Source organism: Kribbella sp. NPDC059898, from assembly GCF_042730855.1.
Taxonomy (GTDB): domain Bacteria; phylum Actinomycetota; class Actinomycetes; order Propionibacteriales; family Kribbellaceae; genus Kribbella.
Map to the genome: position 1 here is coordinate 108,003 of NZ_JBHWKR010000017.1, position 54,876 is coordinate 162,878.

General features: G+C 68.7%; 62 protein-coding genes and 1 riboswitch (1 of these 63 cut by a window edge). Of the genes, 29 read left to right on the forward strand and 33 right to left on the reverse strand.

The features are described from left to right. Positions 1-263 precede the first annotated feature (263 nt). Complete coding sequence (locus ACFV9C_RS37650) at positions 264-626, forward strand: DsrE family protein (protein WP_380201469.1); 363 nt, start codon at positions 264-266, stop codon at positions 624-626. Positions 627-1,202: 576 nt separating this feature from the next. Here the strand turns inward: ACFV9C_RS37650 and ACFV9C_RS37655 are convergent. Continuing rightward, the gene (locus ACFV9C_RS37655; RefSeq protein ID WP_380201471.1) at positions 1,203-3,377 is read right to left on the reverse strand and encodes a hypothetical protein; all 2,175 of its coding nucleotides are present in this window, start codon (positions 3,375-3,377) and stop codon (positions 1,203-1,205) included. Positions 3,378-3,379: 2 nt separating this feature from the next. After that, positions 3,380-3,937 carry a hypothetical protein gene (locus ACFV9C_RS37660; RefSeq protein ID WP_380201473.1) on the reverse strand — a complete coding sequence of 186 codons (558 nt, stop codon included), beginning with the start codon at positions 3,935-3,937 and terminating at the stop codon, positions 3,380-3,382. A 163-nt stretch (positions 3,938-4,100) separates the two neighbouring features. On the opposite strand from ACFV9C_RS37660, the gene ACFV9C_RS37665 reads away from it, so the two are divergent. Further along, complete coding sequence (locus tag ACFV9C_RS37665) at positions 4,101-5,228, forward strand: molybdopterin-dependent oxidoreductase (protein WP_380201475.1); 1,128 nt, start codon at positions 4,101-4,103, stop codon at positions 5,226-5,228. After that, on the forward strand, positions 5,225-5,662 hold the full coding sequence (locus ACFV9C_RS37670) for a hypothetical protein (protein ID WP_380201477.1): 438 nt from the start codon (positions 5,225-5,227) through the stop codon (positions 5,660-5,662). Before ACFV9C_RS37665 ends, ACFV9C_RS37670 begins: the two co-directional genes overlap by 4 nt. Here ACFV9C_RS37670 and ACFV9C_RS37675 read toward each other — a convergent pair. After that, positions 5,608-6,429 carry a 3-keto-5-aminohexanoate cleavage protein gene (locus ACFV9C_RS37675; protein ID WP_380201479.1) on the reverse strand — a complete coding sequence of 274 codons (822 nt, stop codon included), beginning with the start codon at positions 6,427-6,429 and terminating at the stop codon, positions 5,608-5,610. The two genes, ACFV9C_RS37670 and ACFV9C_RS37675, sit on opposite strands and share 55 nt — an antisense overlap. A 92-nt stretch (positions 6,430-6,521) precedes the next feature. Between ACFV9C_RS37675 and dtd the strand changes: the two genes are divergently transcribed. Next, the gene (gene dtd / locus ACFV9C_RS37680) at positions 6,522-6,947 is read left to right on the forward strand and encodes a D-aminoacyl-tRNA deacylase (protein WP_380201481.1); all 426 of its coding nucleotides are present in this window, start codon (positions 6,522-6,524) and stop codon (positions 6,945-6,947) included. Between the two features lie 95 nt (positions 6,948-7,042). Here the strand turns inward: dtd and ACFV9C_RS37685 are convergent, their stop codons facing one another. The 6 genes from ACFV9C_RS37685 to ACFV9C_RS37710 all read right to left on the reverse strand — a co-directional run bounded on the left by ACFV9C_RS37685 (position 7,043) and on the right by ACFV9C_RS37710 (position 11,886). Further along, on the reverse strand, positions 7,043-8,209 hold the full coding sequence (locus ACFV9C_RS37685) for a choice-of-anchor P family protein (RefSeq protein WP_380201483.1): 1,167 nt from the start codon (positions 8,207-8,209) through the stop codon (positions 7,043-7,045). Positions 8,210-8,564: 355 nt separating this feature from the next. Continuing rightward, a complete protein-coding gene (locus ACFV9C_RS37690; protein WP_209697529.1) occupies positions 8,565-8,861 on the reverse strand; it encodes a DUF1416 domain-containing protein in 297 nt (98 codons plus the stop codon). Between the two features lie 3 nt (positions 8,862-8,864). Next, positions 8,865-9,713 carry a sulfurtransferase gene (locus ACFV9C_RS37695; protein WP_380201485.1) on the reverse strand — a complete coding sequence of 283 codons (849 nt, stop codon included), beginning with the start codon at positions 9,711-9,713 and terminating at the stop codon, positions 8,865-8,867. A gap of 13 nt (positions 9,714-9,726) precedes the next feature. Next, on the reverse strand, positions 9,727-10,173 hold the full coding sequence (locus ACFV9C_RS37700) for a DUF4395 domain-containing protein (protein ID WP_380201487.1): 447 nt from the start codon (positions 10,171-10,173) through the stop codon (positions 9,727-9,729). A gap of 270 nt (positions 10,174-10,443) precedes the next feature. Then, positions 10,444-11,394, reverse strand: a complete 951-nt coding sequence (locus tag ACFV9C_RS37705) for an RDD family protein (protein ID WP_380201489.1) — start codon at positions 11,392-11,394, stop codon at positions 10,444-10,446. A gap of 60 nt (positions 11,395-11,454) precedes the next feature. After that, positions 11,455-11,886 carry a TlpA family protein disulfide reductase gene (locus tag ACFV9C_RS37710; protein WP_380201491.1) on the reverse strand — a complete coding sequence of 144 codons (432 nt, stop codon included), beginning with the start codon at positions 11,884-11,886 and terminating at the stop codon, positions 11,455-11,457. A 137-nt stretch (positions 11,887-12,023) separates the two neighbouring features. Here ACFV9C_RS37710 and arfB point away from each other — a divergent pair, with 137 nt between their 5' ends. From arfB to ACFV9C_RS37730, 4 genes are read left to right on the forward strand one after another with little or no spacing between them, the layout of a single operon-like run. Further along, complete coding sequence (gene arfB, locus ACFV9C_RS37715; protein WP_380201494.1) at positions 12,024-12,431, forward strand: alternative ribosome rescue aminoacyl-tRNA hydrolase ArfB; 408 nt, start codon at positions 12,024-12,026, stop codon at positions 12,429-12,431. A gap of 31 nt (positions 12,432-12,462) precedes the next feature. After that, on the forward strand, positions 12,463-13,089 hold the full coding sequence (locus tag ACFV9C_RS37720; protein ID WP_380201496.1) for a hypothetical protein: 627 nt from the start codon (positions 12,463-12,465) through the stop codon (positions 13,087-13,089). Beyond that, a complete protein-coding gene (locus ACFV9C_RS37725; RefSeq protein WP_380201498.1) occupies positions 13,086-13,652 on the forward strand; it encodes a hypothetical protein in 567 nt (188 codons plus the stop codon). Before ACFV9C_RS37720 ends, ACFV9C_RS37725 begins: the two co-directional genes overlap by 4 nt. After that, the gene (locus ACFV9C_RS37730) at positions 13,649-14,260 is read left to right on the forward strand and encodes a hypothetical protein (RefSeq protein ID WP_380201500.1); all 612 of its coding nucleotides are present in this window, start codon (positions 13,649-13,651) and stop codon (positions 14,258-14,260) included. The genes ACFV9C_RS37725 and ACFV9C_RS37730 overlap by 4 nt, the downstream gene beginning before the upstream one ends. On the opposite strand, the gene ACFV9C_RS37735 is transcribed toward ACFV9C_RS37730, so the two are convergent. Beyond that, positions 14,223-15,587, reverse strand: coding sequence for a hypothetical protein (locus tag ACFV9C_RS37735; protein ID WP_380201594.1), 1,365 nt, complete (start codon positions 15,585-15,587; stop codon positions 14,223-14,225). The two genes, ACFV9C_RS37730 and ACFV9C_RS37735, sit on opposite strands and share 38 nt — an antisense overlap. Before the next feature lie 36 nt (positions 15,588-15,623). Further along, positions 15,624-15,863, reverse strand: coding sequence for a MoaD/ThiS family protein (locus tag ACFV9C_RS37740; protein WP_380201502.1), 240 nt, complete (start codon positions 15,861-15,863; stop codon positions 15,624-15,626). Between the two features lie 132 nt (positions 15,864-15,995). On the opposite strand from ACFV9C_RS37740, the gene ACFV9C_RS37745 reads away from it, so the two are divergent. Beyond that, complete coding sequence (locus tag ACFV9C_RS37745) at positions 15,996-16,709, forward strand: winged helix-turn-helix domain-containing protein (protein WP_380201504.1); 714 nt, start codon at positions 15,996-15,998, stop codon at positions 16,707-16,709. Here ACFV9C_RS37745 and ACFV9C_RS37750 read toward each other — a convergent pair. Further along, complete coding sequence (locus ACFV9C_RS37750; RefSeq protein WP_380201506.1) at positions 16,706-16,936, reverse strand: hypothetical protein; 231 nt, start codon at positions 16,934-16,936, stop codon at positions 16,706-16,708. The two genes, ACFV9C_RS37745 and ACFV9C_RS37750, sit on opposite strands and share 4 nt — an antisense overlap. A 182-nt stretch (positions 16,937-17,118) precedes the next feature. Continuing rightward, the gene (locus ACFV9C_RS37755; protein WP_380201508.1) at positions 17,119-18,927 is read right to left on the reverse strand and encodes a bifunctional metallophosphatase/5'-nucleotidase; all 1,809 of its coding nucleotides are present in this window, start codon (positions 18,925-18,927) and stop codon (positions 17,119-17,121) included. A 107-nt stretch (positions 18,928-19,034) separates the two neighbouring features. On the opposite strand from ACFV9C_RS37755, the gene mshD reads away from it, so the two are divergent. The 4 genes from mshD (at position 19,035) to ACFV9C_RS37775 (ending at position 22,247) form a co-directional block, all read left to right on the forward strand. Then, positions 19,035-19,946 (forward strand): mycothiol synthase, encoded by a 912-nt coding sequence (gene mshD, locus ACFV9C_RS37760; protein ID WP_380201510.1) that lies wholly within the window; start codon positions 19,035-19,037, stop codon positions 19,944-19,946. A 200-nt stretch (positions 19,947-20,146) separates the two neighbouring features. Beyond that, positions 20,147-20,758, forward strand: a complete 612-nt coding sequence (locus tag ACFV9C_RS37765; RefSeq protein ID WP_380201513.1) for a DUF6318 family protein — start codon at positions 20,147-20,149, stop codon at positions 20,756-20,758. Positions 20,759-21,153: 395 nt separating this feature from the next. Then, positions 21,154-21,648 carry a PKD domain-containing protein gene (locus ACFV9C_RS37770; RefSeq protein ID WP_380201515.1) on the forward strand — a complete coding sequence of 165 codons (495 nt, stop codon included), beginning with the start codon at positions 21,154-21,156 and terminating at the stop codon, positions 21,646-21,648. A 17-nt stretch (positions 21,649-21,665) separates the two neighbouring features. Next, positions 21,666-22,247, forward strand: a complete 582-nt coding sequence (locus ACFV9C_RS37775) for a DUF6318 family protein (RefSeq protein WP_380201517.1) — start codon at positions 21,666-21,668, stop codon at positions 22,245-22,247. Positions 22,248-22,352: 105 nt separating this feature from the next. Here the strand turns inward: ACFV9C_RS37775 and ACFV9C_RS37780 are convergent, their stop codons facing one another. After that, positions 22,353-23,717 carry an alpha/beta hydrolase gene (locus ACFV9C_RS37780; protein WP_380201519.1) on the reverse strand — a complete coding sequence of 455 codons (1,365 nt, stop codon included), beginning with the start codon at positions 23,715-23,717 and terminating at the stop codon, positions 22,353-22,355. A 93-nt stretch (positions 23,718-23,810) separates the two neighbouring features. Between ACFV9C_RS37780 and ACFV9C_RS37785 the strand changes: the two genes are divergently transcribed. The 8 genes from ACFV9C_RS37785 to ACFV9C_RS37820 all read left to right on the forward strand — a co-directional run bounded on the left by ACFV9C_RS37785 (position 23,811) and on the right by ACFV9C_RS37820 (position 32,750). Continuing rightward, the gene (locus ACFV9C_RS37785) at positions 23,811-25,970 is read left to right on the forward strand and encodes an RNA degradosome polyphosphate kinase (RefSeq protein WP_380201596.1); all 2,160 of its coding nucleotides are present in this window, start codon (positions 23,811-23,813) and stop codon (positions 25,968-25,970) included. Between the two features lie 16 nt (positions 25,971-25,986). Further along, positions 25,987-26,865: an NUDIX domain-containing protein gene (locus tag ACFV9C_RS37790; RefSeq protein WP_380201521.1), complete on the forward strand. Its 879-nt coding sequence runs from the start codon at positions 25,987-25,989 to the stop codon at positions 26,863-26,865. Positions 26,866-27,006: 141 nt separating this feature from the next. Then, positions 27,007-27,471 (forward strand): bifunctional nuclease family protein, encoded by a 465-nt coding sequence (locus tag ACFV9C_RS37795; protein ID WP_380201523.1) that lies wholly within the window; start codon positions 27,007-27,009, stop codon positions 27,469-27,471. Between the two features lie 368 nt (positions 27,472-27,839). Beyond that, positions 27,840-28,961, forward strand: coding sequence for a phosphate ABC transporter substrate-binding protein PstS (pstS, locus tag ACFV9C_RS37800; protein ID WP_380201525.1), 1,122 nt, complete (start codon positions 27,840-27,842; stop codon positions 28,959-28,961). 398 nt (positions 28,962-29,359) lie between these two features. Further along, positions 29,360-30,358, forward strand: coding sequence for a phosphate ABC transporter permease subunit PstC (gene pstC / locus ACFV9C_RS37805; protein ID WP_380201598.1), 999 nt, complete (start codon positions 29,360-29,362; stop codon positions 30,356-30,358). Further along, a complete protein-coding gene (gene pstA / locus ACFV9C_RS37810; protein ID WP_380201527.1) occupies positions 30,355-31,275 on the forward strand; it encodes a phosphate ABC transporter permease PstA in 921 nt (306 codons plus the stop codon). The genes pstC and pstA overlap by 4 nt, the downstream gene beginning before the upstream one ends. A 20-nt stretch (positions 31,276-31,295) precedes the next feature. Continuing rightward, a complete protein-coding gene (pstB, locus tag ACFV9C_RS37815; RefSeq protein ID WP_380201529.1) occupies positions 31,296-32,072 on the forward strand; it encodes a phosphate ABC transporter ATP-binding protein PstB in 777 nt (258 codons plus the stop codon). A gap of 147 nt (positions 32,073-32,219) precedes the next feature. Continuing rightward, complete coding sequence (locus tag ACFV9C_RS37820) at positions 32,220-32,750, forward strand: DUF4190 domain-containing protein (RefSeq protein WP_380201531.1); 531 nt, start codon at positions 32,220-32,222, stop codon at positions 32,748-32,750. 33 nt (positions 32,751-32,783) lie between these two features. Here the strand turns inward: ACFV9C_RS37820 and ACFV9C_RS37825 are convergent, their stop codons facing one another. Continuing rightward, on the reverse strand, positions 32,784-33,224 hold the full coding sequence (locus ACFV9C_RS37825) for a DUF2752 domain-containing protein (protein WP_380201533.1): 441 nt from the start codon (positions 33,222-33,224) through the stop codon (positions 32,784-32,786). 106 nt (positions 33,225-33,330) lie between these two features. Here ACFV9C_RS37825 and ACFV9C_RS37830 point away from each other — a divergent pair, with 106 nt between their 5' ends. Continuing rightward, positions 33,331-34,089, forward strand: a complete 759-nt coding sequence (locus ACFV9C_RS37830) for an RDD family protein (RefSeq protein ID WP_380201535.1) — start codon at positions 33,331-33,333, stop codon at positions 34,087-34,089. A gap of 56 nt (positions 34,090-34,145) precedes the next feature. Here ACFV9C_RS37830 and ACFV9C_RS37835 read toward each other — a convergent pair whose 3' ends face one another. The 3 genes from ACFV9C_RS37835 to thiC form a co-directional block, all read right to left on the reverse strand. Then, a complete protein-coding gene (locus ACFV9C_RS37835) occupies positions 34,146-34,700 on the reverse strand; it encodes a hypothetical protein (RefSeq protein WP_380201537.1) in 555 nt (184 codons plus the stop codon). After that, on the reverse strand, positions 34,697-35,296 hold the full coding sequence (locus ACFV9C_RS37840; protein ID WP_380201539.1) for a transposase: 600 nt from the start codon (positions 35,294-35,296) through the stop codon (positions 34,697-34,699). The genes ACFV9C_RS37835 and ACFV9C_RS37840 overlap by 4 nt, the downstream gene beginning before the upstream one ends. 130 nt (positions 35,297-35,426) lie before the next feature. Then, positions 35,427-37,028, reverse strand: coding sequence for a phosphomethylpyrimidine synthase ThiC (gene thiC, locus ACFV9C_RS37845; protein WP_380201541.1), 1,602 nt, complete (start codon positions 37,026-37,028; stop codon positions 35,427-35,429). After that, positions 37,020-37,150: riboswitch (TPP riboswitch) on the reverse strand. (Overlaps the previous gene by 9 nt.) Positions 37,151-37,177: 27 nt before the next feature. On the opposite strand from thiC, the gene ACFV9C_RS37850 reads away from it, so the two are divergent. Beyond that, positions 37,178-37,930 (forward strand): lysophospholipid acyltransferase family protein, encoded by a 753-nt coding sequence (locus tag ACFV9C_RS37850; protein ID WP_380201543.1) that lies wholly within the window; start codon positions 37,178-37,180, stop codon positions 37,928-37,930. 116 nt (positions 37,931-38,046) lie between these two features. Next, on the forward strand, positions 38,047-38,571 hold the full coding sequence (locus ACFV9C_RS37855; protein ID WP_380201545.1) for a hypothetical protein: 525 nt from the start codon (positions 38,047-38,049) through the stop codon (positions 38,569-38,571). Here ACFV9C_RS37855 and ACFV9C_RS37860 read toward each other — a convergent pair whose 3' ends face one another. The 9 genes from ACFV9C_RS37860 to ACFV9C_RS37900 form a co-directional block, all read right to left on the reverse strand. After that, a complete protein-coding gene (locus ACFV9C_RS37860; RefSeq protein ID WP_380201547.1) occupies positions 38,572-38,805 on the reverse strand; it encodes a hypothetical protein in 234 nt (77 codons plus the stop codon). A 13-nt stretch (positions 38,806-38,818) separates the two neighbouring features. After that, positions 38,819-39,955 carry an anion permease gene (locus ACFV9C_RS37865; RefSeq protein ID WP_380201549.1) on the reverse strand — a complete coding sequence of 379 codons (1,137 nt, stop codon included), beginning with the start codon at positions 39,953-39,955 and terminating at the stop codon, positions 38,819-38,821. 90 nt (positions 39,956-40,045) lie between these two features. After that, entirely contained in the window at positions 40,046-41,044 is a 999-nt protein-coding gene (locus tag ACFV9C_RS37870; RefSeq protein WP_380201551.1) for an anion permease, read from the reverse strand. A 2-nt stretch (positions 41,045-41,046) separates the two neighbouring features. Next, entirely contained in the window at positions 41,047-41,679 is a 633-nt protein-coding gene (locus ACFV9C_RS37875; protein WP_380201553.1) for a DUF47 domain-containing protein, read from the reverse strand. Positions 41,680-41,819: 140 nt separating this feature from the next. Beyond that, a complete protein-coding gene (locus ACFV9C_RS37880) occupies positions 41,820-42,128 on the reverse strand; it encodes a DUF202 domain-containing protein (protein WP_380201555.1) in 309 nt (102 codons plus the stop codon). 8 nt (positions 42,129-42,136) lie between these two features. Then, on the reverse strand, positions 42,137-42,472 hold the full coding sequence (locus ACFV9C_RS37885; RefSeq protein ID WP_325041540.1) for a DUF202 domain-containing protein: 336 nt from the start codon (positions 42,470-42,472) through the stop codon (positions 42,137-42,139). Beyond that, positions 42,469-43,725, reverse strand: a complete 1,257-nt coding sequence (locus ACFV9C_RS37890; protein ID WP_380201557.1) for a glycoside hydrolase family 3 N-terminal domain-containing protein — start codon at positions 43,723-43,725, stop codon at positions 42,469-42,471. Before ACFV9C_RS37890 ends, ACFV9C_RS37885 begins: the two co-directional genes overlap by 4 nt. A gap of 1 nt (position 43,726) precedes the next feature. Beyond that, positions 43,727-44,140, reverse strand: a complete 414-nt coding sequence (locus tag ACFV9C_RS37895) for a MarR family winged helix-turn-helix transcriptional regulator (RefSeq protein WP_380201559.1) — start codon at positions 44,138-44,140, stop codon at positions 43,727-43,729. Beyond that, positions 44,028-45,065, reverse strand: coding sequence for a DMT family transporter (locus ACFV9C_RS37900; protein WP_380201561.1), 1,038 nt, complete (start codon positions 45,063-45,065; stop codon positions 44,028-44,030). Before ACFV9C_RS37900 ends, ACFV9C_RS37895 begins: the two co-directional genes overlap by 113 nt. 38 nt (positions 45,066-45,103) lie before the next feature. Between ACFV9C_RS37900 and ACFV9C_RS37905 the strand changes: the two genes are divergently transcribed. Beyond that, positions 45,104-45,721 carry a TetR/AcrR family transcriptional regulator gene (locus ACFV9C_RS37905; RefSeq protein WP_380201563.1) on the forward strand — a complete coding sequence of 206 codons (618 nt, stop codon included), beginning with the start codon at positions 45,104-45,106 and terminating at the stop codon, positions 45,719-45,721. On the opposite strand, the gene ACFV9C_RS37910 is transcribed toward ACFV9C_RS37905, so the two are convergent. The 3 genes from ACFV9C_RS37910 to ACFV9C_RS37920 are packed head-to-tail and all read right to left on the reverse strand — an operon-like array spanning position 45,718 to position 46,885. After that, entirely contained in the window at positions 45,718-46,056 is a 339-nt protein-coding gene (locus ACFV9C_RS37910; protein WP_380201565.1) for an ion channel, read from the reverse strand. The genes ACFV9C_RS37905 and ACFV9C_RS37910 overlap by 4 nt on opposite strands. Positions 46,057-46,079: 23 nt before the next feature. Next, positions 46,080-46,379, reverse strand: coding sequence for a hypothetical protein (locus ACFV9C_RS37915; protein WP_380201567.1), 300 nt, complete (start codon positions 46,377-46,379; stop codon positions 46,080-46,082). Further along, positions 46,376-46,885: an acyl-CoA thioesterase gene (locus ACFV9C_RS37920; protein WP_380201570.1), complete on the reverse strand. Its 510-nt coding sequence runs from the start codon at positions 46,883-46,885 to the stop codon at positions 46,376-46,378. Before ACFV9C_RS37920 ends, ACFV9C_RS37915 begins: the two co-directional genes overlap by 4 nt. Before the next feature lie 149 nt (positions 46,886-47,034). On the opposite strand from ACFV9C_RS37920, the gene ACFV9C_RS37925 reads away from it, so the two are divergent. After that, positions 47,035-47,991: a hypothetical protein gene (locus ACFV9C_RS37925; RefSeq protein ID WP_380201572.1), complete on the forward strand. Its 957-nt coding sequence runs from the start codon at positions 47,035-47,037 to the stop codon at positions 47,989-47,991. 2 nt (positions 47,992-47,993) lie between these two features. Here the strand turns inward: ACFV9C_RS37925 and ACFV9C_RS37930 are convergent, their stop codons facing one another. Continuing rightward, positions 47,994-48,617 (reverse strand): flavin reductase family protein, encoded by a 624-nt coding sequence (locus ACFV9C_RS37930; RefSeq protein WP_380201574.1) that lies wholly within the window; start codon positions 48,615-48,617, stop codon positions 47,994-47,996. Between the two features lie 81 nt (positions 48,618-48,698). On the opposite strand from ACFV9C_RS37930, the gene ACFV9C_RS37935 reads away from it, so the two are divergent. The 3 genes from ACFV9C_RS37935 (at position 48,699) to ACFV9C_RS37945 (ending at position 51,995) form a co-directional block, all read left to right on the forward strand. Then, positions 48,699-49,658, forward strand: coding sequence for a phosphotransferase family protein (locus tag ACFV9C_RS37935; RefSeq protein WP_380201576.1), 960 nt, complete (start codon positions 48,699-48,701; stop codon positions 49,656-49,658). Positions 49,659-49,755: 97 nt separating this feature from the next. Beyond that, positions 49,756-50,790: an L-glyceraldehyde 3-phosphate reductase gene (gene mgrA / locus ACFV9C_RS37940; RefSeq protein WP_380201578.1), complete on the forward strand. Its 1,035-nt coding sequence runs from the start codon at positions 49,756-49,758 to the stop codon at positions 50,788-50,790. Positions 50,791-51,335: 545 nt separating this feature from the next. Further along, a complete protein-coding gene (locus ACFV9C_RS37945; protein ID WP_380201580.1) occupies positions 51,336-51,995 on the forward strand; it encodes a hypothetical protein in 660 nt (219 codons plus the stop codon). Between the two features lie 408 nt (positions 51,996-52,403). On the opposite strand, the gene ACFV9C_RS37950 is transcribed toward ACFV9C_RS37945, so the two are convergent. Together ACFV9C_RS37950 and ACFV9C_RS37955 are read right to left on the reverse strand one after the other, a co-directional pair. Further along, complete coding sequence (locus ACFV9C_RS37950) at positions 52,404-53,366, reverse strand: TAXI family TRAP transporter solute-binding subunit (RefSeq protein WP_380201582.1); 963 nt, start codon at positions 53,364-53,366, stop codon at positions 52,404-52,406. Further along, positions 53,363-54,876, reverse strand: the 3' portion of a protein-coding gene (locus tag ACFV9C_RS37955; protein WP_380201584.1) for a TRAP transporter permease. It continues 487 nt past the right edge of the window; only the last 1,514 of its 2,001 coding nucleotides appear in the window; its start codon lies beyond the right edge, outside the window — the gene reads right to left on this strand; its stop codon occupies positions 53,363-53,365. Before ACFV9C_RS37955 ends, ACFV9C_RS37950 begins: the two co-directional genes overlap by 4 nt.

Sequence of the window (54,876 nt, forward strand, 5' to 3'; positions counted from 1 at the left end):
GTCCCGCGGTGCAGGCTCCCGCGGTGCAGGCTCCCGCGGTGCAGGCTCCCGCGGTGCAGGCTCCCGCGGTGCAGGCTCCCGCGGTGCAGGCTCCCGCGGTGCAGGCTCCCGTGGTGCAGGCTCCGGTGGGTACGAACTCCCCTGGTGCGCCGTCCCGGGTCCTGTGGTCCTGGGGAGTGCGGGGGTCCAGTGGAGTGGGGTCCAGTGGAGCGGGCTCCTGCGCCGGGGAGAGGTGGTCCGGGGGGTTCGGCTACGGTGGCGGGATGTCTCGTTCGCTGGTGATCAAGCTGACTGCAGGCGCCGAGGAAGCTGAGCGCGCCAACCAGGCGTTCACGGTCGCCGCCTCGGCCGTCGCCGCCGGCGCGACGGTCTCGCTGTGGCTCACCGGCGAAGCGGTCTGGTTCGCCGTCCCCGGCCGCGCCGAATCCTTCGACCTCCCGCACGCCGCCCCGCTCGCCGACCTCCTCACCGCGGTCCTCGAAGGCGGTCAGCTCACCGTCTGCACCCAATGCGCCAAACGCCGCAACCTCACCGAAGCAGACATCCTCCCCGGCACCCGCATCTCCGGCGCCCCCACCTTCACCGAAGAAATCCTCACCGAAAACACCCAAGCAATCGTCTACTGACAGCCGAGTCGTGGCGTTTGGTCCGGCACCATCTCCCCGAGTCGTGGATCCCGGTCGCAAAAGCGAGCCGATACTCACGACTCGGCGAAAGTGGGGTCCGCCAATCGCCACGACTCGGCGAGGGGCTCGTCTGTGCCGGGGTGTGCGCGAGCGGGATTCGGTGGACGGCTGTGAGGTACGGCGGCGGGTGGGTACGAGACGCGGGCCCCGGGCAGCAGCCGCGCGCAGCGTTCGAACGGCGTACGTGGGCGGCCGGACCCACGCGGGCGTGAGCCAGCACCGCAGGCTGGTGGTTGGAGCCTGCGGTGCTGGACGCCCGAGATGCCCGATGCCGACGCCGGTGGTTGCCGACGCCAGTGGTTGCCGATGCCGGTGGTTGCAGGTGCCGGTGGTTGCAGGTGCCGGTGGTTGCAGGTGCCGGTGGTTGCAGGTGCCGGTGGTTGCAGGTGCCGGTGGTTGCAGGTGCCGGTGGGTGCAGGTGCCGGTGGGTGCAGGTGCCGGTGGGTGCAGGTGCCGGTGGATGGGCGGGAGGTCGGTTGTGGGTGGTGGTTGCCGGTGGTTGGGGTGGGGGTTGGGTTAGCGGCTGCGGCCGCCGTCGTCGCCTCGGCCTCGGTCGCCTCGGTCGGCGGTGCGGTCGCGGGCTTGCTGGCCGGCGGTGCCGGGGCGGTCGTTGGAGGTGACGCCTGCGTCGGCGCTGGTTGCTCCTGAGGCGTGGGCGTGGCCCTTTGAGGTTTTGTCGGCCAGGTGGGCCACCTCTTGGGGGGAGAGGTTCTGGCCGGGGGCGTGCTGCTCGCGGTTGCCGTCGAGCAGGGCGTCTTCTGCGTGGCCGTCGGGTTGGCGGCGCTGGGGGCCTTGCTGGTTGCCTTGGCCTTCGGGAGCGGCACCCTGGCCGGGGGCCTCTGCCTCGGCCTCGACGGCGCCTTGGGTGGCGGAGGCGACGTCCTGCATGTTCGGCGCGTTCGGGCCTTGCGGCTGCTGGGGCTGCTGTCCTTCACTGCCCTGCTGGGGCTGTTGGCCTTCGGTGCCTTGCGGGGCCTGCTCGGGTGCTTGGGACTGGGTGGGCTGTTCGGTCTGTGCGTCGGCCTGCGGCGCGTCGACCTGGGGAGTCTGGTCGGGGCCGGTGTCCGGCTGCTGGTCCTGGCCGAGGTCTGCTTCGTCCTGGGCCAAGTCGGTGCCGCGGGCGGTGTCGGTGACGTACGGGCTCGCGCCGCCCTGGGTCGTTTCCGGGCCGCCCTGGTCGAGGTTGTTGTCGGTGGCCTGCGGGTCGGTGCCGTCCTGGTCGAGGTTGTTGTCGACCGCGGTGTCGGTGACGTACGGGTTGGTGCCGTCCTGGTTGACGTCGGGGCCGTCCTGGTCGACGGACGTGTCCGTGACGTACGGGTCGGTGGTCGACTCGGGGCCGTCGGTGCCGAGGTCGGTGTCGAGGTCCGCGTTCTGTTGCTGGGCGTCGGCGGCGGGGGTGTCCAGCTGCGGGTCGTCCGTCACGTACGGGTTCGACTGGTTGTTGGGGTCGAGCGACGGGTCGTTCGCGTCGAGTGCGGGGGCGTTCGCCCGGTCGGTCGTGTCCAGGGCCGGGTCGTTGCCGTCGACACCCGGTTCGTTGCCGTCCACACCACGTTCGTTGGCGTCCACGCCAGGTTCGGTGCCGTCCACGCCAGGTTCGGTGCCGTCGGCACCGGGTTCGTTCTGGTTGAGCGACGGGTCGTTGGCGTCCAGGGACGGGTTGTTCGCGGGGGCGTTCTGGTCCAGGGACGGGTCGTTCGCGTCCAAGGCGGGGGTGTCCTGGTCCAGGGACGGGTCGTTCGCGTCCAGGGCGGACGCGTTGCTCGGGTCCAGGGACGGGTCGTCGGTGCGGGCGTTCGACGGGTCGTTCGGGTCGAGGGCCGGGTCGTTCGCGTCGAGGGCGGGGGCGTTAGCCGGGTCGTTGGTGTCCAGGGCCGGGTCGCGGTCCGGGTCGGTGGTGTTGGGGGTGGTGTCGAGGTCGCTGTCGGGGGCGGCCTGTTGCTGGTCGTCCGCCTTGTCGGACTGGTCGCGCTCGTCCTGGTTTTCCTGGAGGTCGCGCAGTTCCTCGGCGGCCACCGCGGCGCCGGCGGCCGTGCCCGCGGCGGCGGCCGGGTCGATGCCGCGGCGGGACTCGTCCTCGGTCGTGCGGTCCTGCTCCTCGCGCCGGTCCCGCTCGGCCCGCTCGCGGTCCGCCTCGGCGCGCTGCTCCTCGCGGCGCTCGACGGAGTCGTCGACACCGTCGCCGTCGCGATCGTTGGCGTTGTCGTTCTGCAGGTCGGTGCGGTCGTCACGGTCGACGTTGTCGTCGACGTGGTTCCGGTCGCGGTCGGTCCGGTCCTCGATCCGGTCGTCGATGCCGTCGCGGTCGCGGTCGTTGTTGAGGTCCTGGTCCAGGTCGCGCTGGAGCGTGTCGATCCGCTGCTGCTGTTCCTGACGCTGCGCGTTCAGGTCGCTGATCAGGCGGTCGTTGTCGTTGACGGACGCCTCCAGCGAGGAAACCTCGGCCGCACGGGAACGCACCCGGGGGTCGACGCCCTGCATCGCCCGGTCGACGCCCGGGTCGAACCGTGCGGAGTTGACGACCCGCTCGATCCCCGAGCGTTGCCGCTGCGAGCGGGTGAGCCTGGACCAGAGGTTCTGCGAGAAGCGGCGACCGGAGCTGACGATGCGCTTCAGGTCCGCTCCGGCGCGCTGGAGCGCGGCGAGGATCTCGTCGAGGTGCTCGTCACCGGTGTGCGTCATCGACATGGTTACGACACCTCGCTGGCATAGACGGAGTATGCGAAGCCGGCCGCGTCTTCGTCGGGGCCGGGCTGGGATGCGTACAGGTGGAACTCGGCGCCCGGGCGGAGCCAGACGGCCAGGTGCCGGCGGCGGCCGCGCCACTCCGGCGGGATGCGCACGTCGTCGCCGGGACCGACGTACACGGGCGGTCCCCAGAACTGCCGGGCCAGTTGGAGCTGGGCCGGCCAGTGCAGGTCGAGGCCCTCCTCGGCGAGCGGGAGCTCGGACGGGCCGATCTCGTACGCCGACCAGCCGCTGCGCGGGCTCTCCGGCAGCACGGCGTCCGGAAGCACGAGCATCACCGTCTCGCGCTGCGTGACCAGGCCCCAGGTGTAGCGGTCGGGATCGATGTCGCCCGGCGCCCACGGGCGCCAGCCGGTGGCGGCGGTGACGCGGTCGACCATCGCGCGGATCGCCTCCGCACCGGTGGCCGGTGGACCCCAGATCGAACGCCAGTCGCCGACCTCGGCCAGGTCCGCCATCGCGCGTTCGTCGTCGTCGGACGACCGCTCCTGCGTCTTCACGCCGCCACACTCCCTTCGTCAAGTTGACCAAGAGTATGCCCCGATCGGTACCACCGAGAGCCGTCGATCGCAGACCTGTGGACAACTGGTTCCGGGTGCGCCGTTCGCGAGCAGTAACCGTCGTACGCCGTTCACCCGCCTCCGGCTGCGTTGTAGTGGAAACATGAAGCTCCCGGCACCACCGACGTTCTCGTCGCCGCTGCACCATCCGCGGGTGGCGACCGTCATCGGCCGCTGGCTCGGGACGACCGTGGTGGTCTGTTTCCTGACCGGTCTCTACAGCCACTTCCTCCAGGACACCCCGAGCTGGCTCCCCGTCCCGAGCCGCCCGGCGAACCTGTACCGCGTCACCCAGGGCCTGCACGTGATCAGCGGCACCGTCGCCGTACCGCTGCTGCTCGCCAAACTCTGGACCGTCTACCCGAAGCTCTTCGCCAAGCCGGACCTCAATCTCGCCAAGCTGATCGAGCGGCTGTCGATCCTCGTGCTCGTCTCCTCAATGGCGCTCGAACTCTTCATCGGGTTCGTCAACACGTTGCAGTGGTACCCCTGGCCGTTCCCGTTCCGCCAGACGCACTACGCGCTCGCGTGGATCATCGTCGGCGCCCTGCTCGTCCATCTCGCCGTCAAGCTCCCCCTGATCCGCGCCAATTGGCGGCGTACGCCGGAACGCCGGCCCGAATCGCTCCCGGCCGAGACCACCGGGCTCACCCGCCGCGGGCTGTTCCGTACGGTGGCGGGAGCGGCCGCGCTGGTCGGCATCACCACAGCGGGGCAGTCCGCGACGCCGCTCGGTCCGGTTGCCGTGCTCGCACCGAGGAAGCCGAACATCGGCCCGCAAGGGTTGCCGGTGAACCGTACGGCGGCCGCGGCGGGCGTCGGCGGGATCGACGCGGACTGGCGGTTCACGGTCATGGGGCCGAGGGTGCTGTCGTACAGCATCGAGGAGCTGCGGAACCTGACGCAGAGCCGGTCCGTACTGCCGATCGCCTGCGTCGAGGGATGGAGCCAAGGCGCGCGCTGGGAAGGGGTCCGGGTGCGGGATCTGCTGGAGCTCTGCGGAGCGCCGGCCAGGTCGCGGGTCCGGGTGGTGTCGATGGAGAAGGGCGGGTTCTACGGGACGAGCGAGTTGCCGGAGGAGTTCGCGGCGGATCCGTTGACGTTGCTGGCGCTGCGGCTGAATGGTGCAGAGCTTGCGTTGGACCACGGGTTTCCGGCGCGGATCATCGCACCCAATCGGCCGGGGGTTTTGCAGACGAAGTGGGTTCATCGGCTGGAGGTTGTTACATGAAGGTGCGAATCGGTCTGGTGGCCGTCGGCGTTCTGATGGCCCTGTGGGGTGGTCGGGAGCTGCTGCAGAGCGTGGACGTGCGGGGGTTGGTGCGGTTGCCGCTGTGGCTGGGTGGGGCGGTGGTAGTGGATGACTTCGTCATTGCTCCACTGACAGTCGTTGTCGGGTGGCTCGTGATGAGGTGGTCGCGGAGGCCTGGGGCGCATCGGACGGTCGGGGTGGTGCGGACGACCTTGTTGTACGTCGGGGTCACCAGCCTGATCGCCCTGCCGTTGATCTTCAGGCAGGGCACCGGGGTGAACCCGACCGTCCTCCCGCGCGACTATCTCCGGGACTGGCTCTTGCTGGAGGCAACGATTGTGGCGATCGGCGCGGCCGCCTACTTGACGTTCAGCAGGGTGCGGGCCTCGTCGGGCGACATCGGCGGCCGCTGAGCCAGGGTCGCCAGCGCGGCGGCACGTTCGACCAGCTCGGCGTTGTGCGTGACCGGTACGCCCTTCGCGAGCGTCAGCGTGTCCTCCATACCGACGCGGAGGTTGCCGCCCTTCGACAGGGCGGCCAGCGCGACCGTGAGCGACGTACGGCCGATGCCCGTGGCGGACCAGGACGTGACGGCGTCGGGCAGGGCGTTGACCGCGGCAACGAGGGCGTCCGCCGTACCGGGCATGCCGCCGGGGACGCCCATCACCAGATCGCAGTGCACGCGCCCGCCGTACGGCAGGCCGTACTTGTCCAGCAGGCGGTGCAGCGCGGCGACGTGGCCGAGGTCGAACAGCTCGAACTCCGGGACCACCTCGCGCTCCTGCGTCAGCTGGAAGAGCTGGGTGACGAACGGCCACGGGTTCATGAACACGTCGTCGCCGAAGTTGACCGTGCCCACCGTCAGCGAGCAGGAGTCCGGCGCCGCATCCAGCACGCGCAGGCGGTGCTCGTACGGATCGGTGACCGCCCCGCCGGTCGACAGCTGCACGACCAGCGCGGTGTTCTCCCGGACGGCGGCGACCGTCTCGGTCAACCGGCCAAGATCGAGGGTCGGCCGACCGAGACCGTCGCGGATGTGGATGTGGATCATCGCGGCCCCCGCGGCCTCACAGCGCTTCGCGGTCCCGACCAGCTCGTCGAGCGTGGTCGGCAACGCCGGGCAGTCCGCCTTCGCGGTCTCGGCACCGGTGGGGGCAACAGTGATCAGAGTCGACGCCATGGACGAATCCTGCCAGATCGGGTCCAGAAACGGATATTTGCCGGTCAATGGGTCCGATGACCGGATGATCTCCTGCACGAGAAGATACATCCATGAGAGCCGTAGTACAGCGAGTCAGTCAGGCGTCGGTCACCGTGGACGGCGAGGTGGTCGGGGCGATCGACGGGCCCGGGCTGGTGATCCTGCTCGGAGTCACCCACGACGACACCGTCGAGAAGGCGGCGGCGCTGGCCGCGAAGATCTGGACGCTGCGCATCCTCGAGGGCGAACGCTCGGCCGCCGACGAGCAGGCGCCGATCCTCGCCATCAGCCAGTTCACGCTGTACGCCGACACGCGCAAGGGCCGGCGCCCGTCCTGGAGCGCGGCCGCCCCCGGGCCTGTGTCCGAGCCGCTGTACGACGCGTTCTGCGCCGCGCTGCGGGACCTGGGCGCCAAGGTCGAGCGCGGGATCTTCGGTGCCGACATGAAGGTCGCCCTGACCAACGACGGCCCGGTCACGCTGATCCTGGACGCATAACGGAACCGGCCCCCGGATCCGTGCGGGATCCGGGGGCCGGTGCTCTGGGTCGGTGAGGTTCGACTCAGCCGTGTTTCAGATGGTGTCTGCCGTGATCAGCTGACGACGCCGGCGGCCGAGTGGCCGACGACAACCTTGGTGTTCAGGCTGTAGACGTCGATGACCAGGGCGTTGACCTCGATGTAGCGCTTCTGCCGCATGACCTGGTTGAAGGTCAGGCGAGCAATGCCCGGGATGTCCAGGGTCTTGTTCTCGCCGGTCGGCACCGCGTACGTCTTGCCGCCGACCTTGATCGAGGCGATCGTCGAGGACGAGCTCACGCCGGCCTTGTTGTCCTTGGTCTTCCACGCGGAGGCCGAGGACTCGATGGCGCCGATGGACAGGCTGCCCACCTTCACGCCCGCGACGTGCGAGGTGAAGTTGATGTAGGACTTGTTCTCGCCGATGGCGCCGTTCTTGGTGGTGTAGACACCGCCGACGTAGGCGACCTTCGGGATGTTCAGCTCGCCGACCGCGACCCGGACCGTCTTGCCCTCAGTGCCCTGGCAGGTGGTCTGGAGCGAAGTGGCGTCGGAGACGACCAGCTTGTCGGCCGTGGCCTTGGTGCCGTACGCCGAACCGATCACCAGCGCGGTGGCCGGCTTCGAGATCTCCGCGCGGGTCTTCAGCACCGCGACGTCGACGCCCTGCGGGATGAACTGGTTCTTCACCGTCGCGTGCAGCACGACTGCCTGCGCGTACGAGTAGATGCCGGACGCGGTCTTCACACCGCCGACGCGGTTCAGCACGATGTAGCCGAGGCCCGGAACGGCGACCTTGGTGTTCGGGCCGGGGTTCAGCAGCGACGGCACCGAGATCGCGCCGATCTTCACGCCCGCGAAGGTGGTGCTGCCGGTGTAGGACAGCTGGCCCTTCGAGTACTTCGACGTGGTGGTGGTCTTCACGCCGGTCAGCGTGAGCAGGTTGCCGACCTTGACGTCGGCGGCGGTCGCGGTGCTCACGACGCCGGTGCCGCTGGCGTTGTTGAACCCGTGCGTGTCGGTCTTGACCGTGCGCGCGATGGCCTGCCCGTTCACGTTCGCCGCGGCGATGTCGTTCTTGTCAGCCTTGTTGGCGTCCGTGGTGCAACCGAACTTGCTGATCACCTGCGGGCCACTGTTCGCCAGCCCGGATTCGACATCGGTCCCGTACGAGTAACCGCTGTAGCCGAAGACCGGCGAGGCGGACGCGGAACCAGACGTCAGCGCAATCGTAGAAGCCACGCCGACAACCGCCGCAACACCGACGGCAGCGAGCTTCTTGTATCCGATGCGGGGTCGCATTGACCCCTCCTCCCTGAGTGATGACGTGACCCGAACTGCGGGTCAGGACACAGACACAACTCGGTCGACTGCGTTAGGTGACGAGCCGACCGCGCTCCGAGATCAAACCGTTACATTCCCGGCCGGATTCGCCGGTGACCCCGTAACCCGGATGCGATGTCCGCGAAATCCCTGCCCGGCAAGGAGTTCCGGGCATGCCGAAGGGCCCGGACGCGCAAGGTCCGGGCCCCTCGGTGCTTACTTCAGGGTGGGCCACCGTCTGGTGGGGGTGGCACCTTGTGTAACGAGCAACTGCTCAGACGGTGACGGCCACTTCCGCGACCTCGCCGTACTGGGCCACGACCTGGCGGTCGACCGGCTGGGCCTTCGGGGCCAGCGTGCGCAGCGTCCAGCTGCCCGGCGCCGCGAAGAACCGGAAGTGCCCGGTGGCCGAGGTCGGGACCTCGGCGGTGAACTCACCCGTGCTGTCCAGCAGCCGTACGTACGCGCCGCCGACCGGCTCCTCGCCGCGCAGCACCTGGCCCTGGATCACGGCCTCCTTGTCGACGTCGACGCCCTTGAGGTCGAGGCCGCCCTGCTTCGCTCCGCACATGTGTCAGGCCTTTCCGGGTTCGTCGCCGAGGGCAACGGGTACGCCGACCAGCGAGCCCCACTCGGTCCAGGAGCCGTCGTAGTTCTTCACGTTCTGCTGACCGAGGATCTCGTGCAGCACGAACCAGGTGTGCGCCGAGCGCTCGCCGATCCGGCAGTACGCGATGGTGTCCTTGCCGAAGTCCACGCCGGCGTCGGCGTACAGCTGCTTGAGCTCGTCGTCGGCGCGGAAGGTGCCGTCGTCGTTGGCCGCCTTGCTCCACGGGATGTTCGCCGCGGTCGGGATGTGGCCCGCGCGCTGCGCCTGCTCCTGCGGGAGGTGCGCCGGGGCGAGCAGCCGGCCGGCGTACTCGTCGGGGCTCCGGACGTCCACCAGGTTCTTCACGCCGATGGCCTCGCCGACCTCGTCGCGGAAGGCCCGGATGTTCAGGTCCGGCTCCTTCGCCGCGTACTGGGTGGCCTCGCGCTTGACGACCTCGTCGGTCAGCTCGCGGCTGTCCAGCTCCCAGCGCTTGCGGCCGCCGTCGAGCAGCCGGACGTCACCGTGGCCGTAGAGCTTGAAGTACCAGTACGCGTACGCCGCGAACCAGTTGTTGTTGCCGCCGTACAGCACGACCGTGTCGTCGTTCTTCACGCCCCGCTCGGACAGCAGCGCGCTGAACTGCTCCTGGTTGACGAAGTCGCGGCGGACCGCGTCCTGCAGGTCGTCCTTCCAGTCCAGCTTGATCGCGCCGGCGATGTGGCCGGCGTCGTACGCCGAGACGTCTTCGTCGACCTCGACCAGGACAACGCCGTCGTCGTTCTTGTGCTCCTCGACCCAGTCGGCCGAGACGAGCGCGGTTTCCCTGCTCATGTGGTGCTGCCTCTCAGTTGGTAGCGGTGGATGGCGTACGAATGCGGTGGATCAGCAGATAGGCCTCGCAGCCGAGGCAGAGCCCGACGGCCGCGTTCACGAACGCGGCGACCAGGGCGAATCCGGTCGCGACAACTCCCAGCACGGTCAGGCCGCTGAAGTACCCAGCCAGGCCGATGACCGCGAAGACCAGGCCGACCAGCTGGGCGAACCGCGGCGGGGCCGCGTCCTCCAGCTCCTTCGGCTTGCCCAGCCGGGGCCGCACCAGCCGCTTGAACAGCCAGCCGTACGGCGACGCCTGGACGCCGAACGCGACCGAGACCGCGAACACGACGGCCTGCACCGCCAGCGGCCAGGGGTTGTTCAGGATCAGCGTCAGCGCCAGGACCACCGTGGTGATCGCGGCCGCGAACCGGAGACCGCGTGGATCGACCTGCTGTGCCGCCTGTTGTTCGGACATGACGACTCCCGGTGAAGGAGGATGTCGAGCCGGAACCCGCCCGGGTGTGCGGGAGACGACGTACGCGGAACCGTGCTCAGCGACCGGTTCCGCAGCGCTCGGGACGCCGCCTGGTCAGCGGCGTCGACACAGCGATGAGCGCACCCGGCAGTTGTCCACTGCCCTGCGCTTCGTCAGCCATGTCGTGTAAACCACGTGTCGAGAGTACGGAACCTGGGCGGGCCCGCTACCACTGGTCCCATCTAGTGAGACAACTGATCACATTCTGGATCAGCGCCGGACGACGTTGGTCTCCGCCACTTTGTCGTGCAGGGCCTGCTTCTTGTCATCCCACAGCGGCCACAGGTCGTTCAGCAGTGCTCCGAAGCTGAACAGGGTGCCTACCAGCGGGATCGCGCTGAGCAGGCTAATGCCCATGTACAGGCCGTACCGCTTGAGCACCGCGCTCCCCGGCGGGTTCCCCGGTACGTCGCGGAGCCGAACCGCGATGCCCAGCGCCATCTTGCCGGGCGTAGCGCCCTTCTTGGTGAGGAACAGGTACTCGTAGACGAAAGACACCAGCAGGCTGATCAGTGTCGCCGGGATCATCCACTTGTAGACCTCGGGCGGCAGGGTGGTGGTGGTTGTCGGCGTACCGGCGGCTGCCTGGTCCAGGGTGTCCTGGAAGTAGGCCCAGAGCACCTTGGAGTACTGGTAGATGAAGTAGCCGGTCAGCGGGAGGCCGATGAGGCCCGCGATGATCCCGTCGAGGATTCGGGCGAACACCCGGCGCCACCAGCCGGAGAGCAACTGGCCGTCCGGGGTGGTGTGGACCCGCTGGCCCGGGTAGCCATAGCCGCCCGGCTGGCCGTGGCCGTACTGCTGCGGCGCACCGTACTGGGGCTGACCGTATTGCTGCTGCCCGTACTGGGGCTGCCCGTACTGGGGCTGCCCGTACTGAGGCTGAGCAGGTGGCGGCTGGTAGCCCGGGATGCGTTGGCCGTATCGCGGTTGGTCCTGCTGCGGGGGCTGTTGCGGCTGCGGGCTGCCGTACACCTGGCCGTGCTGTGCGGGCTCGCCGTACTGCGGGAAGTCAGCCGGCCGCTGCTGGCCGAACTGGCCCTGGAACGCGGGTGGGCCCTGCTGCGGGCGACGCTGATCCGTCCAGGCGTTGCCGTCCCAGTACCGCTGCTGGGCCGGGTCCTCAGGGTCGTCGTACCAACCTGCTGCTTGAGAGCTCACCGGGAGAGTCTTGCCTACAGCCCGGGGCGTTGGCCATCCGGTGGCACGTAACGGACGGTGTCAGCTCGGCTGGCGGTCGATCGCGGCGGCCAGCGCGGCGATCACGTCCGGCTTCCGGGGTGCTCCGCTGGCGCGCTTCACCACGGCGCCGGTCGCGTCCAGGATCAGCGTGGTCGGCGTACGGAGGATGTCCAGGCGGCGGACCAGCTCGAGGTGCGACTCGGCGTCCAGCTCGACGTGGCGCACACCGTCCACCATGCCCTCGACCTCGGCAAGCGTTCGCCTGGTGGCCCGGCAGGGCGCGCAGAACGCGGACGAGAACTGCAGCAGCGTCGCCCGCTCACCCAGCTCCGCACCGACCTCCGCGGCCGTCACCCGCTCCACGTCGTCCTCGCTCTTCCCGCGAAACCGCCCGTCCACCCACGCTTTGAGCACGCTGAGAACCACACCGGCGACTACCGCGCCGACCAGCACCCACAGCCCAAGACTCACAGCTACCAACGGTACGACGCCCCGTTCACGTTTCAACCGCCCGTTTCACCTACTGAGAAGCTGTCCTCCCCGTCCCCGGGATGAACAACTGGTGATTGTGCTCCGGTCTAATAGGAGCTGTGGAGAGTGGAGTTACGGTGCGTTCGGGGGTGGTGGTGCCGGAGGCGGAGTTGGCCTGGCGGTTCTCGCGGTCCAGTGGGCCTGGTGGGCAGTCCGTGAACACCACGGACAGCCGGGTCGAGCTGAGCTTCGACGTGGCCGGTACGTCGGCGTTGAGCGACGTACTGAAGACGCGCGCGCTGGAGCGGCTGCAGTCGCGGCTGGTGGACGGCGTACTGACGATCGCGGCGTCGGAGTACAAGTCGCAGTTCCGCAACCGGGAGGCCGCGCGCGAACGGCTGGCGGACGTGCTGCGCGAGGCGATCGCCCCGCCGCCCCGCAAGCGCCGTCCGACCAAGCCGAGCAAGGCGTCCGTACGGCGCCGCCTGGACGACAAGAAGCGCCGCGGCGAGACCAAGCGCCTCCGCGGCCGGCCGAACGACTGAACCGCCCCCTGGCGTGGTTACGCTTGCGGGCGTGCAGGAAACGGGGAGCGGGGAAACTGGGGACGAGGAGCTCCCGGAGTTCCAGGATCTGAAGGTGCGCGGCCGTTCGGTCAAGACCTGGTCGATCGGCGCGGGCGCCGTACTGCTGGTGGTCGCCGCCGCGTTCGGCGGGCTGAGGAAGGCCGGCGACGAGACGCCGCAGGTGGCCGCCGGAACCGCGATCGACGCCGGGCAGTACGAGGTCACGATCCAGCGCGCGGTGATCGTCAAGGACCTGAAGCCGCTGTTCACCCCGGAGCCGGGCGGCGTCCTGCTGGCGGTCGTGACCAAGCTGAAGGTCACCGACCACACCGGAACGACGCCGTCGCTGGACATGATCCGGCTGATCGGCGTCCCCGGCGTGAAGGACGACGCCGGACCGCTCGGCTCGACCAACCTCCGCGACGCGACGATGAACCCGGTGCTGACCCCGGACGCCACCGAGGACGTCGCGTTCGTCTGGCAGCTCCCGAAGGGCACCAAGCTGCCGACCGAGGTCAGCCTGACGGTCCAGGGCTACGAGCACGAGGACGAGTCGATCCTCGACCACCACGAGAAGTGGCTGCCGGACAAGATCGTCGCGGACAGCACGGTCAAGGTGAAGGACAACCGCAAGTGAAGGGCCGGAAGCTCGCCAACATCGGGCTGACGATCGCCGTGCTGGTCGCGATCGTCGCGCTCTACCGGTGGACGCCGGACCAGAAGGACATCCAGGATCCGACCCCGGTGAAGGGCATCGTCGGGCGCGCCGTCAAGACGCCGCGGTTCGACCTGACGGTGAACGACGTACGGGTCGGCAAGAAGCTCCGGATCCCGTTCTCCACGCCGGACCGCGACTCGCTGACCGACTTCGTGGTCGTCGACGCGACCGTCACGGCCACCCGCGAGCCGATGCACATCATGGGCGTGAAGATCCGGTCCGCGGACGGCATCACCTACCTGGGCTCGAACCGCAGCGGCCTCGACCAGGTCGACCTGACCGGGTCCGAGTTCTCCCCGGACATCCCGGTCCGCGGCTCGTTCGTGGTCGAGATGCCGGCCGACAAGGTGCCGGGGGCAACGTTCCTGGTGATGGAGAAGTCGATCCTGAACGACCTCGAGCCGCAGGTCACGGTCCCGCTCGGCAACGACACTCCGAAGGTCGAGGACGTCGTGGCCCTGACCGATGCGAGCGACCAGTGAGCGGCGCACGGCGTGCCCGCCGCGGCTGGTTCCGGAAGAACTCGATCGCGCTCGGCGCTCTCGTCGTGACGATTCCGTTCGCCGGCTGGTGGACCACCCACAGCGACTACAAGTCCTGGTACGACGGCGAGCCCCGCGATCCCGTTCAGGTCGCGGCGGGCGGTACGTCGTACAACGGCGCCACCTGGTACGCCGCCAGTGTCGAGCAGGACCCGCAGCCGCTACAGGGCGGGCACAGCACCGAGGACAAGCTCCCGCCGGACACCACCCGGATCCGCGTGTACTTCCGGTTGCAGGTGGACAAGCTGTCCGCGCTCGACGGGCTCGGCGGCTGCTCACTGCACCTCCGCGCACCGGACGGCCGGACCTGGGACGAGACCGTGGTCGCCGACGACTACCAGGACCGTCCGACAGGCTGCGCGGGCGGTACGGACGACAAGCCGGAGAGCTGGCGGGGTGCCGCCGCGCAGTATTACCTGAAGCCGACGGCGGGGAAGCCGTTCGAGACGGTCGCGATCTTCGTCGTACCGACGTCGGTCGCAGGCAGCGTGCAACCGACGATCACGTGGGCTACGAAGCTCCCTCAGTACCTGGCATTCCCGAGGTAGCCGCGCTCAGGTCGGTGACGCCCTGGTCGCCGGCCGGCTGCTCGTGGACAGCGCGGGTCCGCGGCCCGAGGTAGCCGGCCAGGCCGCCGATCATCCGGTCGTACGCCGCAGCGAGCAGGCTGACCTGCAGCATGATCTTCAGGCCGTCCGTGAGCAGGCTCAGCGGCTCGTCGACGACCTGCCAGAACTGGAGCGTGTGCGGCCCGAGGACCCAGAGCTTGAGCGCGATCCACACGCCGCTGGCGGCGAACGTGACCACCGCCCAGGCCAGGAAGTACCCGAGCATCGGCCGCAGCCCCGAACGGACGACCAGCCGGAACGCCTGCACCACTGGGATCCAGCGTTCCTTCCAGTCGGCCACCACCGAGTTGCCGGCCACCCGGACGATCCGCGGCGTCTGCTGCCAGCGGTGCGTGATCCGGTCGAACCGCCAGCGCACCTTGTCGGGCTTCTGCACGACGCGGCCGTAGATGACCGCGGTCATGGTGATCCACATCAACGGCAGTACGGCGGCACTCCACAGGTCACCGATGCCCGCCGCGACGAACGCGGTGACCGAGTCCCACACCTCGCGGACCTGGTCGACGCCGAGCACATGGTCGAGCACCCAGGTGTACCCGTCCTGCAGCCACTGCCAGACGACACGCTGCTTCAGCCACGTCATCGGCGGCGGGATCACCGAGGTCGCCTGGTACACGACCACGAAGATCCAGAGCGCCTCGAGGTACGTGACGAACAGCTTGCGGACCGGGCCTTTTTTCTCCTTCTTCCACTTCTTGAACACGAAGCGGAGCAGGTACGCCGTCACGCCGAGGCCGATGAACAACCAGGTCGACAAGGACTGCAGCCCCTCGGACTGCTGCGGTGTCGCACCGCCGGTCAGAACGTTCGCGACAGTGTCGTTCACCTTCTTGACCGCAAGCTGGTACTCGTAGTTGAGCGCTTCGTTCTGCAGGAACTTGTAGGCCGCGTAGAACGCCAAGAACGGCAACAGAGCGGCAGCGACCGCGTCCAGGGGCTTGTGCTCGCTCCCGGGCTCCATACCGTCCGGCGCGAGCATGCCCTCGGCAACAGCGCGCCTGTGGAACGGGAGGTCGCTCCGCAGCACCAGGAACATCGTCACGTACATCGCCAGCGACACGACGACGAGCAACGCCAGTACGGCGATCCCGGCCGCCTCGGCCTTCGCACCCGCCTGCACTGCGACCCACTGCAGGCCACGGTGCACCAACTGTGCCACCAGGAAGACCGCCGCCAACCGCGGCCAGGCCTTCCCGAACAGGACCCCCGCCCGCCCCACCGTAGTGAGTAGCGTCCCCGACTCCATCGCCACGGCGACGAATGTACCCCGAGAGGAGTCCGGTCAGCCGCCGGCGAAGGGCGGCAGGGCATCGACGAGCGCGCCCGGCTTCAGCAGTGTGCTGGAATCGGCCCGCTCGCCGTCCAGGAGGAACGTGCAGATCGACAGCACCCGCGCCAGCTCCGGCCGGTCGGTCGACACGGTGCTGACCAGATCGCCGATCGAACCCGCTTCTGCGGTCGCCGACGAGCTGCCGGCCGCCGAACGTGCGGCAGCGAAGTACCTGATGGTCACTTCCGGCATCTGATCCGCGCCTCACTCATCGGTTAAGTCTTCCGCTATTATGTCATCTTGCTGTTGCGAACCAGTGTGTCCCAGGCCCCCGGCAACGACGCCGTTGGGGCCTGACGTGCACTATCAGCACAAGGAGACGGCGTGAGCACGTTACTTCTGCTGACGAACGCGCTGCAGGCCTCCACCGAGGTGCTGCCGTCGCTCGCCTTGCTCCCCCACCAGATCCGCATCCTGCCGGCCGAGGTCTCCGCGCTCGTCGACGCCCCGGACGCCGACGCTGTGCTGCTGGACGCCCGGCGTGACCTGGTCGCGGTCCGGAGCGCGTCGCGGCTGATCCGCACGACCGGGATCGACGTACCGCTGATCCTGGTCGTCACCGAGGGCGGTCTGACCGCGGTGAACGCCGACTGGGGCGCGGACGACGTACTGCTCGACACCGCCGGCCCGGCCGAGATCGAGGCCCGGCTGCGGCTGGTGATCGGCCGGCTCGCGGCGACCCGGAACGACGAGCCCGAGTCCACGCTGATCCGCAGCGGCGACGTGGTCATCGACGAGGCGTCGTACACCGCGAAGCTGAACGGGCGGGCGCTCGACCTGACGTACAAGGAGTTCGAGCTGTTCAAGTTCCTCGCGCAGCACCCGGGCCGGGTGTTCACCCGCGAGCAACTGCTCCAGGAGGTCTGGGGCTACGACTACTTCGGCGGCACCCGGACGGTCGACGTGCACGTACGGCGGTTGCGCGCGAAGCTCGGGCCGGAGCACGAGGCGCTGATCGGGACGGTCCGCAACGTCGGGTACCGGTTCGTCGTACCGCCCGCGCCGAGCACGCGGGAACCGGCGGACGCGCAGGTTTAGAAGAAGAACTTCAGCAGGGTGAAGGCGAGCCCGGCCGCGGTCGTCAGCGCCGCCGGCCAGGAACCGATGCCCTGCTTGAACGCCGCCACGAACGTACCGATCGTGATCGGCACCAGCATCACCAGCAGCGTGACGCCGGCCGCGTGCACGCCGACGTGCGACTGGAACGTCAGGACCCACCCGACCACGAACGCGAACGCCAGACCGAGCCAACTGGTGATCTGCACCGGCCCGTCCGCGCTGCGATGACCCCGATGTGACGCGCGAGTGGCCCGGCGGTGCGAGGTCGGAGCAACGTGCGCCATCACTCACCTTCCGTAAGTGCCTGAGTACGCAAGGTACCAGGATCGCGAAAAGATGCGAAAAAGGGCCGGTGCGTCGCCGCACCGGCCCTTCCGGGGTTTGCCGCTCAGGAACCGAGCGAGATCCGGTCGGTGGCGACCGGGGTGTACGGGTCGTGCGCGCTCAGGTAGTTCGCGAACGCGTCGATATCCAGCCCGCCGAACACCTTGTTCGCCGCGGTGGTGAAGGCCGGGAAGCCGTCACCGCCGTCGGAGAGGAAGTTGTTCGTGACGATCCGGTACGACGTACCGTCCACCAGCGGCTGCCCGCCGATCTTGATCGAGCCTGCCACGACCTTCGAACCCGCCGCGGCGGCCGGGTTCCAGGTGTAGGTGATGCCCGCGACCTGGAGCACCTTGTACTTCGGGGCGTCCGAGCCGTTCACGCCGGAGAACTGCTGCTCCAGCAGGGCCTTGATCTGCGTCCCGGTCATGTCCATCGAGACCAGGAAGTTGTTGAACGGCTGCACGGTGAACGCCTGCCCGAAGGTGACCGCGCCGGCGTTCGACGCCAGGTCGGCGCGGATACCGCCCGGGTTCATGAACGCCGCCACCGGCGTCCTGCCGCCGGACACCACCGACGGGTCGGCGAGCTGCGCGTCCGCGATCAGGTTGCCGAGCGGCGACTCCAGCGAGTCGTCGTTCGTGCGGACCACCGACGGGATGCTGAGGTGGCCGATCACCTTGCTTTCGATCGGCGCGACCAGCGCCTTGTACTTCGCGATCAGCTTGGCCGTCTTCGGGTCCTGGACGACGTCCTGGGTGACGATCTGGTTCTGCGCCAGGGTGTTCGTCCGGTCGACGTCACCGGTCGCGTTGTCGATGCTCAGCCGGACCTCGGTGACCAGCCGGCCGAACGACGATGCGCTGGTGACCAGCCGCGGCTTGCCGGCCTTGTCCGGCAGCGAGCAGTTGTACGCCTGGTGGGTGTGGCCGGAGATGATCGCGTCGATCTCCGGGTCCAGCCCGGCGTTGATGTCGACGATCGGGCCGGAGATCCCCGGGCAGCTGTTGTACGCCTTCGGGTCGGCCGGGAACCCGCCCTCGTGCAGCAGCACGACGATCGACTTCACGCCCTTCTTCTTCAGCTCCGGGACCAGCGCGTTCGCGGTCGCGACCTCGTTCTTGAAGGTCAGGCCCTCGACACCGGACTTGGTCACGATGTTCGGCGTGTTCTCCAGCGTCATACCGATGAACGCGACCTTCTTGCCGTCCTTGAAGGTCTTGATCGTGTACGGCGCGAACAGCGTCTTCTGGGTGTTCGTGAAGAACACATTGGCGCTCAGGTACTTGTACTTCGCGCCCTCGAACGGGTGCTTCGGGTCCGGGCAGGAGTTCTGGTTGTTCTGCCCGTCGCCGTCCGGCAGGCAGCCGCCGGTCTGCATCCGGAGCAGCTCGTGCCAGCCCTCGTCGAACTCGTGGTTGCCCACCGACGCAGCCTCGAGTCCCATCCCGCTCAGTGCTTCCACCGTCGGCTCGTCGTGGAACGCCGCCGACAGCAGCGGCGAGGCACCGATCAGGTCACCCGCGGCGACCGTCACCGAGTCCTGCCCCTTGGCCTTCGCGGCGGCCCGGAGCTCCTTCAGATGCGTGGCGAGGTACGCCGCGCCGCCCGCCGGGATTCCGTTGATGTTGCCGCCCGAACCGGTCGCCGGCTCCAGGTTGCCGTGGAAGTCGTTGATCGCCAGCAACTGGATCTGCGAGTGCGTCGGCTTCTTTGCCTGTACGGCGGTCGCCTCGGGCGCGGCGGCGGACTGGGTCGCAGCCCCCGCCTGGCTCAGGGATCCCCCCGCGGCCAAGGCAAGCGCCACGGCCGCCCCGGCGGCGAGCAGACCAGCAGCGCGCCGTCCCCCCAGCCGTGCTCTGTCTCGTGCCATGTCGTTCTCCGTGTTCTTGGTAGATGAGTCCGCTGAAGTTACCTGAGCAGCAAACCCTCTTTCCAGAACCTGAGAATGAACTCAGCTGAACCTTTTACTGTGTTCCGGTGACTCTTGAAGCCGTTCCCTCCCCGTTGCCCCCGGCCACCGCCGCCGCCGTCACGGAACTCGCCCGTACCGCAGCAGAAAGCGACGGCGTCCACCCGCTGTCCGAACGCACCCTGCTGCACCTCGACGGCGAGCATCCCGGCGACGTCCACGTCCTCGCGTACTCCGGCGAGCCCGGCACCATCGAGGTCAGCGGCCTGCAGAGCGCCCGCAACCTCACCGGGTACGCCACCTTGTCCCCCGACGGCTCCGCCGAACTCGTCGTTGGTGTCCCCTATCGCCGGCAGGGCTTCGGTACGGCGCTGCTCCGGATGCTGCTCGACCACGGCGGCGCGCGTACTCGCGTGTGGGCGCACGGGCGGCTGCCTGGCGCCGACGAACTCGCCCAGCGCCTCGATCTGGAGGTAACACGCGAGCTGTACTTCCTCCGCCGTACCAGGGCTCCTCTGCCGGCACCGGTGTGGCCGGACGGGATCGCCGTACGCACGTTCGTCCCTGGCCAGGACAACGCCGCCTGGCTGGAGGTCAACGCCGCTGCCTTCGCGGACCACCCCGAGCAGGGCAGTTGGACCGCCGCCGACCTGGCCGAACGCCTCCAGCAACCGTGGTTCGACCCTGAGGGCTTCTTCCTGGCCGTTTCTGCAACCGGGGAGCTAGCCGGCTTCCACTGGACGAAGGTCGAGGACGGCGTAGGCGAGGTCTACGTCGTAGGAGTGTCCCCGTCCTTCCAAGGCCAAGGCCTAGGCAAGTCCCTGACCCTCCAAGGCCTCCACCACCTCCAGAACGACCGCGGCCTCGACGAGATCGTCCTCTACGTAGACGGCACCAACACCCCCGCCCGCACCCTCTACACCACCCTCGGCTTCACCACCGCCGCCCTGGACATCCAGTACGCCCCTCACCCACAGTGACCACCATCACAACGATTCCCCCACCCCCTCCGCGTCATAAATCCCCACCCCCACCCGTCCCCCCATCAGCCAGGAGCCGCCCGAGCCTCTAACCCCCCAGCCGAGCGGCTCCTGGCCTTATCCACACCTGCACCTTTTGACATCGCCCCCGCCCCGACACCCCGGTTACGATTCGTGTCAACTACGGAGGGCTGACACTCGTGACACACCGCAACAGGCCAACCCACGCCCTACTGGCCTGCCTAGCCACCACCACACTCCTAACCGCCTGCACCACCCCCAGCCCCAAAGCCGGCCAACCCAACACAGCCCCACCGCCGTCCTCTGCGGCAACCAGTCAGGAGACAAAGTCACCTAGCGCGACCTCAGCTACGCCCACTGGTGCACCTGAACGCCCGAAGGCTGCCACCGGACTTAGCCTGTCCGCAGCGGAGTCCTTCGTGAGGTACTACATCGAACTCCTGAACTACGCCTCAACGACCGGTGATGTCGCACCGATGAAGTCCGCGACCTCGCCGGCGTGCAGTCAGTGCAAGCTGTACGCCGACTACGTCTCGAAGGTGAACGCAGCCAACGGAGGCCTGACCGGCGACTACGTTGAGCGCGTCAACGACGTACCTGACCTCTTCCGCGGAGACGGAGGGCGTGTCGGCGGATACGCGGCAGTGACGATCGGCGCCTACACCTCGAAGGACTCTCCGTCAGCGAAGCCAGTGACGAGCACTGTGCGGCAGTACAAGCGAGAATTCACGCTGAGCGCGCTCAACGGCTCCTGGGTTATGTCGGCAATGAGCCTGGTTCCGCAATCATGAATCCGGCTGCCGCAATAGGTCTGAGTGTGTCGATCTTCGCGTGCGTCGCGTTCGCGGGGACCGTTGAGGCGAGCGCCGCCATGCACTCGTCAGTGACGCGGATACCTACCCGGGCCGACGTAGATGTGACACCGACGCGAGAAGGAGCCCAAGCAAGCCAGGAGGGCATCATCAAGCGCCATGGCAAGCACACCCCTCCGGCGAAGAAGCCCTCTCCGAATACCAAACTGACGTCGGGCGACCGACATCCGCGAGGCAGTCAGCGTCGAGACAACACACCGAGCTCGGCCAAGGACGACTTCGAACTAAACCTAGGTATCTGTGGTCGTGTGCAGCCCGACGGGACGGTTCCCGGGCCGACTCGGTGTCAGATGAGTCGGCGGATCGTGGGGAAGGTGCGTCCGAATGTTCCGCCGAAGGTGGTGCCGCCGCGGCCGGAGGACATCACCTGGGAGGAAGTGCGCAAGGAAACCAAGAACATCGTCTTTCCTGGGCTGTCGGTGAAGGTGCAGCCGAAGGGTAAGACGTTGGTGAACATGGCGACGATCGTCTACACCGACGACAGCAAGGTGTCGACAACGACCGTGACACTGCTCGGTTTCCCCGTCGTGGTCGAAGCCACGCCGATCAGCTACACCTGGGACTTCGGCGACGGCTCCCCGACGGTCACCACCAGTACCCCCGGCAAGCCGTACCCGTCGGCCGACATCACCCACAAGTACCGCAAGCGCCAAGGCGTAGGCATCACCGTCACCACCAACTACGCCGCCCGCTTCAACGTCGCCGACACCGGCTGGCAGTACATCGAAGGCACCGTCCCCATCACCGGCCCCGCCACCCTCCTCCAGGTCCGCGAAGCCGTACCGGTACTGGTTGACCCGGGGCGCTGACCCGAGCCTCACCACCCATGACAGTTGACGATGCGACGCACCGCCCCGGGCTGACGCGGGCACTGCTCGCCTGCCTGGCCGCCAGCACCCTTTTGTCTGCCTGTACAAACACGGGCACCCCCAGCACGACCGCGGTGGCGAGTTCGCCTGCCCCGTCTTCAGTTGACCCGAGCAGCGCACCTCAACGGCCGCAGGCTGCGACCGGCACCAGCCTGCCCGCGGGGAAAGCCTTCGTGCGGTACTACGTCAGCGTCATGAACTACGCGTCGACCACCGGCGACATCGCGCCGATGTTGTCCGCCAGTGATGCCGGCTGCCAGCTGTGCAAGGCGTATTCGGACTATGTGCACAAGGTGAACGCGGCCAATGGCGGGTTGAAGGGCGACTATTTCGAGCGCGTCACCGACGTACCCGACGTGTTCCGGGGAGACAGCGGACGCCTCGGCGGGTACGCCGCCGTCACCATCGGTTCGTACACGTCCAACGACGCCTCGGGAAAGCCTGTCACCAGCGCGGTTCGCCGGTACAAGCGCGAGTTCACCCTGTCACCGCAACAGGGCTCATGGGTCATGTACGAAATGAAGCTTGTGCCGCAATGAGGCTCTGAGGCCCACCCACCAGCTCGAACAGCATGGGGGCTCCCCCCGGCACCGCTCGCGACGAGTCGGCAGACGGCGCGATGTCGTGGAGATTGTCCGCGTGGTCTAACTGAGGGTGTCTCTTAGGTGGTTGGTGAGGTGGGTGTGGGCTTGGCGGGTGGGGCCGGGGAGGGTTAGGAGGTTGGTGTGGCCGTGGGGGAGGGTGGGGTGGTGGATGTGGGTGAGGGGGTTGCCGGCGGCTTGGAGGGCTTGGGCGTAGTCGCGGCCTTCGTCGCGGAGGGGGTCGAAGCCGGCGGTGGTCAGGTAGGTCGGGGGGAGGCCGGTGAGGTCTTCGGCGCGGAGGGGGGAGACGATCGGATCGGGGCGGAGGGCGGGGTCGGGGGTGTACATGTCGCGGTACCAGATGATGTCTTCTTCGGTGAGGATGAAGCCTTCGGAGAAGAGGTCTCGGCTGGGGCGGCGGGCTACCAGGTCCACGCCGGGGTAGAGCAGGACCTGCAGGGCCGGGTGCGGGAGGTCGCGGCGGACGGTTTGCTGGGCGACGACCGCGGCTAGGTTGCCGCCGGCGCTGTCGCCGCCGACGGCTACCAGGTTCGGGTCTACGCCGAGGTCCTCCGCGTGGTCGACGGCCCAGGTGAAGGCGGCGATCGCGTCCTCGGCGGCGGTCGGGGCGGGGGCCTCGGGCGCCAGGCGGTAGTCGACGGACAGGACGCGGATCCCGGCCTCGGCGGCGATCGAGCGGCAGACCGCGTCGTGGGTGTCGAGGTCGCCGACCACCCACCCGCCGCCGTGGAAGAACACCAGCAGCCCACGACCGATTCCATCGCGCGACGCCCGACCCGTCGACGCGGCGGAGGCGGCTCTCGCCGCGTCCTTGGCGGCCTCGGCCGACGTGGATTGCCCGGCGGGCGCCGTAGGCCCGGAGGGTCCGGCGGCCGCGGCGCTAGAGGCCGGCCCGGTGGACGCGGTGGATCCGGCAGGCCCCCCGGGGCCGCCTGCACCGGCGAGCGCGGTCGGGCCGCCGGCTTGGGTGGGTGGGGTGGTGGAGGAGGTGCCGGCGTTGGTTGATGGGCCGTGTGCGGGTTGGGTGGTGGTTGGGCCGGGGCGGGGGGTGTAGAGGCGGGCGCCTAGTTGGCCGGCGGCGCCTCGGACGGTGAGGTCGGTTACTCGTTGTACTTCGGCGGGTGTGCCGGGGATGAGTTTGCAGAGCTGGCGGAAGTGGGCGCGGGCGGTGGCGGCGTCGGTCTTGGTTGTGTGGGGCAACAGGTTGTCCAGGCGCAGGAGCAGCTGGATGTCGGGGTCGAGGGTGTTGCCGTCGATCTGGATCGGGGCGCCGGCGAGGCGGCGGCGTACGGCGGGGGGCAGCGCGTACAGCGGGGCCAGCGCATTCGCCTGTACGGCGTTCAGCGTGTCCCGCAGTGCCGAGGCGTTCAGCGTGTCCCGCAGTACCGAGTCCAGTCGTAGGTTCACGAGGAGTGACGCTAGCAAGAGCGGCCGGCAGGCAACGAAAACGTCACATTCGGCAACGCGCGGACGGCTACCCGTTGTTCACGAAAGGGTGGGATCCTTGTCGACGTGGCTGGAGACTTGCTGGCGTCCCACAACCGGGAGTACGACGTAGAACCGCCGTACGACATCAGTGCGGCCGGCGACCTCCCGGCGGACCGGTTCTCGGACCGGGAGCTGAGCTGGCTGACGTTCAACCAGCGGGTCCTGGAGCTCGCCGAGAACGACCAGATCCCGCTGCTCGAGCGGGCCAAGTTCCTCGCGATCTTCGCCAGCAACCTGGACGAGTTCTACATGGTCCGGATCGCCGGCCTGAAGCGCCGGATCGCTGCCGGGGTCGCGGTCCGCGCGGCCAGCGGGCTGCTGCCCCGGGAGGTGCTGGACCGCAGCCTGGCGAAGAGCCGCGAGCTGATGGACCGGCACGCGGAGACCTGGCGGAAGTCGGTGCAGCCGGCGCTGACCGAGCAGGGCATCGAGATCCTGCGCTGGGACGAGCTGGAGCACAACGAGCGCGAGGACATGACCCGGTTCTTCCGGGAGCGGATCTTCCCGGTGCTGACGCCGCTGGCGGTGGACCCGTCGCACCCGTTCCCGTACATCTCCGGCCTGAGCCTGAACCTGGCGGTCGTGGTCCGCAACCCTGACACCGGCGGCGAGCACTTCGCCCGGGTCAAGGTGCCGCCGCTGCTCCCCCGGTTCGTGAACGTCGCCGACGGCCGGTTCGTGCCGCTCGAGGACGTCATCGCCACCCACCTGGGGCAGCTGTTCCCGGGCATGGAGGTGATCCAGCAGCACACCTTCCGGGTGACCCGCAACGAGGACCTCGAGGTCGAGGAGGACGACGCCGAGAACCTGCTGGCCGCGCTCGAGAAGGAGCTGCTGCGCCGGAGGTTCGGCCCGCCGGTCCGGCTCGAGGTGGAGGAGTCGATCGACCCGCAGGTGAAGGCGCTGCTGCTGTCCGAGCTGGGCGTCACCGAGGCGGAGGTGTTCGAGCTCCCCGGCCCGCTGGACCTGCGTGGCCTGTTCGCGATCGCGAGCCTGGACCGGGCGGAGCTGAAGTACCCGGCGTTCGTACCGTCGACGCACCCGCACCTGTCCGAGGTGGAGACGGCGAACCCGGCGGACATGTTCCACGCCCTCAAGCAGCGCGACGTACTGGTCCACCATCCGTACGACTCGTTCTCGACCAGCGTGCAGCGCTTCATCGAGCAGGCGGCGGCGGATCCGCACGTGCTGGCGATCAAGCAGACGCTGTACCGGACCAGCGGTGACTCCCCGATCGTCGACGCGCTGATCGACGCGGCCGAGGCCGGCAAGCAGGTCCTGGTGCTGGTGGAGATCCAGGCGCGGTTCGACGAGCAGGCGAACATCAAGTGGGCCCGTCAGCTCGAGCACGCGGGCTGCCATGTCGTGTACGGCGTGATCGGCTTGAAGACGCACTGCAAGCTGTCGATGGTCGTCCGTGACGAGCCGGACGGTCTCCGCCGGTACGCGCACATCGGCACCGGCAACTACCACCCGAAGACGGCCCGCCTCTACGAGGACCTGGGGCTGCTGACCAGCGACAAGGTGGTCACCGAGGACGTAGCGCTGCTCTTCAACCACCTGTCCGGCTTCGGTCGCAGCGCCGGCTACCGGCGGATCCTGGTCGCTCCCCAGTCGGTACGGCGGGGTCTCGTCGAGCGGATCGACCGGGAGATCCAGCACCACCACGCGGGCCGCCCGGCGCGGATCCGGATCAAGGTGAACAGCCTGGTCGACGAGGCGTTGTGCGACGCGCTGTACCGGGCGTCGCAGGCCGGCGTACCGGTGGAACTGTGGATCCGGGGTATCTGCACGCTGCGTCCCGGCGTACCCGGGCTGTCGGACAACATCCAGGTCCGCAGCATCCTGGGCCGGTTCCTCGAGCACAGCCGGGTGTTCCTGTTCGAGAACGGCGGTGAGCCGGAGGTGTGGATCGGTTCTGCCGACCTCATGCACCGGAACCTGGACCGCCGCGTCGAGGTGCTGGTGCAGTTGAAGGAGCCGGACCACGTGACGGAGCTGGGCGACATGTTCGACCTGGCGTTCGACGACGGCACCGGTTCCTGGTGGCTGCAGCCGGACGACAACTGGCTCCCCCGGCTGACCGGGCCGGACGGTACGCCGCTCCGGGACCTGCAGGAACGGTTGATCCGGACCCGCGGCCGGCGCCGCGCGATCGACCCGGTCAGCTGACCCCTAGGGTGGCTGTATGAGCAACCCGGCGACCGTTATCGCCGCGGGTGGTGTCGTCTGGCGGGAACGCGGCGACGCCCGGCAGGTGCTGCTGGTGCACCGTCCCCGGTACGACGACTGGTCCCTGCCCAAGGGCAAGCTGACCGCGCACGAGCACGTCCTGCTCGGTGCGCGGCGGGAGATCGAGGAGGAGACCGGGCAGCGGGTGGTGTTCGGCCCGCCGCTCGGGACGCAGCGCTATCCGATCCGCAAGAACGGCGGTACGGCGGAGAAGCTCGTGCACTACTGGTCCGCCGTACCGGTCGAGGACGGCGCGTTCGAGCCGAACGACGAAGTGGACGAGATCAGCTGGCTCTCCGTCGACAAGGCCCGCGGGAGGCTGAGCTACCCGCGTGACGTGGACATCCTGGACGCGCTCGAGCAGGTGGTGCCCGTGGTCGCGACGGTGGTCGTCGTACGGCACGCGGACGCGGTGAAGCGGAAGGACTGGGACGGGAAGGACACGCTCCGTCCGCTCAGCGGTCCGGGTACCGCGGTGGCGGAGGCGCTGGCCGGCGTACTGCAGACGCTCGGCGCGGACAGGATCATCAGCAGCGACGCGGGGCGCTGCGTCGCGACGGTCACGCCGTACGCCGCCTCGATCGACCGCCACATCCACCTGTGGCCGGAGCTCTCCGAGCGCGGGTACGACGCGGACCCGGACGGCCTGCGCGATCTGGCCGACCGGGTGTGGCGCCCGGGCAAGGTGACCGTCGTCTGCTCGCACCGCCCGGTGCTGCCCGCGCTGTCCCGGGAGCTCGGCCTGAAGGTGGGCAAGTTCGCCACCGGCTCGTTCCTGGTCGCCCACCGCCTGACGGACGGCCGCACGGTGCAGGAACGCTTCAGCGCACCCTAGCGACACGGCTCGGTGACGATCCCGGTACGGCGGCAGCCGCGTCCGGGTGACACTGGAGGTGACGGGTATGTTCCTACCCGAGGAACCGGCGTCCCACCGGGTGCTGGTCTGAGGAGAGGTTCGGGGCGCACCATGACGATGATGCGAGAACTGACACTGATCGGGATCCGGATGGAATCGCCCAACCGGGCCCCGGTGATGATGCTGCGCGAGACCGAGGGCTACCGCTACCTGCCGATCTCGATCGGCTCGGTCGAGGCGACGGCGATCGCGTACGAGGAGCAGGGCCTGCGTCCGTCGCGCCCGCTCACCCACGACCTGATGCGGGACCTGATCCAGGCGTTCGACGTCCACATCGACGCGGTCGAGATCGTCGAGCTCCGGGACGCGGTGTTCTACGCCGAGCTCGTGCTCGCCAACGGCGCCCGGGTGTCGGCCAGACCGAGCGACTCGGTCGCGCTCGCGGTCCGCCTGGGTACGCCGATCCGCTGCACCGAAGAGGTACTGCGGGAGGCCGGCGTCGCCACTCCCGAGGAGGAGCAGGCCGAGCTGGAGCGCTTCCGGGAGTTCCTGGACGGCGTCGCCCCGGAGGACTTCTCCAGCTGACACCCGTCAATTGGTCTGACCAATGATGTGACCGGCAAGTTATGAACGAGGCACCGACGGTGGCATGACGGCGTACTACGGTATGCCTGTCCGGGCAACTTGTGCCGCGGGCCGTGGGGGAATCGGTCGTTCACGGGATCGATGCGCTGAGCGTTACCGAAACGTGAGAGAGAAGCCGTTTACATGTACCAAGAGTGACGGCTCTTAACTCAGTTCACCTGTTGGCCGCCTGTCGGCACGCCAGCCGTCGCACACGCTACCGGAACCGTTCACCGCTCGTTCACCAACGACGGACCGCCGCGTCACCTGGTCTCCCTACCGTCTGTGGAAGTTCAGAAGTCTGATTCCCGCAGAAGGGCAACACTCTCGTGTCCGTCAATCGCCTGTTCCGCGTCGGCTCCGTCGCCGTGGCTTCCATCGGCGTCCTGGCCCTCAGCGCCTGTGGCAGCGACCCCCAGTCGTCCGGCTCGTCCTCGCCGTCGGCAGGTTCGTCGTCGTCCAGCGCCGGTACCGAGTGCCCCAAGGGCACCCTCAACGCCGAGGGTTCCTCGGCGCAGAAGAACGCCATCGAAGAGGTCATCAGCAAGTACAACGAGAAGTGCGCCGACGTCACGGTGAACTACAACCCGACCGGCTCCGGCGCGGGTATCAAGCAGTTCAACGCGAACCAGGTCGACTTCGCCGGCTCCGACTCGGCCCTGAAGCCGGACGAGATGACCGCCGCCACGAAGCGTTGCGCGGGTAACGCGGCCATCGACCTTCCGATGGTCATCGGCCCGATCGCGATCGCCTACAACGTCGACGGGGTCACCAAGCTGACCCTCGACGGCCCGACCGCCGCGAAGATCTTCAGCGGCGCGATCAAGACCTGGAACGACCCGGCGATCGCCAAGCTGAACTCCGGCGTCACGCTGCCGTCGTCGCCGATCGCGGTGTTCTTCCGCTCGGACGAGTCCGGCACGACCGAGAACTTCACCAAGTACCTGAAGGCCGCCGGCGGTGGCGTCTGGACGAAGGACCCCGCCAAGAAGTGGACCGGCACCGGCTCCGGCAAGGAGAAGTCGGCGGGTGTCGCCGAGGGCGTGAAGAGCACCAAGAACTCGATCACCTACGTCGAGTGGTCGTACGCCGTCGACAACAAGCTCGGCGTCGCCTCGATCGACAACGGCTCCGGCACCCCTGTCGACCTGTCCGCCGAGTCCGCCGGTAAGGCGCTGGCCGCGGCCGCCCCGGCCGACGCGACCGGCAAGGACCTAGCGCTGAAGCTGGACTACGCGACCAAGGCCCCGGGTGCCTACCCGATCATCCTGGTCACCTACGAGATCGCCTGCACCAAGGGTCTTCCGGCCGAGAAGACCGCGCTGGTGAAGAGCTTCCTGAGCTACTTCGTCGGCAAGGACGGCCAGTCGTCGCTGACCGACCTGAACTACGCGCCGCTCCCGGCCGAGATCCAGACCAAGGTCGACGCCGCGATCCAGGCGATCAGCTGATCGCGAAGCAGTACTGATGCGAGCCCCGGCCGGTCCGAGTCATCGGAGGCGGCCGGGGCTCGTGCCACTGAAGCGACACAACGGCACACGTCACGACTCAGGCGCTTGGAGCACCATCGATGAGTAGTCCAGACGGCACGGCACCGCCCGACCGGCCGGACGGCACGGCCGCGGACCAGGTGGCCGCGGCAGACCCGGCCACCGGCCAGACCGATCCCTCGATCGAGGATCTGGTCCACGAGGACGCCGGCCCGACCCCGCAGTTCGGCGGCCTGGCCACCGAACACGCCGCACACGAAGCGGCGCAGCAGTCCACCGAGGTACTGACCGAGTCCGGCGTCGAGAGCACGGAGGGTACGCCGGCCGCGCCCGCCGCGAAGGCCGACGACGACCGTGCCCTGGCCCTCGGCCCGGTCGGTCACCTGGGCGACCGGTTGTTCGGCGGGCTCGCCCGCGGCTCCGGCGGCCTGGTGGTGCTGATCGTCGCCTTCGTCGGCATCTTCCTGCTGGCGCTGGCGATCCCGGCGCTGGCCGGGGACAAGAGCAGCTTCCTGTTCTCCCGGGTCTGGAACCCGGGCGGCGACAACCCGCAGTTCGGTATCGCCGCACTCTTCTACACCACCGTGGTGAGCTCGATCATCGCCATGCTGATCGCGGTACCGATCGCGGTCGGCGTCGCGCTGTTCGTCACGTACTACGCCCCGAAGCGGCTGGCGTCACCGGTCGCGCACGCGGTCGACCTGCTGGCCGCCGTACCGTCGATCATCTACGGCCTCTGGGGCATCCTGTTCTTCGCGCCGATCCTGCGCCCGGTGATCAACGGGATCTCCGACGCGCTCGGCTGGATCCCGGTGTTCAAGGCCTCGGCCACCGGCGACGTCGGGGTGGTCTTCACGGCGTCGGTAGTGCTGGCGATCATGATCCTCCCGGTGGTCACCGCGATCAGCCGGGAGATCTTCGCGCAGACGCCGATCGCGCACCGCGAGGGCGCGCTGGCACTCGGGTCCACCAAGTGGGAGATGATCCGGATGGCAGTGCTGCCGTACGGTCGCTCCGGTGTGGTCAGCGCCTCGATGCTCGGCCTCGGCCGGGCGCTCGGCGAGACCGTCGCCGTACTGATCATCCTGTCGGTGCCGAACGCCAACGACCCGTGGAACTCGTCGATCTTCGCCGGCGGCGAGACGTTCGCGTCGAAGATCGCCAACAACGCGGCGGAGTTCGACTCGCCGGAGAAGACCGGCGCGTACATCGCGGCCGGTCTGGTGCTGTTCGTGGTGACCTTCTTGGTCAACTCGATCGCGCGGATCATCGTCGAGCGCAGCACCCCGGGCTCGCGGCGGCCCCGCCGCAACCGGCGCGCCGGATCGTCCACTGCTGCCGAAGGAGCCGAGTCATGACCACTGCGACAGCCGACAAGGCGGCGTACGACGGCCGGGCCCTGGACCTGTCCGGCAAGTCCGGTGTGCGGGCGTTCAAGAACACGCTGGCGACCGTGCTGATGGTGCTGGCCTTCGTACTGGCGATGATTCCGCTGCTGTGGATCCTCTACACCGTTGTGACCAAGGGCTACCACCTGCTGCTGAGCGCGGACTGGTGGAACCAGTCGCAGCGCGGCGTCACCGTCCGGCGCGAGGGCGGCGGCGCGTACCACGCGATCATGGGCACGCTGATCATGGGCCTGATCACCGCCGTGATCGCGGTACCGATCGCGATCCTCGGCGCGGTCTACCTGGTCGAGTACGCCAAGGGCACCCGGGCCGCCCGAGTGGTCAGCTTCATGATCGACATCCTCACCGGTGTCCCGTCGATCGTCGCCGCGCTGTTCGTGTACGCGGTCTGGATCACGGTGTTCGGCTTCAACCGGGTCGGTTTCGCGGTGTCGCTGTCGCTGGTGCTGCTGATGCTCCCGGTCGTACTCCGGTCCACCGAGGAGATGCTCAAGCTGGTGCCGGACGAATTGCGCGAGGCGTCGTACGCGCTCGGTGTCCCGAAGTGGAAGACGATCCTGAAGGTCGTCGTACCGACGGCGTTCGGCGGCATCGTCACCGGCGTGATGCTCGGTCTGGCCCGCGTGATGGGTGAGACCGCGCCGCTGCTGATCCTGGTCGGCTACTCGAAGAACATCAACCTGAACCCGTTCAGCGGCTTCATGGGCGCGCTGCCGACGATGATCAACCAGGACCGCAACGACATGGCCCTGCAGCCGGCCAACGACCGCGTCTGGGCGGCGGCACTCACGCTGATCCTGCTGGTCCTCGTCCTCAACCTGCTGGCCCGGGTCGTTGCCCGGTTCAGCGCCGTCAAGTCGAAATAGCGAGAGGTTCCCTTTCCGTTATGGCTAAGCGCATCGAGGTCAGCGGCCTCAACGTCTACTACGGCGACTTCAAGGCCGTCGAGGACGTGTCGATGACGATCGAGCCCCGCTCGGTCACCGCGTTCATCGGCCCGTCCGGCTGCGGCAAGTCCACCTTCCTGCGGACCCTGAACCGGATGCACGAGGTGATCCCGGGTGCCCGCGTCGAGGGCAAGGTGACGCTGGACCAGCAGGACCTGTACGGCAACGGGGTCGACCCGGTCGCGGTCCGCCGCGTCGTCGGCATGGTGTTCCAGCGGCCGAACCCGTTCCCGACCATGTCGATCTTCGACAACGTCGCGTCCGGGCTGAAGCTGAACGGCGTCAAGGACAAGAAGAAGCTCACCCAGGTGGTCGAGCAGTCCCTGCAGGGCGCCAACCTGTGGAACGAGGTCAAGGACCGGCTGGACAAGCCCGGCGCGGGCCTGTCCGGTGGTCAGCAGCAGCGGCTCTGCATCGCCCGGGCGATCGCGGTCGAGCCCGAGGTGATCCTGATGGACGAGCCCTGCTCGGCCCTGGACCCGATCTCCACGCTGGCGATCGAGGACCTGATCGAGAAGCTGAAGGACAAGTTCACGGTCGTCATCGTCACGCACAACATGCAGCAGGCGGCCCGGGTCTCCGACCAGACCGCGTTCTTCAACCTGGCAGCGACCGGCAAGCCGGGGCGGCTGATCGAGATGGCCCCGACCAAGCAGATCTTCTCCAACCCGACCGAGAAGGCGACCGAGGACTACATCACCGGCCGCTTCGGCTGATCCGTCCTGTTACTCCGCGAACGGCCGCTGCGACGCCCTGTCGTGGCGGCCGTCGCCGTTTCCGGGCCCCGGTGTGGGGGCATGACTGCGAACCTGCGGAAAAGATAGGCTGCGCTGATTCCACGACGTTCTCAGAAGGGAACCGCGGTGAGCACACCGACGCCACCTCCCGGCGACGACCAGAACAACCCGAACGGACCGGAGGGCTATCCCGGGCAGCAGCCGGGTCAGTACGGCCAGCCCGGCCAGCCAGGGCAACCGGGCTACGGCCAGCAGCCAGGTTACGGTCAGCAGGAGCCTGGCGGCTACGGTCAGCAGCAGCCCGGTGCCTACGGTCAGCAGCAGCCTGGTGCGTACGGCCAGCAGCAGCCCGGCGGGTACGGGCAGCAGCCCGGCGGCTATGGCCAGCAGCCCGGCAGCTACGGTCAGTACCCCGGTGGGAACGCCGGCTACGGCAACGTCACGCCGCCGAGCAACACGCCGAAGATCCTGTCGATCATCGGCATCGTCTGCTGGTTCTGCTGCTCCCCGGCCGCGATCATCCTGGGCATCGTCGCGCAGGGCAAGTTCCGCGAGCAGGGTCAGCCCGACACGCTGGCGCGGGTGGCCTGGATCGGCGGCATCGTCGCGCTGATCATCGGCATCATCAGCACCATCGTCCGGCTGCAGAACCAGTAGCCGGTACGGCGGGCGGCACGTGTCGCCCGCCGGTCAGACCAGGTTGCGCGCGACGCCGTACACGATGAGCAGGGCAACAATGCCGTAGACGGTCCAGTCGGCGGCCCGGCGGCTCATCCGCAGCCGCGGGAGCTTGACCAGGCGGAGCGACTCGAGCGCCCAGACGAGCACCTGGTAGCCGACGGCAACGCCGATCAGCGGGCCGAGCACGAACACCACGGGGTTGAAGTGCCAGGCGCCGCCGAAGTCTCCGCGGAGCATCGCCGCGGCCATCCGGGTCGACCCGCAGAGCGGGCAGTTCAGGCCGGTGGTCGCGTGCAGGACGCACGGGATACCGATTCGCTGTCCGGACAGCTGGTACACGCCGGCGAGCAGGAACCCGCCGACGCCGACGGAGGTCAGGCCCCAGACCCGGCGGTCCAGCGGCTGGACCGGACCGGTGGGCCGGAGGACGACGCTCTGCGAGACGCTCACGACACAAAGGTATCTCCCAAATACCTGGATCCGTCGGCGGATCTGATCCGTCCGACGATTAGCCTGCAACTCACTCCTCAATGCACCATTGCCAGAAGGGATCGTCGTGAGCACTCCGACGCCACCACCGGGTTACGGCCCGCAAGACCCCCAGCAGCCCGGTCAGCCGGGCCAGTACGGGCAGCAGCCCGGACAGGGTCAGTACGGTCAACAGCCCGGACAGCCGGGACAGTACGGCCAGCAGCCCGGGTCCGGGCAGCAGCAGCCGGGCTATGGGCAGCAGCCGGGGTACGGCCAGCAGCCTGGGCAGTACGGGCAGCAGCCTGGGTACGGCCAGCAGCCGGGTTACGGGCAGCAGCCCGGGTACCCGCAGCAGCCGGGACAGTACGGGCAGCAGCCCGGCTTCCCCGGTCAGCCTGGGCAGTACGGGCAGGCCGGTTACGGGTACGGCGGTGCGCCGTCCGGTGAGCTGGCGAGCTGGCCGCTGCGTGTCGGCGGCTACCTGATCGACGGTTTCATCGTCGGCATCCCGAGCGGTATCGCCAACGCCCTGAGCAACAACACGAGCACCGGCGTGAGCATCATCAGCCTGATCCTGTCGCTGATCAGTCTCGGCCTGTTCGTCTACAACCGCTGGATCCAGCAGGGCAAGACCGGCCAGACGTGGGGCAAGAAGATCGTCAACATCAAGCTGGTCGGCGCCGACACCGGTCAGCCGCTCGGCATCGGCAAGACGATCCTGCGCGACATCACCCACATCCTCGATGCCCTGCCGTGCTACTTGGGCTTCCTGTGGCCGCTGTGGGACGAGAAGAAGCAGACCTTCGCGGACAAGATCAACAACTCGTACGTCGTCAAGCTCTGACCGCAACACCCGGACGCCGCGACCCACAACTGGTCGCGGCGTCCTGCTCAGAACTGTCAGTGGGAGCGTAAGAGGCCCGCGCAGGTGACTGCCCACAGCACGCTGGTGAACGTGCCGATGATGAAGCGTTCTGCGACGGCCTGCGGAGTGACGGAGGCCGGCTGGTCCGGGCTGCGCAGCTCCGGATACCTGGCCAGCCCCTTGATGGCCAGCACGATCGCAATGCCCTCCGGCCAGCCCGCCACCAGCGACGCGTAGACGGCCAGCCGTTCGAGCGCACCGATCAGTGCGCCGCCACGCAGTACCTCTCCGGCTTTCTGCGTCGATTGGGCGTGTGTACTGCGTCTGTCCGCCAATGCCAGCACAGACGTCGTCAGCGGCCCTCCCCCGGCCACTGCGAGCCCTCCCGCGACCAGTAGCAGCAAATCCCACCACTGCTCAGCCCAGCCGGCCACACCGTCGCTGACGAGCAGCAGTACGCCGACAGCCGCCAGGCAGGCGAGCATGACGCCGCTGATGGCGATCTCGAGGTTGGACCCAGACTTGGGGACCCACGCCAGTACGGCGAGAACGAACGCGACCGCGGTCAGCGAGAGGACCAGGGCCGTCACGCAGCGACCCCGTGATGGAGGAGGTCCGCGGCGAGCACCCGGCCGCGCTGTTCCTCGGCGTACCCGGCCGCTTGGGCCCGTTGGGTGACTGCCGACTGGCTGATGCCGAGTTTCACGCCGATCTCCCGCCTGGTGAGTCCTTCGGCCAGCAGGTCGGCCACGGCCCACCCGCGCTCGCTACGGCGACGCAGTACGGACGCCATCAACCACAGCACCGTTTCCACCTGCTCCGCGCCGTGCGGGTCCGCTCCGACCACGTTCACGTGGTGCGGGCTCGACTTGGCCCGCGTCACCGCCTCCCGGGCGAATACGAACGCGTCGCCGCTGCCGGCCCTGGTACTGCGTGGCAGTGGCTCGCTGACCTCGCCGATGCCGAGGCCGACGTACCAACTGTCCGACCGCAGCAGCTCCACGATCACGTCGACGGTGGCCCGCGCCTCGTCCAGCACGCCCTGCACCTCGTCCCCGGCGGTCCGCTCGAACTTGCGTAACAACCCGGTCCGCCGCGGCCGGTGGTTCAGGGCGGTCAGCAGCTCGGGTACGAGATCACTCGTGCTTCGGCTGCCCCGCTGATCTACCGTGAGTACGAACACCATCACCCGACCTCCTTCCGATGGGTTAAGGCTACAACCTTATTCACTCAGAGTGAAGGCCAGAACCTGAACCGATTCACCCCGATCACTCCCCGTGTCCGGCCCGAGGGGCCGGGCCGGACCGGGGCCGCGGTCAGTCCGCGATCGGCAGGTAGAGCTTCTGGTCGGTGGAGCGGAACGTGTCGGACATTTCGGCGAAGCCGGCTTCGATGGCTTCGGTCGAGGTCAGGCCGCGTTCTTCGGCGTACTTGCGGATGTCGGCGGTGATGCGCATCGAGCAGAACTTCGGGCCGCACATCGAGCAGAAGTGTGCGGTCTTCGCGGGCTCGGCGGGCAGGGTCTCGTCGTGGAAGGAGCGCGCGGTGTCGGGATCCAGGGAGAGGTTGAACTGGTCCTCCCAGCGGAACTCGAACCTTGCCTTGGACAACGTGTCGTCCCAGGCCTGCGCGCCGGGATGCTCCTTCGCCAGATCGGCCGCGTGGGCAGCGATCTTGTACGTGATCACACCGGTCTTCACGTCGTCGCGGTCCGGCAGGCCGAGGTGTTCCTTGGGCGTGACGTAGCAGAGCATCGCCGTACCCAGCCAGCCGATCTGCGCCGCGCCGATCGCCGACGTGATGTGGTCGTAGGCCGGCGCCACATCAGTTGCCAACGGCCCCAAGGTGTAGAACGGCGCCTCGCCGCACAGCTCCTCCTCGAGCCGCACGTTCTCGGCGATCTTGTGCATGGGCACGTGTCCCGGCCCCTCGATCATCACCTGTACGTCGTGCTCCCAGGCGATCCGGGTCAGCTCCCCCAGCGTCCGCAGCTCGGCGAACTGCGCCTCGTCGTTCGCGTCCGCGATACACCCGGGCCGCAGCCCGTCGCCGAGCGAGAACGTCACGTCGTACTCCCGCAGGATCTCGCACAGCTCCGCGAAATGCGTGTACAGGAAGGACTCCTGGTGATGCGCGAGGCACCACGCCGCCATGATCGAACCGCCCCGCGACACGATCCCGGTGATCCGCCGCGCGGTCAGCGGCACGTACCGCAGCAGGACGCCGGCGTGCACGGTCATGTAGTCGACGCCCTGCTCGCACTGCTCGATCACGGTGTCGCGGTACACCTCCCACGACAGCGCCGCCGGATCGCCCTTCACCTTCTCCAGCGCCTGGTAGAGCGGGACCGTACCGATCGGCACCGGCGAGTTCCGCAGGATCCACTCGCGGGTCTCGTGGATGTTCTTCCCGGTGGACAGGTCCATCACCGTGTCCGCGCCCCACCGGGTCGCCCAGACCAGCTTCTCGACCTCGTCCTCGATCGAGGAGGACACGGCCGAGTTGCCGATGTTCGCGTTCACCTTCACCAGGAACTTCTTCCCGATGATCATCGGTTCGCTCTCCGGGTGGCAACGGTTCGCCGGGATCACCGCCCGGCCGCGCGCCACCTCCGCCCGGACGAACTCCGGCTCCAGCCCTTCCCGGACGGCGACGTACCGCATCTCCTCGGTGATCGTCCCGGCCCGCGCGTGCCCGAGCTGGGTCAGCCCGGAGCGCCCGGCGATCCAGTTCCGCCGCAACGGCGGCAGACCGGCCTGTACGTCGATCCGCGCGGACGCGTCGGTGTACGGACCCGAGGTGTCGTAGAGGTCGAAGTACTCGCCGTTGGTGAGGTTGACGCGCCGCGCCGGTACGCCGAGCTCGCCGCGATAGATCTTCTCCGACCCCGAGATCGGACCGGTGCTGACAGTGACCATGCTGCTGCTCCCTACGCCGGAATTACCCGGACAGGTTCTGCGGTCGGCGGCGCCGGCCAGGTCAGATTCCTGGGTCCAGCCGCCCTCTCAGCCCACTACGGTGCGAGCTCCCGCGGTCTGTAGTTGTCAGCGCCCACCATAATCGGGTCATGCGAGACCTCGTGTACCCACCCGTCATCGGCTTCGCCAAGACCGCCTTCTTGGCCCTGGATCTGAAGATCCGCCGGACCGGGACCGAGCACGTCCCGCACACCGGCGGCGCACTGATCGCGATCAACCACATCAGCTACGTCGACTTCATCCTCGGCGGGTACGGCGCGGTGCCCGCCAAGCGGCTCGTCCGCTTCATGGCCAAAGAGGTGCTGTTCCGGAACCGGTACTCCGGTCCGTTGATGCGGGGGATGCACCACATCCCGGTGGACCGGGAGGCGGGCGCGGCGTCGTACCGGACGGCCGTCGACTACCTACGGGCCGGCGAGCTGGTCGGCGTGTTCCCGGAGGCGACGATCAGCCGGTCGTTCGAGCTGAAGGAGTTCAAGTCCGGCACGGTCCGGCTGGCGGCGGAGGCCGGCGTACCGGTACTGCCGATGATCCTGTGGGGCACCCAGCGGATGTTCACCAAGGACCACCCGCGGGACTTCACGCGGCACCGCCCGATCTCGATCAGCATCGGCGCTCCGCTCACCGTGACGCCGGACGACGACCCGGCCGAGGCCACCACCCGGCTGCGCTCGACGATGGCCGGGATGCTCGACGAGAGCATCCGCGGGTACCCGGAGCAGCCGCAGGGCGCCTGGTGGCTGCCGGCCGCGTACGGCGGCGGCGCGCCGACCCCGGAGGAGGCCGAGCGGCTGGACCGCGAGGAGCTCGAGCGACGGGCCGAACGGCGGAGAAGCTCTTGACCCTCGGGGCGGATCGAGGGTACGAAAGCACTCGTTGAGGTAACAGGTACCTGGGGGGTTCCTGTTCGGTGGGCGGCCGCGGCGGCCCGCGTACTCGAGCAGGCGGGGGCAGGGAAGTGTTCGATTCACCGGAAGAGCTCCATCTTTTCGAGCCCGGTGCGCTGACGCCTGCGCCGCACGTGGCCGAGCACATCCCGGACGCGGGCGCGTACTTCGTGGACTGGGCGACCCGGGACCTGTCCGCCGACCGCGCCCGCGAGATCGAGTCCGCGGTGAACGGCCGGCGCAACCAGAACGGGTGGTTCCCGCTGGAGACGCTGGACAGCATCGGCAGCAAGGGCTTCTGGCGCGGCCCGCTGACCTACCTGGCGCGGATGACGGCCGACGACCCGCAGATCGTCCAGGAATGGGCCACGGACGGCCTGCCGGACGAGCAGAGCACCCTTATCGAGGCCACCGTCGACCACCTGCTCCACCAGCAGGGGCACGCGGCCGCGGCCACCTGGGCGGTCGCCGTACGCCCACGCACGTTCCTGGACGCAGAGGTGCTCGGCAGCCGCCTGCTGGCCGCATGGGAGTACAACCTCGGCTCCATCCGCGCTAGGGACGTCGCCAAGGCTGTACGCCGCTGGAACCGCTAGCTAGTGGAACTGCGGGATGATCAGGTACAGCCCGTAGAGCACAGCCGCGAGGCAGGCCGCGAAACACAGCGCAGCAACGCCCGTGTCCACGAACGACGGCTGCCACTTCTCGTCGATCGCGACCGCACGCCGCGACATCGCGGTGACTCCGAACGCGAACAGCACCGCCAGGCCGACGCCGAAGATCAGGCTGACCAGCGCGACCTCACCGAGGGCACTCCAGTTGATGTGCATCGCCGTACTCCTCTCAGGCCGCCGCGGGCGTGGTCGCGGCGGGGGTCGAGCTCGGGTACTCGTTGACGTTGTCCGAGGTCACCGGGCGGCGCCGGGAGGCCGCGTAGATCGCGCCACCGGCGGCGATCGCCAGGACGGCGATGATCACGACGCCGAGGTTGCCGGAGTCCGCCACCTCGCCGGCCAGCGCGCCGACGATCGCGGCGGCCGGCAGCGTCAGCAGCCAGGCCACGGCCATCCGGCCGGCGACCGTCCAGCGCACCTCGGCGAGCCGCTTGCCGAGACCCGCGCCGAGGATGCTGCCGGAGCAGACCTGCGTGGTGGACAGCGGGAAGCCCAGGTGCGACGAGATCAGCAGCACCGACGTGGAGCTGGTCTCCGCGGCGAAGCCCTGCGGCGACTCGATCTCGGCCAGGCCCTTGCCCATCGTCCGGATGATCCGCCAGCCGCCGAGGTAGGTGCCGAGCGCGATCGCCGTACCGGCCGCCAGGATCACCCAGATCGGCGGCCGGGCGCCGGAGTGCAGGCTGCCCGACGTGATCAGCACCAGCGTGATGACACCCATCGTCTTCTGCGCGTCACCGGTGCCGTGCGCCAGCGACACCAGTGAGGCGGACGCGATCTGGCCGGCGCGGAACCCGTCCTCGACCGACTTCTTCCGGGCCCGCGCGGTGATCTTGTACGCCAGGAAGGTCCCGAGCAGCGCGACCACACCGGCCACGATCGGGGCCGCGACGGCCGGGATGATGATCTTCTGTACGACGGTGCCGAAATGTACGGCACTGCTCCCGGACGCGATCCAGGTCGCGCCGATCAGCCCGCCGAAGAGCGCGTGCGACGAGGAGCTCGGCAGGCCGACGTACCAGGTCATCAGGTTCCACAGGATGGCGCCGACCAGGCCGCCGAAGATCACCGGGACGGTCACCTTGGCGTCGTCGACGATGCCGCTCGAGATCGTCTTGGCCACCTCGGTGGAGATGAACGCGCCGACCAGGTTCAGCACCGCGGACACCGCGACCGCGACCTTCGGCTTGAGTGCACCGGTGGCGATCGACGTCGCCATCGCATTGGCTGTGTCGTGGAACCCGTTGGTGAAGTCGAACACCAACGCGGTGACGATCACCACGACGACGAGGAACGACAGGTCCATTCGCGATCACTTCCCCTAGGGCGGACGATCAGCAACGTCGATCGACGGTAGGCCCGGTGAGTGAATTTGAAATGAACCGGTCCAGGGAATTTACTCCAAGATCAGATGGACCAGGCCGTAGACCAGGGCAGCCACGACGCCGGCCGCGGGGATGGTCAGGATCCAGGCGGTGACGATGCCCTTGGCGACGCCCCAGCGGACCGCGGACAGCCGCTTGGTGGCGCCGGCGCCCATCACCGCGGAGGTGATCGTGTGGGTGGTCGAGACCGGGGCGTGCAGGCCGATCGCCATCACGTAGAGGACAGCGGCCGAGATCGCCTCGGACGCGAACCCGCGGGCCGGGTCCAGGTGGATGATCCGGCGGCCGAGCGTCCGCATGATCCGCCAGCCGCCGGAGTACGTCCCCAGCGAGATCGCGGTCGCCGCGGCGATCTTGACCCACAGCGGCACACCCTCGTTCTGCTGTGCGTGCCCGGTGGTGACCAGCGCCAGGAAGATCACGCCCATCGTCTTCTGCGCGTCCTGCAGACCGTGACCGAGCGCCATCGCGGCGGCCGACAGCGACTGCGCCATCCGGAAGCCGCGCGTGGTCTTGCCGGGGTTGCTGTTCCGGAAGAGCCAGAGGATGCCGACCATCAGCAGGAACGCGCCGGTGAAGCCGACGGCCGGCGACAGCACCATCGGGATCACGACCTTGTCGAGGATGCCGGACCACAGCACGGTGCTCGTCGACGCCAGCCCGGCGCCGACCAGTCCGCCGATCAGCGCGTGCGTCGAGGAGCTGGGCAGGCCGAAGTACCAGGTGATCAGGTTCCAGGTGATGGCGCCGACCAGGGCGGCGATCACGATCACCAGGCCGTGCTTGCCGCTCGGCGTGGAGATGATGCCCTTGCCGATGGTCTCGGCCACCTCGGTGCCGGCCAGCGCGCCGAGGAAGTTGCAGGCCGCCGCCATCGCCAGCGCGACCCGCGGTGTCAGCGCCCGGGTGGACACCGACGTCGCGATCGCGTTCGCGGCGTCGTGGAAGCCGTTGGTGTAGTCGAACGCGAGCGCGATGACGACGACGGCGATGACGAGCGTGAACTCCACGCTCAGCTCTCCTTGACCGCGATCTGCTCGACCGTGTTCGCGACGCTCTCGAAGGCGTCGATCGCGGCCTCCAGCAGGTCGACCACGGTCTTCACCTTCATCACCGTGAGGGCCTCGTACTCGCCGCTGAACAGCTTGGCGATCAGCCGCCGGTGGACCGCGTCGCCGGTGTTCTCCAGCCGGTTGATCTCGATCCAGTACTCGGCCAGGTCCTTCATGGTGCGCAGCCGCGGCATCGTCTCGGCGGTCAGCTGGGCGGCCCGCTGGAGCACCTCGATCTGCTCGGCGATCTCCTCCGGCAGCTTCTCCAGGTTGAACAGGTGGACCGAGTCGACGGCCTCCTCCATGAAGTCCATGACGTCGTCGAGGTCCGAGGCCAGCCGGTAGATGTCCTCGCGGTCGAACGGCGTCACGAACGTCGAGTTGACCCGCCGGATGATCGAGTGCGTGGTCTCGTCGGCCGCGTGTTCCGCGTCCTTCATCTGGGCGGCGATCTGGTGGCTGGCGGACAGCCCGGTACCCGCCGTACTGCCGAGCAGCTCCGCCAGGATCCGGGATCCGTCCACGAGGTGGTTGGCGGACTCGGTGAAAAGGTCGTAGAACGTCGGGTCGTTCGGACGCAGACGTAACGGCACTTCAAGCTCCGGGTGAACGAGGGACAAACCGTGAACATGCTAGGGGGAACGGACCGCTGACGCGGCATCCGGCCGGGTCAACGTATCGCGTCGTTATGAACTGGCCTTTCCGATCCCGCACTGTCGGTAACCGATCGGTTTCATCGAGTGAGTACGGCGTACAGGTCGAAGAGCCCGACGACGAGCACCAGACCGGCCGCGACCCGGAGCACCTGCTCGTGCCCGAGGTGGTGCACGGCGCCGCCCCTGGACCGCCGGTAGACGGCGCTGACCGCGGTCCAGCAGCCCAGGGAGAGCACCAGAACGACGATTCCGAGACCGGTCCGGACCTCTGACGACCCGTGGCCGGAGGCGAGCAACAGCATGCCGTTGGCAATCAGTCCGAGCGCCGTACGGCGCCACGCGAGCAGCGTCCGCTCCGGCTGCCGCCCTGGATCCGGTGTGCTCATTCCCACACTCATCGCCAGAGCGAGAACAGCAGCCCGATCAGGCCGACCGTCGCGATCGTTGCCCCCAGCATCAGCGGCAGCCGGCTGGCCGGCAGCGCACCGCCGCGACGGATCGCGGTCAGGTTCAGCTGCCAGCGGCGGAACGCACCGGCGGTGGTGACAATTCCGGTGAGGACCAGCACGATCCCGATGATCCGGGCTGGCCATCGGTCCGGGCCGAGGTCGAGGAACTGCACGGCGGACAGGCCGCCCGCGTAGCAGGCGAGCGAGGTCCGCAGGTACGCCAGGTAGGTGCGTTCGTTCGCGAGGGTGAACCGGTAGTCGGGCTCTTCTTCCTCGCTCATCCGCAGCTCACGAGGCCGTAGTCCTGTTTGAGGGTCAGCACACGCCGCACGCTACTCGTCAGCTTCGCGGCGAAGATTTCGTCCTGCTGGGCCTTGGCGACCAGCGCGTTCACCATGGCCGCGGTCAGCCCTGACTCGGCGTTGATCACGATGTCGCCACCGGCCGCCACGAACCGGGTCGCCCGGTCGCCGGCCGGGACCGCCTTCACCTCCGCCGCCGAGCCGACGTCGTCGGTGATCACCACGCCCTGCCAGCCCAGGTCGCCGCGCACCATGCCCTGGATCACGGTCGGCGAGAACACGGCCCGGTTCTTCGGGTCGATCTTGCTGTACGTCACGGTCGAGACCATCACCATCGACGTACCGGCCTTGATCCCGTCCGCGAACGGCTGCAGGTCCGCGTCACCGCGGACCGTGACGTTGTCCACCACGCCGGACGCGAAGTCGGTGTTGCCGCGGACCCTGCCGAGGCCCGGGAAGTGCTTGACCGAGGTCGCGATCCCGGCGTTGCGCATGCCCTGGACGAACGCCGTGACGCCCTGACCCGCCTGCTGCGGCGTGTCGCCGTACTCACGGTCCAGCTGGCCGACCGGCGCGTTCTGCGACTTGAGCGATGCGGGTACGACGTCGGCGACCGGCGCGAGGTCGACGTTGACGCCGGCCTGCTTCAGCTGGCTGCCCCACTCCTGGGCCTGTGCGGTGAGCTTCGAGCTCGACCAGGTGCCCTGGACCGTCGCAGCTGGGATCCGGTCGAACCCGGGGCCCTTGAGCCGCTGGATCTTGCCGCCCTCCTGGTCCGCTGCGATGAACGGGCGCACCCCTTCGACGGTGGCGGCCGACCGCACCGCCGCCATCGCCGTACGGGTGCTTGCCAGGCTGCCGCCGTTGCCGACCAGGAACACGCCGCCGGACTTCTGCTGCCGTACGACGGCACGCTGGGCCGACGTCATACCGGTGCCGTCGATGCCGGTCATGATCAACTGACCGGCCTGCTCGCGGAGGGTGAGCGCCTTGAGCTTCTGGTCGACACAGCTCGGCGCTTGGCTCGGCGTCGATGTTTGGGTCGGCGTCTGTGTTTGGCTCGGGCTCGTTGTGTTCGCGGTGGGTGTGGTGGCCGGGCTGCTCGGTTCTTCGGTCACCGGGACCGTCGACGACGGGACGGTGCTCGGTCCTGCTGTCGGTTGGGAGCCCTTGCCACCGCAGCCGGCGACGACGAGTGCAGTCAGCGCGATCAGCGCGACCGGGCGTCTCATCTCAGTTTCGCTCCCACGCCGCACGGTCCACGGTGTCGCCCGAGTGCCGCGCCAGCGTCGCACAGACGTCGTACAACTGCTCGACCTGCTCGGGGGTGAGCGCGTCGAAGATCGACGTCCGTACCTCCTCGACGTGCCCAGGAGCTGTGTCGACCAGCTTCTGCCGACCGAGTTCGGTGAGGATCGCGACCTGCCCCCGGCGGTCGGACTCGATCCCCTCGCGCCGCACCCAGCCGTTCTGCTCGAGGCGGCTGACCGCGTGCGAGAGCCGGCTGCGGGAGCCGAGGGTCGCGACGGCGAGTTCACTCATCCGCAGCCGGTTGCCCGGCGCCTCGGACAGCCGGACCAGAATCTCGTAGTACGTGTGCGGGATGCCGGCGTCGCGCTGCAACTGCTGCTCGATCCGGCTGCTCACTACCCGCTGCGCCGCGATGTACGCACGCCACGCCTGCGCTTCCGTCTGGTTCAGCCACCGGGGTTCCGCCATCCCCGCAGCGTATCCGCAGTACGGCGGCAGCACAGATCAGCATGCCGACGACCGCGAGTACACCAATCGTCTCGTCGAAGATCAAGAACGCGAACAGCATCGTGGTCGGTGGAACGAGATAGAGCAGCGAGCTGATTCTGGTGGCACCGGAGAGCTTGAGGTTCACCAGGTACAGGCCCCAACCACCGCCGGTTGCCAGCAGGACCAGCCAGACGACAGCACCGTAGAAGCCGGGCTCGCTCGGCACCGTCAGCCTGTTGGTCGACGCAGCCAATGCGGTGAACAGGACGGCCGAGGTGAGGCTTTGGATGGCCAGGGCATCGAGCGAGCTCGTACTGGGACGGCGTTTCCGCTCGAGGCATGTGCCTGCGACCAGACCGAGGAGGCCGCCGATCGGTACCAGGAACAGCAGTGGCGAGCCGTGGCCGGCGCTGAGGTCGTCGGCGACGACGAGGCCGACGCCTACGAGACCGAGGACCAGGCCGAGCCATTGGCGACGGTTGACCCGTTCACCGAGCACCGGCCCGGCGACGGTCGCGATCAGGATCGGCTGCAGCGAGCCGATCAGCGCGGTGACCCCGGCGGTAATGCCGTGGTCGATCCCGGTGAAGATCAGGCCCAGGTAGACGAACTGGGTCAGGAACGCCATCGACACCTGGGTCACCAGGTCGAGCCGGGAGATCCGCGGCCGGCGTACGGCGAGGATCACAACGGCGAGCGCGCCCGCGACCAGGAACCGCCAGGCAAGCAGGTCGAACGCGTTCGTGTACTCGGTTCCCCAGCGCGCGCCGATGAAGCCGCAGCTCCAGAACACCACGAAACCGGCGCCGGCGGCCAAGCTCAGTACCTTCATGCCGAGACAGTAACCACACCGGTCGGTATACTGTCAGTATGCCGGCCCAGCAGCTGAGACTGCTCGTGGATCGCCGGGTGCCCGCGGCACCGCGGCTGACGCCCGCGGGCGAGCGGATCCTGGCGGCCGCCTCGATCCTGTTCTACGACCAGGGCATCCGGACCGTCGGTGTCGACGCGATCGCCGCGGCCGCGGACGTGACCAAGAAGACGCTGTACGACCGGTTCGGCTCGAAGGACCGGCTGATCGCGGCGTACCTGGAGGAACGGGACCGGACGTGGCACCGGTTCCTCGACGAGCAACTGGCGGAGCGGAACCCGGCGACGCCCGAAGCGATGATCCTGGCGCTGTTCGCGGCGCTGACGGACTGGCTGGCCGGTTCGCGGAACGGGTGCGGGTTCATCAACGCGAGCGTCGAACTGGCCGCGCCGGACCATCCGGCAATGCCGGTGATCGTCGGCCAGAAGCAGTGGCTGCGCGCGGAGTTCGAGGCGCAGGCCCGGGCCGCCGGGTTCGCGGATCCGGGTGAGCTGGCCGACCGGCTGCTGCTGCTCCACGAGGGAGCGCTCGTCAGCTACCGGGTCGCGGCGATGGCCTCGGCACCGGAGGTCGCGGCCCGCGCGGCGGCCGACCTCCTCGCCGGGTGGCCGCGCTAGCTACTGCTGCGCTTGGTGACGGTCAACCCGACGAGGCGGGACACGACCATGGCGACGTACCCGACGCCGGCCAGCTGTTCGAGCATGACGACCGAACGGCCCCACGAGGTGACCGGGACGATGTCGCTGAGACCGGTGCTGGACATCGTGGTGAAGCTCAGGAACAACAGCTCCATCCATGTACGGTCGTTGTCCGCGGCAACGGCCGCGGTGAAGCTGCCCGGCACGAGCGCCTGGACGAACACGTACAGATACGCGAATCCCCAGGCCACCAGCGTGAACGTGGCACCGGTCGCGAACAGCTCGTCGACGCTCACGTCGTGGTCGGACAACATGTACCGGAGCAGGCTGTACGCCGTTAGAAGTAGAAGGCCGCGTGCAGTACGCCGGAGATCGCGACGACCGGTTCTGCCGGGTTGAACGCGTCGAGGACCGAGAGCACGACCGCCGGAATGCCCAGGCCGACGCTGACCCAGGTCAGGCCCGGCGTGGCGCGGACCGAGACGACCGCGAGCCCGAGTACGACGATGCCGAGGATCTCGAACGCGACCCGGCCGGGGCTGGAGCCCTCCATCGCCGGGTAGACCAGAACGCCGAGCAGCTGGACGACGAGCAGCACCGCCGACGGGTTCCTCCGGGCGTATCCGAGGACCTTCATCGGTCGCTCTCGCGGGAGGCGATGATCGCGGCCCGGCGCGCCAGCCGGTGACTGCGGCGGATCTCCGCCTCCCGGAGCCGGCGCCGGTCCTCGTCGGTGACCGGCTGCACCTGCGGCACCTCACGCGGCTGCCCGTTCTCGTCGACCGCGACGAACACCAGGTATGCCGACGCGACGTGCACCTGCGGGCCGACCGCGTCCCAGCGGTCCGCGGCGATCCGGACGCCGACCTCCATCGAACTGCGCCCCGTCCAGTTCACCTGCGCGCTGAAGTGCACGACGTCGCCGACCCGGACCGGGACCAGGAACACCATCTCGTCCATCGACGCGGTCACCGCCGGACCGCCGGAGTGCCGCGCGGCGACCACGCCCGCGGCCGAGTCGACCAGCGTCATGATCACCCCGCCGTGCACGGTGCCGAGCAGGTTGGTCTCGTTCTGCGCGGTGATGTGCGACAGCGACAGCCGGGTCTCCGAGGTCGGCCGCGACGACGGGCTGCTGGACATGCGCACACTCCTTGGGACTTTCCTGCCGGGACTGCCGCAGAGTATCCGGCAGGTTGTCCACAGGTCCGGATCGGCGGTTCCGGGCGGGCCCGATCCTCGTACCTTCTCTGCCGACTTCCCCCGCAGCTCCGCCGATCTGGAGGCCCGCGATGCCCGTCGACACCACCGAACATGCCCACGGCAACAACTATTGCCACGACCGTCCGGGCCTCCCCGACCCGATGCTGCCGCCGCTGACCCGGCGGCAGGCCGATCGGATGGTGCGGCTCGCGCTGACGGCGGCCGCCGAGCTCGGCGTGTCCCTCACCTATCGCGGCGACGCCGCGCTGGTGCCGGCGGTCCGATCCGCCGGCGAGCCGGTGCTCGGGATCAGCAATCTCGCCCGCGTTGTCGGCCAGTTCGAGGAGGACCGCTGGCCGGAGATCGTCGCGGACCACGTTGCCGCGATCATCGGCCAGTTCCGCGCGGGCGCGCCGGCGCCGCCGGACGATCCCGAGCGCCGGCTGATCCAGCGGATCGTGGCCCGCGACTCGTTGCCGGTCAGGTGGACCACGGACCGGCCGGACTTCCTGCCCGGGCTGGTCGCCGTGCCGTCCACGGTCGACGGCGCCCTGATCACGATGTTCCTGGAGCCTGACGATCTGACGGTCAGCCCGACGGACGCCGACCGGTTCGGACTCGCGAATCTCCGCCGGCTCCAGGACCAGGTGACCTACCTCGACGGCCAGGGCATCCGGATCGCGCTGATCAGCGGCAACGGGTTTGCCGCCTCCCGGGCGCTCGTCCTCGACACCGTGCTCCGCGAGAGCCTGCAGCTGCAGCACGCGCCGTACGGCGTGCTCGCCGCGTTGCCCGCCCGCGACGCGCTGATGCTGCACGTCATCGAGGACCTGGGCGTGCTCCCGGCGTTGGGCCTGATGCTGAATCTCGCGTCCCGCTGCTACGACCGCGATCCCGGTCCGCTGTCCCCGGAGGTGCATCTGGTGACGCCCGAGCTGGTCTGGCACCGCGCCACCACTTCCATGACCGATGACGGGCGGCTGCGGCCGTCAGCCGAGCTCGGAGCGCTCGCGCGACGGCTCGCCGCCCGTGAAGAGACTCGCTGATCTCAACCAGCAGGAGGTGTGAAATGACCAGGCCAGTCGCGGTAGCGGATCCGGGAGATCTCGCGGACCTCGCCGAGCGTGCTCCATTCGTCCTTACCGAGCCGGGCGAGCGGGCGGAGCCGATGGACGTCCGGATGGTCGCCGTCCAGCACGGCGGCATCGATCGCGAGATGCCGGACCTGCCCGATGACCAGCGTGCAGTCGCCGATCGGCAGCGTGGTGTGCAGCGTGCACTCGAGCGCGACCGGCGACTCCGCGACCCGCGGTACGGCGATCGTCCGGGACGGCTCGGCGGTGACGCCGATCGCCTCGAACTCCGAGACCTCCGGCGGGAAGTTCGTCCCGGAGGCATTCACCTGCTCGTAGAGCGGTTCGGCGGCGAAGTTGACCACGAACTCGCCGGTCGCCTCGACGTTGTTCAGGCTGTCCTTGCGGCCGACCGAGGTGAACTGCACCATCGGCGGCTGCACCGAGGCGACCGTGAAGAACGAGTGCGGCGCCAGGTTCAGCACCCCGGCGGCGGAGCGGCTCGACACCCACGCGATCGGCCGCGGGACGACCACGGAGTTCAGCAGTGCATAGAACTCCCGGCGCCCGGCGCTCTCCGGATCCACATCGACACGCACGCCCGCAGTACATCAAACTCGGTGGATGCCGCCGTACCCGCCTCTCGGGGCGGCGGTCCGGACGAGCGACGGAGCTGTGGATTGGGCGAGCAGGACGACTTCCTGGGCCAGGTGGCCACGGTGGCGCGACGGCACGGGGTCGGCCCCGGCGAGGTGCGGGAGGTCCCCGGCGGGGTGGCGAACCGGGGCTTCGTGCTCGGCGAGCAGTTGTTCCTGCGGGTCAGCCGGCCTGGGTACGAGGACGACCTGCGCAAGGAGATCCACGTCGTACCGGCCGCCCGGTCGGTCGGCGTACTGACACCGGCGATCGTCGAGTACGACGCCGGCCGGCAGCTGATCGACGCGCCGTACGTCGTGATGGAACAGGTCCACGGGACCGAGCCGACCGAGGTACCCGCCGGGCTCGCGGAACAGCTTGCGCGACTCCACCAGATCGAGCAGCCCGGTCCTGCTGCGCTGCCGGAGGTGGAGGAGGACGGTTGGGGTGATCCTTGGCGGACGATCGAGGATCTCGCCGATCGGGGGTTCATCGATCCCGGGACGGCGACCTGGCTGAGCGGGTGGTTCACCCGGCTGGCCGAGCGCGTGGACGCCGGCGGGCCGAAGGTCCTGATCCACGGAGACGTTGCCGCCCACAACCTTCTGGCCGGACCCGGCAACGACCTCCGCGCGTTGATCGACTGGGGCGACGCCGCATGGGCCCCACCCGCCATGGACTTCGCCAAGCTCCCGCTGACCCAGGTCGCCGCACTGCTCCCCGCCTACCAGCACCACCTGCGCTCGCCGGCCGCGACCCGGCGTACTTCCCCCACCGTCCACACTGCCGCCTCCGCCTCCGCCCGCACCGCCGGCTCCTCGGACTCCGAGCACGAACTGGCCGCCGCGATCCTCTGGTTCCACCTCTCCTGGGCCCTCGCCAAACTCCCGGCCGCACCATGGCCCAACCAACGCCACTGGACCGCGCCCACGACCAGCCGTCTGCTCGGCCTCCTGCAGTTCTTCACCACCACGCCACCCGCCCCGTGGGGCGACCTCGTCTGAGGATCAAGAAGGTGGGGTTCTTGGTGTCAGTGATGGCGTTTCTGCTGAAAAACAAGGGGGTTTGAACTTGTTGACCGATGGGGCAGACTGGGGCTTCGTGACTGATTATGTGGCGGCTGCGGGCCGGTACGACGACCAGATGACCTACCGGCGGACGGGCCGGAGCGGGCTCCAGCTTCCGGCGATCTCGCTGGGGTTGTGGCACAACTTCGGTGACGACAAGCCGTTCACGACGCAGCGGGACATCCTGCGGCGGGCGTTCGACCTCGGCGTCACGCACTTCGACCTGGCGAACAACTACGGCCCGCCGTACGGCTCGGCCGAGACGAACTTCGGGACGCACTTCGCGCGGGACTTCACGCGGTACCGGGACGAGCTGGTCATCTCGACCAAGGCCGGGTACGACATGTGGCCGGGGCCGTACGGTCAGGGCGGCGGGTCGCGGAAGTACCTGCTCGCGTCGTTGGACCAGTCGCTGAGCCGGATGGGGCTCGACTACGTCGACATCTTCTACTCGCACCGGTTCGACCCGGACACGCCGCTCGAGGAGACGATGGGCGCCCTGGACGCGGCCGTCCGCTCCGGCAAGGCGCTGTACGCCGGGATCTCGTCGTACTCCGCCGACCGGACGCGCGAGGCGGCGCGGATCCTGGAAGAGCTCGGTACGCCGCTGCTCATCCACCAGCCGTCGTACTCGATGCTGAACCGGTGGATCGAGGAGGACCTGCTGGACGCGGTGGGTGAGCTCGGCGTCGGCGTGATCGCGTTCTCGCCGCTCGCGCAGGGTGTGCTCACCAACCGGTACCTGGACGGCATCCCCGCCGACTCGCGGGCGGCCCAGGGCAAGTCGCTGAACCCGGATTCGCTGACCGAGGACACGCTGAAGCACGTCCGCGCGCTGGCCGAGATCGCGAAGCAGCGCGGCCAGTCCGTCGCCCAGCTCGCCCTCGCCTGGACGCTCCGCGACGACCGCGTCACCAGCGCCCTGATCGGCGCGTCCAGCGTCGCCCAACTCGAGGACAACCTGGCCACCGTCCGCAACCTCGGCTTCTCCCCCGAGGAACTCGAGGCCATCGACGCCGACGCCGTAGAAGCCGGCATCAACCTCTGGAAGAAGAGCTCCGACGCCTAATCCCCCACACCCCCGAACGCCCGCCACCCCCACGGCGGGCGTTCCGCTTGTCCCACCTCCCTTCCCCACCTCCCCGATACACCGCATCCTGCTCCCTTCCCCACCTCCCCGGTGCACGGCATCCCGCCTCCCCACCGCGCGCACCACCTCCCCACCAGCACCCCACCACACGCACCACCTCCCCACCACCACCCCGGTCCGCGGCGTCCTGCTTCCGTTCCACGCACTCCACCACCCCACCGCCCCGGTGCAGGGCATCCCACCTCCCCACCTCACGTCCCGGCTCTCCACCACCCCCGTGCACCGCATCCTGCTTCCTTCCCCACCTCCGCGGTGCACGGCATCCCGCCTCCGCACCACACGCACCACCTCCTCTCCACCACCCGGTCCGCGGCATCCCACCTCCCCACCACACGCACCACCCCCACCACCACCCCGGTTGTTCGTCGACGGTCGCGGGCGGACGAGGTTACGGAGGGGTTAGGGATGGTTGCGGTTTGGGGCTGATGGGCACAGGCTGGGAGTGACATCTGGAGGTGGTTGTCGTGACCGCTTCGACGCTCGAAATGGCCCTGACCTACGAACACGCGCGGATTCGGGAGCTGGCCGAGCCGGCTCATCATCCGGATGCGGCGCATCCTGAGCACCGGCATCAGACGGACTGGTTCTACGCGATCGCGGCGCAGCATCTGGCGGCGGCCGAGGACGTGCTGGTACCGCACATCCGGCGGCTCCCGGACGGGGCCGGGCTGGTTGGCAAGTACGTCGGGAACGCGAAGGAACTGGAGCGCTCACTGCGCTACCTGAAGGGACGGCAGTACGGCGACAGCCGGTTCCTGCATCTCCAGCACCACGACCTGTGGCAGCAGATCGACCGGCTGCTCGACGAGCACGAGGCGATGGAGGCGACGTACAGCCGGCAGATCACCGAGGAGCTCGCCGGCCCGGAGGTGAACGCGCTGACCGAGAACCTGCTCGAGGCCGAGGAGGTCGCGCCGACCAGGGCGCACCCGGCCTCGCCGCACACCGGGATGGCCGGCCGGATCGCGCACCGGATGTGGCGGATGGCCGACAACGCCTGGGACAGCGCCGAGGGACGCGTCGTACCGATCAAGTACCACGCCCACCCGAAGCGCGACTCCGCGCTCTCGCACTACTTGTACGGCACCCCGATGCCCCACCAGGAGGAGGAGCAGCAGCAGTAACTGGGATCTCCCCCCGCCGGAACCACGCCCCGTGGCAGGGCCTGTCCTTCTCCCGGTGCGGCCGGCCGAGACCACGCCCCGTAGCAGAGCCTGTCCATCTCCCGGCGCCTCCGGCCGGGACCACGCTCGGTGGCAGCGCCTGTCCTTCTCCCGGTGCCTCCCGCTGGGATCGTGCGCCGTGGCGAGGGCATCCGCTCCTCGCGGTGCGGCCCGCCGGGTCTACGCAGCAGTGGAAGGCCCGGTTCCCGCGGATGGCTCCGTGGGGACCGGGCCGGGTGGGTCGGCTTCCACTGCGCCTGGTTGTGGGAGCCGGCCCGGGACCCGTCGCCGCTGCGCCTGAGGTGCGGTGCCGGGACCCTGCGTCCTCCCCCGCTGCGCCTGGTGTGCGGGGGAGGACGGTTCGTGGGGTTATCGCAGGCCGTCGATCGCCTTCTTCGCGCCGGGGTGCAGCGGCACCGGGTCGGTCTTGTCGGCGTTGTCCAGCGTGATGCCCTTCGCGGCCGCGTTCACCGTGACCAGGGCGTCCAGGTTGTCGTAGAGCGTCTTCGTGAGCTGCTCGGCGAGGTCGTCCTTCATGTCCTTGCGGACCAGCAGGACGTTCGGTACGACGATCGTCGCGACGTCGGCCGGCTGCTTGTAGGTCGCCGCAGGGATCGGCGCCGCCGAGTACACCTCGCCGTACTTCTCCTGCATTTTGGGCAGCAGATCCGTGATCGGCAAGAGTTTCACGCCGTTGCCCATGCTGGTGACCAGGTCGGTGATGCCGCCGGTCGGCAGTCCGCCGGACCAGACCAGTGCGTCGATCGAGCCGGATTTCATCGCGTCCACCGACTCCGGCAGCCCGAGCCGCTGCGCGGTCACGTCCTTGGCCGGGTCCATCCCCGCGGCCTGGAGCAGCCGGCGCGCGATCACCTCGGTGCCGGAGTTCGGCGAGCCGGTCGAGACCCGCTTGCCCTTCAGGTTCGCGATCGAGTTGATGCCGGCCGACGTCCGTACGGCGACCTGCGTGTAGTTGTTGTACAGCCGGGTGAGCGCGACCACGTCCTGCTTGCTCTTGAAGCTGTTCACGCCGTTGACCGCGTCCGCCGCGGAGTCGCCGAGCGAGAACGCGACGTCGTAGTTGCCGCTGACCAGGCCCTGGATGTTCTGCACCGAAGCCCCGGTCTCACTCGCGGTCGCACGGTAGCCGGACATCTTCTGCGAGATCACCGAGGCGAAAGCACCGCCGAGCTGGTAGTAGACGCCGGTCGTGTTGCCGGTGGCAATCGTCAGCCGCCCGCCGCCGTCCGAAGAGCCGGCCGGTTGCCGCTGGCCACCACAGGCGGCCAGGGAGACGACAGCAAGAAGCGCCACAACGGGTCGAAATCTCATGCGGTTCCTTCCTCGGCAGTGGCCTGGCGCTGTCGCCGGACCAGGTTGATGACCACGGCGACAAGTAGCAAACAGATTCCGGCCGTGATGGTTACGGGCGCCAGGTAGAGCAGCAGCGCGGCCGCCGGTACGCAGACCGCCCGCTCGATCCAGGTCGCCCGGACGACCACCCAGCCGCCGGTGACCACGGCCAGCGCCGCGACGGCCAGCATCGACACCAACGTGGTCCAGACCATGCCGACGAACGATCCCTGACCGAGCAGGTGCGAGCCGTTGTCGGTGAGCACGAACGCGAACGGCACCAGGAACGCGGGCAGCGTGTACTTCCACGCCTGCCACATCGTCGGGATCACCCGGCCGCCGGTGATCGCGGCGGTCGCCACGGCGGCCAGCGCGGTCGGCGGCGACACCTCGGAGAGTACGGCGTAGTAGAAGATGAACATGTACGCCTCGGGCTGCGTCACCCCGAGGTTCACCAGCGCCGGCGAGATGATCACCGCCGCGATGATGAACGACGCGGTCACCGGTACGGCGAGACCAAGGATCATCACGGCCAGCCCGGACAGCACCACGGTCAGGATCAGCACGACGGTGTGGTTGTCGGTCAGCCCGTGTGCGGCGTTCACGATGATCTCGGCGAGGTTCAGCCCGAGCCCAGTCTGCGTGGTGACCGCGACGATCACGCCCGCGGTCGCGCAGGTGGCCACCACTGGCAGCACCGAACGGGTGCCCTGGGCAAGCGCTTTGAACAGCGGCCGCCCGGTCAACCGGTGCTCACGATCCAGGAACGACAGCCCGAACTGGATGATCACCGCGTAGACCACGGCCTTGAACGGCGGTACGTCGACCGCCATGAAGCCGATGATCACGAACAGCGACAGGAAGTGGTACCCGAACCGGAGCAGCAGCCGCCACGCCGACTGCCCCGAATTCCCCGAGGCCGACGTCGTCCCGTGCTTGCGGGCGTCGATCTCGATCGCGAGCAGGATGCCCAGGTAGTACAGGATCGTCGGGATCACCGCGAACCCGAGCACCTTCAGGTACGACACCTGCAGGAACTCCGCGATGATGAACGCGGCCGCCCCGAGCGTCGGCGGCGACAGGATCGCGCCGATCCCGGACGCGGCGAGCATCCCGCCCGCCGGTTCGGGCGGATACCCGGCCCGGCGGAGGATCGGCCACGAGACGGTGCCGAGCGACACCGCGGTCGCCGTACCGGAGCCGGACACCGTGCCGAGCAGAAAGCCCGCCAGCGTGACGGTCCGGCCGGGCGCCGTACGGCTGCGTCTGAAGGCCGCGAACGACAGGTTGATGAAGAACTTGCCCGCGCCCGAGTAATCGAGCACCGCGCCGTAGATCGTGAACAGCACGATGTACGACGCGGCTACGCCCAACGGGGTCCCGTAGAAACCCGCCGTACCCATCGTGAACTGGGCGATGATCGCGTCGAAGTTGAAGCCCTGGTGCGCAAGCGCCCACGTGTACGGCAGGTACCCGCCGTAGTACGCGT

Bases quoted from the DNA above. Each gene is read 5' to 3' on its own strand.
- ACFV9C_RS37650 (WP_380201469.1), top strand. From the start codon at position 264: ATGTCTCGTTCGCTGGTGATCAAGCTGACTGCAGGCGCCGAGGAAGCT.
- ACFV9C_RS37655 (WP_380201471.1), bottom strand. From the start codon at position 3,377: ATGTCGATGACGCACACCGGTGACGAGCACCTCGACGAGATCCTCGCC.
- ACFV9C_RS37665 (WP_380201475.1), top strand. From the start codon at position 4,101: ATGAAGCTCCCGGCACCACCGACGTTCTCGTCGCCGCTGCACCATCCG.
- ACFV9C_RS37670 (WP_380201477.1), top strand. From the start codon at position 5,225: ATGAAGGTGCGAATCGGTCTGGTGGCCGTCGGCGTTCTGATGGCCCTG.
- ACFV9C_RS37675 (WP_380201479.1), bottom strand. From the start codon at position 6,429: ATGGCGTCGACTCTGATCACTGTTGCCCCCACCGGTGCCGAGACCGCG.
- dtd (WP_380201481.1), top strand. From the start codon at position 6,522: ATGAGAGCCGTAGTACAGCGAGTCAGTCAGGCGTCGGTCACCGTGGAC.
- ACFV9C_RS37690 (WP_209697529.1), bottom strand. From the start codon at position 8,861: ATGTGCGGAGCGAAGCAGGGCGGCCTCGACCTCAAGGGCGTCGACGTC.
- ACFV9C_RS37695 (WP_380201485.1), bottom strand. From the start codon at position 9,713: ATGAGCAGGGAAACCGCGCTCGTCTCGGCCGACTGGGTCGAGGAGCAC.
- ACFV9C_RS37700 (WP_380201487.1), bottom strand. From the start codon at position 10,173: ATGTCCGAACAACAGGCGGCACAGCAGGTCGATCCACGCGGTCTCCGG.
- ACFV9C_RS37735 (WP_380201594.1), bottom strand. From the start codon at position 15,587: ATGGAGTCGGGGACGCTACTCACTACGGTGGGGCGGGCGGGGGTCCTG.
- ACFV9C_RS37740 (WP_380201502.1), bottom strand. From the start codon at position 15,863: ATGCCGGAAGTGACCATCAGGTACTTCGCTGCCGCACGTTCGGCGGCC.
- ACFV9C_RS37755 (WP_380201508.1), bottom strand. From the start codon at position 18,927: ATGGCACGAGACAGAGCACGGCTGGGGGGACGGCGCGCTGCTGGTCTG.
- ACFV9C_RS37775 (WP_380201517.1), top strand. From the start codon at position 21,666: ATGACAGTTGACGATGCGACGCACCGCCCCGGGCTGACGCGGGCACTG.
- ACFV9C_RS37790 (WP_380201521.1), top strand. From the start codon at position 25,987: ATGAGCAACCCGGCGACCGTTATCGCCGCGGGTGGTGTCGTCTGGCGG.
- ACFV9C_RS37795 (WP_380201523.1), top strand. From the start codon at position 27,007: ATGCGAGAACTGACACTGATCGGGATCCGGATGGAATCGCCCAACCGG.
- pstA (WP_380201527.1), top strand. From the start codon at position 30,355: ATGACCACTGCGACAGCCGACAAGGCGGCGTACGACGGCCGGGCCCTG.
- pstB (WP_380201529.1), top strand. From the start codon at position 31,296: ATGGCTAAGCGCATCGAGGTCAGCGGCCTCAACGTCTACTACGGCGAC.
- ACFV9C_RS37840 (WP_380201539.1), bottom strand. From the start codon at position 35,296: ATGGTGTTCGTACTCACGGTAGATCAGCGGGGCAGCCGAAGCACGAGT.
- thiC (WP_380201541.1), bottom strand. From the start codon at position 37,028: ATGGTCACTGTCAGCACCGGTCCGATCTCGGGGTCGGAGAAGATCTAT.
- ACFV9C_RS37850 (WP_380201543.1), top strand. From the start codon at position 37,178: ATGCGAGACCTCGTGTACCCACCCGTCATCGGCTTCGCCAAGACCGCC.
- ACFV9C_RS37860 (WP_380201547.1), bottom strand. From the start codon at position 38,805: ATGCACATCAACTGGAGTGCCCTCGGTGAGGTCGCGCTGGTCAGCCTG.
- ACFV9C_RS37865 (WP_380201549.1), bottom strand. From the start codon at position 39,955: ATGGACCTGTCGTTCCTCGTCGTCGTGGTGATCGTCACCGCGTTGGTG.
- ACFV9C_RS37880 (WP_380201555.1), bottom strand. From the start codon at position 42,128: ATGAGCACACCGGATCCAGGGCGGCAGCCGGAGCGGACGCTGCTCGCG.
- ACFV9C_RS37885 (WP_325041540.1), bottom strand. From the start codon at position 42,472: ATGAGCGAGGAAGAAGAGCCCGACTACCGGTTCACCCTCGCGAACGAA.
- ACFV9C_RS37890 (WP_380201557.1), bottom strand. From the start codon at position 43,725: ATGAGACGCCCGGTCGCGCTGATCGCGCTGACTGCACTCGTCGTCGCC.
- ACFV9C_RS37900 (WP_380201561.1), bottom strand. From the start codon at position 45,065: ATGAAGGTACTGAGCTTGGCCGCCGGCGCCGGTTTCGTGGTGTTCTGG.
- ACFV9C_RS37905 (WP_380201563.1), top strand. From the start codon at position 45,104: ATGCCGGCCCAGCAGCTGAGACTGCTCGTGGATCGCCGGGTGCCCGCG.
- ACFV9C_RS37910 (WP_380201565.1), bottom strand. From the start codon at position 46,056: ATGTTGTCCGACCACGACGTGAGCGTCGACGAGCTGTTCGCGACCGGT.
- ACFV9C_RS37915 (WP_380201567.1), bottom strand. From the start codon at position 46,379: ATGAAGGTCCTCGGATACGCCCGGAGGAACCCGTCGGCGGTGCTGCTC.
- ACFV9C_RS37920 (WP_380201570.1), bottom strand. From the start codon at position 46,885: ATGTCCAGCAGCCCGTCGTCGCGGCCGACCTCGGAGACCCGGCTGTCG.
- ACFV9C_RS37925 (WP_380201572.1), top strand. From the start codon at position 47,035: ATGCCCGTCGACACCACCGAACATGCCCACGGCAACAACTATTGCCAC.
- ACFV9C_RS37950 (WP_380201582.1), bottom strand. From the start codon at position 53,366: ATGAGATTTCGACCCGTTGTGGCGCTTCTTGCTGTCGTCTCCCTGGCC.